This is a genomic window from Vibrio ostreicida (genome assembly GCF_013074385.2).
In the GTDB taxonomy this organism is placed as follows: Bacteria; Pseudomonadota; Gammaproteobacteria; order Enterobacterales; family Vibrionaceae; genus Vibrio; species Vibrio ostreicida.
In genome coordinates this window covers 1-57,671 of sequence record NZ_JABEYA020000014.1, presented here as the reverse complement: position 1 = coordinate 57,671, position 57,671 = coordinate 1, and the positions used below count along the sequence as shown (strand labels likewise).

The 57,671-nt window shown below is 46.3% G+C and carries 56 protein-coding genes (1 of these 56 running past the window's edge); 25 read left to right on the top strand and 31 right to left on the bottom strand.

From position 1 onward, the window contains the following. The 8 genes from HLM86_RS15530 to HLM86_RS15495 all read right to left on the bottom strand — a co-directional run. A protein-coding gene (locus HLM86_RS15530) for a conjugal transfer protein TraF (protein ID WP_076588706.1) crosses the window boundary here: on the bottom strand, positions 1–888 show its 5' portion. Its footprint begins 327 nt before the window's first position; the window shows 888 of its 1,215 coding nt (coding positions 1–888); it begins with the start codon at positions 886–888; its stop codon lies beyond the left edge, outside the window. Positions 889–950: 62 nt separating this feature from the next. Then, positions 951–1,820, bottom strand: coding sequence for a DUF2861 family protein (locus HLM86_RS15525; protein WP_170883645.1), 870 nt, complete (start codon positions 1,818–1,820; stop codon positions 951–953). After that, positions 1,820–2,479, bottom strand: a complete 660-nt coding sequence (gene vxrB / locus HLM86_RS15520) for a response regulator transcription factor VxrB (RefSeq protein WP_076588702.1) — start codon at positions 2,477–2,479, stop codon at positions 1,820–1,822. Before vxrB ends, HLM86_RS15525 begins: the two co-directional genes overlap by 1 nt. Next, positions 2,454–3,953 (bottom strand): sensor histidine kinase VxrA, encoded by a 1,500-nt coding sequence (gene vxrA / locus HLM86_RS15515; RefSeq protein WP_083949335.1) that lies wholly within the window; start codon positions 3,951–3,953, stop codon positions 2,454–2,456. Before vxrA ends, vxrB begins: the two co-directional genes overlap by 26 nt. Before the next feature lie 131 nt (positions 3,954–4,084). Then, positions 4,085–5,461 (bottom strand): Re/Si-specific NAD(P)(+) transhydrogenase subunit beta, encoded by a 1,377-nt coding sequence (gene pntB / locus HLM86_RS15510; protein ID WP_076588700.1) that lies wholly within the window; start codon positions 5,459–5,461, stop codon positions 4,085–4,087. A gap of 11 nt (positions 5,462–5,472) precedes the next feature. After that, positions 5,473–7,014, bottom strand: coding sequence for a Re/Si-specific NAD(P)(+) transhydrogenase subunit alpha (pntA, locus tag HLM86_RS15505; protein WP_170883644.1), 1,542 nt, complete (start codon positions 7,012–7,014; stop codon positions 5,473–5,475). A 281-nt stretch (positions 7,015–7,295) separates the two neighbouring features. Next, a complete protein-coding gene (locus HLM86_RS15500) occupies positions 7,296–7,577 on the bottom strand; it encodes an HlyU family transcriptional regulator (RefSeq protein ID WP_076588898.1) in 282 nt (93 codons plus the stop codon). A 13-nt stretch (positions 7,578–7,590) separates the two neighbouring features. After that, complete coding sequence (locus HLM86_RS15495) at positions 7,591–7,962, bottom strand: late competence development ComFB family protein (protein WP_076588694.1); 372 nt, start codon at positions 7,960–7,962, stop codon at positions 7,591–7,593. A gap of 225 nt (positions 7,963–8,187) precedes the next feature. Between HLM86_RS15495 and HLM86_RS15490 the strand changes: the two genes are divergently transcribed. Beyond that, positions 8,188–9,423 (top strand): GGDEF domain-containing protein, encoded by a 1,236-nt coding sequence (locus HLM86_RS15490; RefSeq protein ID WP_170883643.1) that lies wholly within the window; start codon positions 8,188–8,190, stop codon positions 9,421–9,423. Between the two features lie 61 nt (positions 9,424–9,484). Here HLM86_RS15490 and HLM86_RS15485 read toward each other — a convergent pair whose 3' ends face one another. After that, positions 9,485–10,417, bottom strand: coding sequence for a GGDEF domain-containing response regulator (locus tag HLM86_RS15485; protein ID WP_083949334.1), 933 nt, complete (start codon positions 10,415–10,417; stop codon positions 9,485–9,487). Between the two features lie 173 nt (positions 10,418–10,590). Here HLM86_RS15485 and HLM86_RS15480 point away from each other — a divergent pair, with 173 nt between their 5' ends. Next, on the top strand, positions 10,591–11,028 hold the full coding sequence (locus tag HLM86_RS15480) for a DUF3069 domain-containing protein (protein ID WP_076588686.1): 438 nt from the start codon (positions 10,591–10,593) through the stop codon (positions 11,026–11,028). 30 nt (positions 11,029–11,058) lie between these two features. On the opposite strand, the gene modC is transcribed toward HLM86_RS15480, so the two are convergent. Genes modC through HLM86_RS15460 form a run of 4 tightly spaced genes read right to left on the bottom strand, consistent with a single transcriptional unit; the run spans position 11,059 to position 15,075 of the window. Continuing rightward, a complete protein-coding gene (modC, locus tag HLM86_RS15475; RefSeq protein WP_076588683.1) occupies positions 11,059–12,159 on the bottom strand; it encodes a molybdenum ABC transporter ATP-binding protein ModC in 1,101 nt (366 codons plus the stop codon). Next, positions 12,156–12,857, bottom strand: a complete 702-nt coding sequence (modB, locus tag HLM86_RS15470; protein WP_076588681.1) for a molybdate ABC transporter permease subunit — start codon at positions 12,855–12,857, stop codon at positions 12,156–12,158. The genes modC and modB overlap by 4 nt, the downstream gene beginning before the upstream one ends. Before the next feature lie 2 nt (positions 12,858–12,859). Beyond that, complete coding sequence (gene modA / locus HLM86_RS15465) at positions 12,860–13,582, bottom strand: molybdate ABC transporter substrate-binding protein (RefSeq protein WP_076588679.1); 723 nt, start codon at positions 13,580–13,582, stop codon at positions 12,860–12,862. 29 nt (positions 13,583–13,611) lie between these two features. After that, positions 13,612–15,075, bottom strand: coding sequence for a cobyric acid synthase (locus HLM86_RS15460; protein ID WP_170883642.1), 1,464 nt, complete (start codon positions 15,073–15,075; stop codon positions 13,612–13,614). A 171-nt stretch (positions 15,076–15,246) separates the two neighbouring features. Between HLM86_RS15460 and HLM86_RS15455 the strand changes: the two genes are divergently transcribed. Continuing rightward, positions 15,247–15,609 (top strand): YgiW/YdeI family stress tolerance OB fold protein, encoded by a 363-nt coding sequence (locus HLM86_RS15455; protein WP_076588676.1) that lies wholly within the window; start codon positions 15,247–15,249, stop codon positions 15,607–15,609. 136 nt (positions 15,610–15,745) lie between these two features. Beyond that, positions 15,746–16,264, top strand: coding sequence for a hypothetical protein (locus tag HLM86_RS15450; RefSeq protein ID WP_076588674.1), 519 nt, complete (start codon positions 15,746–15,748; stop codon positions 16,262–16,264). Between the two features lie 29 nt (positions 16,265–16,293). Here the strand turns inward: HLM86_RS15450 and cra are convergent, their stop codons facing one another. Continuing rightward, complete coding sequence (cra, locus tag HLM86_RS15445; protein WP_170883641.1) at positions 16,294–17,274, bottom strand: catabolite repressor/activator; 981 nt, start codon at positions 17,272–17,274, stop codon at positions 16,294–16,296. Between the two features lie 276 nt (positions 17,275–17,550). On the opposite strand from cra, the gene fruB reads away from it, so the two are divergent. The 5 genes from fruB (at position 17,551) to glgC (ending at position 24,856) form a co-directional block, all read left to right on the top strand. Continuing rightward, positions 17,551–18,687, top strand: coding sequence for a fused PTS fructose transporter subunit IIA/HPr protein (gene fruB / locus HLM86_RS15440; protein WP_170883640.1), 1,137 nt, complete (start codon positions 17,551–17,553; stop codon positions 18,685–18,687). Positions 18,688–18,696: 9 nt separating this feature from the next. Further along, positions 18,697–19,647 carry a 1-phosphofructokinase gene (gene pfkB / locus HLM86_RS15435; protein WP_076588659.1) on the top strand — a complete coding sequence of 317 codons (951 nt, stop codon included), beginning with the start codon at positions 18,697–18,699 and terminating at the stop codon, positions 19,645–19,647. 17 nt (positions 19,648–19,664) lie between these two features. Next, positions 19,665–21,407 carry a PTS fructose transporter subunit IIBC gene (gene fruA, locus HLM86_RS15430; protein ID WP_170883639.1) on the top strand — a complete coding sequence of 581 codons (1,743 nt, stop codon included), beginning with the start codon at positions 19,665–19,667 and terminating at the stop codon, positions 21,405–21,407. A 176-nt stretch (positions 21,408–21,583) separates the two neighbouring features. After that, positions 21,584–23,482 carry a sensor domain-containing diguanylate cyclase gene (locus HLM86_RS15425; RefSeq protein WP_170883638.1) on the top strand — a complete coding sequence of 633 codons (1,899 nt, stop codon included), beginning with the start codon at positions 21,584–21,586 and terminating at the stop codon, positions 23,480–23,482. Between the two features lie 132 nt (positions 23,483–23,614). Beyond that, the gene (gene glgC, locus HLM86_RS15420) at positions 23,615–24,856 is read left to right on the top strand and encodes a glucose-1-phosphate adenylyltransferase (RefSeq protein WP_170883637.1); all 1,242 of its coding nucleotides are present in this window, start codon (positions 23,615–23,617) and stop codon (positions 24,854–24,856) included. A 68-nt stretch (positions 24,857–24,924) separates the two neighbouring features. On the opposite strand, the gene HLM86_RS15415 is transcribed toward glgC, so the two are convergent. Both HLM86_RS15415 and HLM86_RS15410 read right to left on the bottom strand, forming a co-directional pair. Next, positions 24,925–27,315, bottom strand: a complete 2,391-nt coding sequence (locus HLM86_RS15415; protein WP_170883636.1) for a chitinase C-terminal domain-containing protein — start codon at positions 27,313–27,315, stop codon at positions 24,925–24,927. 266 nt (positions 27,316–27,581) lie between these two features. After that, entirely contained in the window at positions 27,582–28,469 is an 888-nt protein-coding gene (locus HLM86_RS15410) for an AraC family transcriptional regulator (protein ID WP_076588653.1), read from the bottom strand. 164 nt (positions 28,470–28,633) lie between these two features. Between HLM86_RS15410 and HLM86_RS15405 the strand changes: the two genes are divergently transcribed. Continuing rightward, positions 28,634–29,782 carry an iron-containing alcohol dehydrogenase gene (locus HLM86_RS15405; protein ID WP_170883635.1) on the top strand — a complete coding sequence of 383 codons (1,149 nt, stop codon included), beginning with the start codon at positions 28,634–28,636 and terminating at the stop codon, positions 29,780–29,782. A gap of 47 nt (positions 29,783–29,829) precedes the next feature. Here HLM86_RS15405 and HLM86_RS15400 read toward each other — a convergent pair whose 3' ends face one another. Then, a complete protein-coding gene (locus HLM86_RS15400) occupies positions 29,830–30,351 on the bottom strand; it encodes a GNAT family N-acetyltransferase (protein ID WP_170883634.1) in 522 nt (173 codons plus the stop codon). Positions 30,352–30,920: 569 nt separating this feature from the next. On the opposite strand from HLM86_RS15400, the gene HLM86_RS15395 reads away from it, so the two are divergent. The 3 genes from HLM86_RS15395 to HLM86_RS15385 all read left to right on the top strand — a co-directional run bounded on the left by HLM86_RS15395 (position 30,921) and on the right by HLM86_RS15385 (position 32,480). Next, positions 30,921–31,376: a methylglyoxal synthase gene (locus HLM86_RS15395; protein WP_076588897.1), complete on the top strand. Its 456-nt coding sequence runs from the start codon at positions 30,921–30,923 to the stop codon at positions 31,374–31,376. Positions 31,377–31,451: 75 nt separating this feature from the next. Further along, entirely contained in the window at positions 31,452–32,084 is a 633-nt protein-coding gene (locus HLM86_RS15390; protein ID WP_170883633.1) for a bifunctional 4-hydroxy-2-oxoglutarate aldolase/2-dehydro-3-deoxy-phosphogluconate aldolase, read from the top strand. Positions 32,085–32,312: 228 nt separating this feature from the next. Continuing rightward, the gene (locus HLM86_RS15385; protein WP_170883632.1) at positions 32,313–32,480 is read left to right on the top strand and encodes a hypothetical protein; all 168 of its coding nucleotides are present in this window, start codon (positions 32,313–32,315) and stop codon (positions 32,478–32,480) included. A 27-nt stretch (positions 32,481–32,507) separates the two neighbouring features. On the opposite strand, the gene HLM86_RS15380 is transcribed toward HLM86_RS15385, so the two are convergent. Together HLM86_RS15380 and HLM86_RS15375 are read right to left on the bottom strand one after the other, a co-directional pair. After that, positions 32,508–33,155 carry an HAD family hydrolase gene (locus HLM86_RS15380; RefSeq protein ID WP_170883631.1) on the bottom strand — a complete coding sequence of 216 codons (648 nt, stop codon included), beginning with the start codon at positions 33,153–33,155 and terminating at the stop codon, positions 32,508–32,510. 208 nt (positions 33,156–33,363) lie between these two features. Then, positions 33,364–33,930 carry a flavodoxin gene (locus HLM86_RS15375; protein ID WP_254868827.1) on the bottom strand — a complete coding sequence of 189 codons (567 nt, stop codon included), beginning with the start codon at positions 33,928–33,930 and terminating at the stop codon, positions 33,364–33,366. Between the two features lie 93 nt (positions 33,931–34,023). Between HLM86_RS15375 and HLM86_RS15370 the strand changes: the two genes are divergently transcribed. From HLM86_RS15370 to HLM86_RS15360, 3 genes are all read left to right on the top strand, one after another. Beyond that, the gene (locus tag HLM86_RS15370; RefSeq protein WP_076588643.1) at positions 34,024–34,494 is read left to right on the top strand and encodes a CreA family protein; all 471 of its coding nucleotides are present in this window, start codon (positions 34,024–34,026) and stop codon (positions 34,492–34,494) included. A 107-nt stretch (positions 34,495–34,601) separates the two neighbouring features. Then, positions 34,602–35,906: an inosine/guanosine kinase gene (locus HLM86_RS15365; RefSeq protein ID WP_076588641.1), complete on the top strand. Its 1,305-nt coding sequence runs from the start codon at positions 34,602–34,604 to the stop codon at positions 35,904–35,906. Positions 35,907–36,153: 247 nt separating this feature from the next. After that, positions 36,154–37,917 (top strand): methyl-accepting chemotaxis protein, encoded by a 1,764-nt coding sequence (locus HLM86_RS15360; RefSeq protein WP_170883630.1) that lies wholly within the window; start codon positions 36,154–36,156, stop codon positions 37,915–37,917. 24 nt (positions 37,918–37,941) lie between these two features. On the opposite strand, the gene dsdC is transcribed toward HLM86_RS15360, so the two are convergent. After that, positions 37,942–38,892 carry a DNA-binding transcriptional regulator DsdC gene (gene dsdC / locus HLM86_RS15355; protein ID WP_170883629.1) on the bottom strand — a complete coding sequence of 317 codons (951 nt, stop codon included), beginning with the start codon at positions 38,890–38,892 and terminating at the stop codon, positions 37,942–37,944. A gap of 195 nt (positions 38,893–39,087) precedes the next feature. Between dsdC and dsdA the strand changes: the two genes are divergently transcribed. Continuing rightward, a complete protein-coding gene (dsdA, locus tag HLM86_RS15350; protein ID WP_170883628.1) occupies positions 39,088–40,395 on the top strand; it encodes a D-serine ammonia-lyase in 1,308 nt (435 codons plus the stop codon). A 56-nt stretch (positions 40,396–40,451) separates the two neighbouring features. Here the strand turns inward: dsdA and HLM86_RS15345 are convergent, their stop codons facing one another. Next, a complete protein-coding gene (locus tag HLM86_RS15345) occupies positions 40,452–41,009 on the bottom strand; it encodes a GNAT family N-acetyltransferase (RefSeq protein WP_170883627.1) in 558 nt (185 codons plus the stop codon). 270 nt (positions 41,010–41,279) lie between these two features. On the opposite strand from HLM86_RS15345, the gene HLM86_RS15340 reads away from it, so the two are divergent. Further along, positions 41,280–42,407 carry an acyl-CoA desaturase gene (locus tag HLM86_RS15340; RefSeq protein ID WP_076588631.1) on the top strand — a complete coding sequence of 376 codons (1,128 nt, stop codon included), beginning with the start codon at positions 41,280–41,282 and terminating at the stop codon, positions 42,405–42,407. Between the two features lie 53 nt (positions 42,408–42,460). Here the strand turns inward: HLM86_RS15340 and HLM86_RS15335 are convergent, their stop codons facing one another. From HLM86_RS15335 to HLM86_RS20370, 7 genes are all read right to left on the bottom strand, one after another. Beyond that, positions 42,461–43,234 carry a substrate-binding periplasmic protein gene (locus tag HLM86_RS15335; protein WP_170883626.1) on the bottom strand — a complete coding sequence of 258 codons (774 nt, stop codon included), beginning with the start codon at positions 43,232–43,234 and terminating at the stop codon, positions 42,461–42,463. Positions 43,235–43,443: 209 nt separating this feature from the next. Further along, positions 43,444–43,863, bottom strand: a complete 420-nt coding sequence (locus HLM86_RS15330; RefSeq protein WP_076588628.1) for a GFA family protein — start codon at positions 43,861–43,863, stop codon at positions 43,444–43,446. Positions 43,864–43,867: 4 nt separating this feature from the next. Continuing rightward, entirely contained in the window at positions 43,868–44,269 is a 402-nt protein-coding gene (locus HLM86_RS15325) for a GFA family protein (RefSeq protein ID WP_170883625.1), read from the bottom strand. A 10-nt stretch (positions 44,270–44,279) separates the two neighbouring features. Next, complete coding sequence (locus HLM86_RS15320; RefSeq protein WP_076588625.1) at positions 44,280–44,786, bottom strand: GNAT family N-acetyltransferase; 507 nt, start codon at positions 44,784–44,786, stop codon at positions 44,280–44,282. Between the two features lie 107 nt (positions 44,787–44,893). Then, entirely contained in the window at positions 44,894–46,153 is a 1,260-nt protein-coding gene (locus HLM86_RS15315; protein ID WP_170883624.1) for a DEAD/DEAH box helicase, read from the bottom strand. A 35-nt stretch (positions 46,154–46,188) separates the two neighbouring features. Continuing rightward, on the bottom strand, positions 46,189–46,764 hold the full coding sequence (locus HLM86_RS15310) for an acyl carrier protein phosphodiesterase (RefSeq protein ID WP_170883623.1): 576 nt from the start codon (positions 46,762–46,764) through the stop codon (positions 46,189–46,191). Positions 46,765–46,854: 90 nt separating this feature from the next. After that, positions 46,855–46,977: a hypothetical protein gene (locus HLM86_RS20370; RefSeq protein WP_281249505.1), complete on the bottom strand. Its 123-nt coding sequence runs from the start codon at positions 46,975–46,977 to the stop codon at positions 46,855–46,857. Positions 46,978–47,313: 336 nt separating this feature from the next. On the opposite strand from HLM86_RS20370, the gene HLM86_RS15305 reads away from it, so the two are divergent. Together HLM86_RS15305 and msrB are read left to right on the top strand one after the other, a co-directional pair. Then, on the top strand, positions 47,314–48,516 hold the full coding sequence (locus tag HLM86_RS15305) for an aromatic amino acid transporter (RefSeq protein WP_170883622.1): 1,203 nt from the start codon (positions 47,314–47,316) through the stop codon (positions 48,514–48,516). Between the two features lie 146 nt (positions 48,517–48,662). Next, positions 48,663–49,799 carry a peptide-methionine (R)-S-oxide reductase MsrB gene (gene msrB / locus HLM86_RS15300; RefSeq protein WP_076588621.1) on the top strand — a complete coding sequence of 379 codons (1,137 nt, stop codon included), beginning with the start codon at positions 48,663–48,665 and terminating at the stop codon, positions 49,797–49,799. Positions 49,800–49,883: 84 nt separating this feature from the next. Here the strand turns inward: msrB and dbpA are convergent, their stop codons facing one another. After that, on the bottom strand, positions 49,884–51,260 hold the full coding sequence (gene dbpA / locus HLM86_RS15295) for an ATP-dependent RNA helicase DbpA (RefSeq protein ID WP_390226266.1): 1,377 nt from the start codon (positions 51,258–51,260) through the stop codon (positions 49,884–49,886). 109 nt (positions 51,261–51,369) lie between these two features. After that, complete coding sequence (folE, locus tag HLM86_RS15290) at positions 51,370–52,023, bottom strand: GTP cyclohydrolase I FolE (RefSeq protein WP_170883621.1); 654 nt, start codon at positions 52,021–52,023, stop codon at positions 51,370–51,372. A gap of 159 nt (positions 52,024–52,182) precedes the next feature. Here folE and moeA point away from each other — a divergent pair, with 159 nt between their 5' ends. The 3 genes from moeA to HLM86_RS15275 are packed head-to-tail and all read left to right on the top strand — an operon-like array spanning position 52,183 to position 55,056. Beyond that, positions 52,183–53,418 (top strand): molybdopterin molybdotransferase MoeA, encoded by a 1,236-nt coding sequence (moeA, locus tag HLM86_RS15285; protein WP_170883620.1) that lies wholly within the window; start codon positions 52,183–52,185, stop codon positions 53,416–53,418. Positions 53,419–53,432: 14 nt separating this feature from the next. After that, positions 53,433–54,176, top strand: a complete 744-nt coding sequence (gene moeB / locus HLM86_RS15280) for a molybdopterin-synthase adenylyltransferase MoeB (RefSeq protein ID WP_170883619.1) — start codon at positions 53,433–53,435, stop codon at positions 54,174–54,176. Between the two features lie 52 nt (positions 54,177–54,228). Continuing rightward, the gene (locus tag HLM86_RS15275; protein ID WP_076588615.1) at positions 54,229–55,056 is read left to right on the top strand and encodes a sulfurtransferase; all 828 of its coding nucleotides are present in this window, start codon (positions 54,229–54,231) and stop codon (positions 55,054–55,056) included. Positions 55,057–55,100: 44 nt separating this feature from the next. On the opposite strand, the gene HLM86_RS15270 is transcribed toward HLM86_RS15275, so the two are convergent. Then, on the bottom strand, positions 55,101–56,084 hold the full coding sequence (locus HLM86_RS15270) for a sugar-binding transcriptional regulator (RefSeq protein WP_170883618.1): 984 nt from the start codon (positions 56,082–56,084) through the stop codon (positions 55,101–55,103). 438 nt (positions 56,085–56,522) lie between these two features. Here HLM86_RS15270 and tal point away from each other — a divergent pair, with 438 nt between their 5' ends. Together tal and HLM86_RS20365 are read left to right on the top strand one after the other, a co-directional pair. Further along, entirely contained in the window at positions 56,523–57,473 is a 951-nt protein-coding gene (tal, locus tag HLM86_RS15265; RefSeq protein ID WP_076588895.1) for a transaldolase, read from the top strand. 72 nt (positions 57,474–57,545) lie between these two features. Beyond that, positions 57,546–57,671, top strand: a 126-nt coding sequence (locus tag HLM86_RS20365) for a thiamine pyrophosphate-binding protein (protein ID WP_170883617.1), incomplete at its 3' end; no start/stop codon positions are given.

Sequence of the window (57,671 nt, the reverse complement as noted above, 5' to 3'; positions counted from 1 at the left end):
GTACGCGTAAGAGGTCGCAGGCGTAGTACGCGATTGGCTACTGTCAATACTTGAGGTCAGTGTTTGAGCTGGCAATTCTTGGGTCATAATGTCACGTGAAATGAGGTTCATTGCAGACACACCGAGCCTTAAAGGCCCGCGAAACCAAAGAAACCCAGCATCAATATTAAAGATGGTTTCACCCGTGCCATTGTCACGTACATCTTTAATGTCGTAATTATTCAGGTTCGCATTATAGACATAGGTATAAACCCGCTGAATTTTTGGGGATACACCAAACGAAATGTGCTGACCGAGGAACGTTTGGTATTTCGCCAGTGACAACCCTACTTCAGCAACACCAATTGCGACCGCATTAACCGAGCTTAACTCCGCATTGACTGCCACATCCAGATCGCTATCTCCAGTATTGGCGCCAGAGTAGATGTCCGTTTGTGCAAATGACTCAACATAAGCTTTGGCAAAGACGTTGGCCGCCAAAAAACTGTTTGGGATCGCGATCGCCCCGACCCCACCCACTTCAAGCTTAGCGATGTCATTTTCCAGCCCCGTCAGAGTGGTTTGCAGGCGAGCCGCATCGGCAGAAGTGATACTGCTACTACTGACCGCACTATTGATAATATCCGCGGCCTGATCTAAGCCATCAACCATTTCATGCTCGTCGCTGTAAGCAAGACCGAAGGACGGAATAATCATTCCAGCGTCATCATTTCGCCGATAGACTGCGGTAATAGCGGGGTTATAGAAAGGCGCTGTGAGAAAATTAGCAGAGACCACACCGACGCCCCCCATACCATCACCTCTGGCTTCAATAGCGTAGGTCGCCGCGTGGGCGCTCGTGATACTGACCATCACCGATAACGATAGGAGTTTTAGTGAATTTTTCATAGCGATATAAACTTTACCATTCCATGGGTTTATAGCGACCTATTGTGTCTGAACTTGAATTATTACTCTACCGAAACGTCGTAAGTTTTGCTAATTATTTGGGATAGTTCAACAATTATCGGTCCTTGCCACCTCTGATGCGTCATCGAAATCGCCATAACGTAGCGTCCTGTAGGAACGGGATCGCCTTCGAGTGATGTCGGGTAATCGGATTCGTAGGTCGCACCCCATACTTTGTTATATTGACCATCGACGTAATCATACAAAGCGGTATCGAGCTTGGGTAAGGGGCAGTGTGAATTGAGGAGAGCATTTTTATCGATTCGCCATCGGTCTTTTGACTGCCAACGAATAGAGACTTTCGCCTTGTCGTCGCCAAATACAACCCAAGAACTCCAAGATGTTTGATCTTTGGCGGTAATATCGAGACGATAAAGCCCCATCGGGATTTTGCTGTTGAGGTTATAACGTTTCACATAAGACTGGGTCTGAGTATCATCCTTAGCTACTGTGTAAAACGCATTGTCCGTGGACAGGCTTTTTTGAACCCAGCGAGACAAAGCGATGTCCGTGATGTCTTTTCGTGATTGAACCTCAATCAAGGCGCGATAAGCGTCCCTCCCAGGGCTTTGTGTTTCGATGGCTCTAACGGTGACGTTTTTAAGCCATTCAGGCAACGGCTTCGAATCTAAACCTTTACCACAATCCACCTGCAATGACTGAATGAAAAGATCGTTGAGATGCGGGGCGATCGCTTGATGCTTTTCTTGTTGTAGCACTTCAACCAGAGAAGAGAACATCGCTGGAAGATCGTTGTTCAACAAATATCGATGTGCTTGAGTCAGCGGGGAATTGCTCTCAAACCAAGGTACCTGATCAGCCGATAAGGGTGTGCTCATAAGCACACCGAGTATTAAAACACTGGGTTTCATCAGGCTTTCATTTTATAACCGACGCCGCGCAAGGTTTCAATCTCAAGCCCTGCCAGCTTTTGACGTAGCTGCAGTACATGAGTATCCACGGTACGGGTTGTCGGAAAGTGATTGTAGCCCCACACGTGATCCAGCAGTTCATCGCGAGTAAACACCCGCCCAAGATTGCTGGCCAAAAAGAGCAACAAATCAAATTCTGTCCGTGTCAGCGTAATCGATTCTTCTCTGTAGAAAACCTCCCGAGTTGCCTTATCGATAACCAAATGTTCTGTTTTTACTTTGCTTTCGTCCTGCAATTCAGACTCCGGCGCGCGTAACTGAGCTCGGATTCTTGCAAATAACTCAGCCTCTGCAAACGGCTTGGTCAAATAATCATTCGCGCCAGCATCGAGACCAGCGACCTTATCTTTGACGGTGACCAACGCCGTCAGCAGGATAACAGGAACATCTTTACGTTCTTTCCAACCAAGCAAATGTTCCACAGAATCACCATCAGGCAGTTGGCGATCCAAGATGACTAAATCTGCTTTCTCCCAATATTGCGCTACGTCCGCGATGGTTTCAGCGTGAAAACACTCGTATCCGGCTTGCTCCAGGCTTACTAAAAGGCCATCGGCCAGATTTTTGTCGTCTTCAACAAGAAGCAGTGTCTGTTTCACAAGGTATCTCCAAAATAAACGTTGTTGGTGGGCCGATCAGGGTCATTTTACCCCCCATTCTTCCCACCATAGATTCAACGATAGTTAAGCCCAGTCCAAGCCCTGCTTTACTCACAAATGGCTGACGCAGTTTTCGCCAGTCTTTATGAGTCAACTGGCCTTGGTCTATGACCCTAACCGTAATCAAGTTATGTTTTGTACTGACATTCAGTACAATCGGTGCCGTGCCATACTTCATGGCATTGCGAATTAAGTTATCGATGCAGGTACCTAGCCAATAAACATTCAGTTTGGCCGCGATATCTTCGCTGATGGTCAATTTCACCTTACCACCAAGCTCTTCTTCGACTTTAAACTCTAACCACTCTTTGACCGATGGGACCCATTCTGTTGCGAGCGGTTTATTGTCAGACTGAAGATAATCTTTACTCGCTTCCGCCAACTGGCGCAAACGGCGTGAATCCTCGCACAAACGTCTAAATTCATCGTAAACCGACTCTGGAAGCTTCTCAAACTCTCGTCGGAACCCTTCGACCGTTAACGATAAACTGGCAATCGGTGTGCGGAGTTCATGCGTCAATATCTGCAAAATCAGCATGCGACTTTTCATTTCCTGACGCTTGGTATTCCATCGATAGACAGACCATCCCATCACCAATAGGATGTTGGCTATCACCAACACCACCATGCTCACACGCAACACTTGAGAATGGTCTTCGATATCCCAACAAAGATTTCCACGCTGAACAAAGCAGCTGTTTGATTCACTCTTTAATTTGACACTCAGTCCCGCTTCATCGACATTGCGTTTCCAGATGTTTTCACTAAAGACCAGATAGCTGTCATTTTTTCGCAACCATAATTCCCCTTGCTCTAGAAACATACTTGACCCGGATAAAAGCGCGAGGATGGTTTCCTCGTTCATCCTTTGCAAGCGTCCCAACAAGGTCGAGCGCGACGCCAATGGCCGCTCTCTAATATGCATATATTGTTGCAAACGTTGCTGCTGCTCAGGGTGTAGGGCCTCGTAACGCTTGGCGTAAGTCCCGCCACCAGGGTGAATCAAGCCACTTCTAGCAAACCAATTTTCGCTGAGTTTGGTCCCTTTACACGTTGCCCTAGTGAATACCAGAGGCTCGGTTATCAAAGGACTTAACGGCAATTTCCCTGTGCAGTGCTGAGCCAACTGATACAAACGCTGAACATCCCTCAATGGATAGGAAGACGTTTGCGGCAACATCGAGTCTGGCGTGATCAAACGCGTCGGATAATCGGATTGAATAATACGAATGTCGTAAGACGCGCTGATTTGCTCATCGCTAAATGAATCGACAAACTTGTCGATTCTCTCAGGCAACGAATCCGCCTTCGCGCCAGTACTTACCACTACCACACACACGGTGAATAGTTTGAAAACCGTCTTTATCAATGCAAAAAATCTATCAGTCAGTGGGTTAGATTTCGAATAAAACATTATCGCAAAAATATGAATCTCAAATGTGATATTGGTGTCAATAATGTCACTCTAAATACGAAAGAAGCCAGCAGTAGCTGGCTTCTCGGACAAAAAACATGTTGAACTTCGAACGTCAACCTTATGACAGACTACAACGCTTTAGAGATCGCGTCTACACTCTCTTTTGCGTCTCCAAACAACATCTGAGAGTTGTCTTTGAAGAACAATGGATTTTGAACCCCAGCATAACCTGTATTCATTGACCTCTTGAATATCACTACATGTTTGGCGTGCCAAACTTCAAGCACTGGCATACCCGCAATTGGGCTATGTGGATCGTCGAGTGCCGCGGGATTGACGGTATCATTGGCACCAATGACCAAGACCGTATCGGTGGTTTCGAAATCGTCGTTAATTTCGTCCATCTCCAATACAATATCATAAGGAACTTTCGCCTCGGCCAGTAATACATTCATATGGCCAGGAAGCCGCCCCGCCACGGGGTGGATACCAAAACGCACATTGATCCCTTTTGACCTGAGTTTCTCGGTGATTTCGTGAACCGGATACTGGGCCTGAGCAACCGCCATACCGTACCCCGGCGTTATGATCACTGACTTGGATTGTTTGAGCATTTCCGCTACTTCATCGACGTTGCATTCTCGGTGCTCACCGTGATCGACATCTGAAGCAATAGAGATTTCTTGTCCAAACCCGCCTGCAATGACGCTAACAAATGATCGATTCATGGCTTTGCACATAATATAAGACAGAATTGCTCCCGATGACCCTACCAGCGCACCAGTCACGATCAGCAGGTCGTTGGCCAACATAAAACCGGCCGCCGCCGCCGCCCAACCTGAATATGAATTTAACATCGAGACCACCACTGGCATGTCTGCTCCGCCAATCGACGCGACCAGGTGACAACCAAAGGCAAACGCAATCAGGGTCATGATCAGCAGGGCGAACGTACTTCCGTCTGCTTCAACGAATTGAAACAGTAACCAGACCGACACAACCACTGCCGCTAGATTGAGTTTGTGCTTATGGGGTAAGTTAAGCGCAGAAGACGAAATAACGCCCCGCAGTTTACCAAACGCAACCACCGATCCTGTAAAGGTCACCGCACCAATGAAGACGCCAAGGAATACCTCAACCAGATGAATGACATGCTCGGCCTCATTGGCCGCAATTGGCGCATCAAAATAGCTGTTATACCCAACCAGAACCGCAGCCATTCCCACAAAACTGTGTAAAATGGCGACCAATTCTGGCATTTCGGTCATTTCTACTTTTTTGGCATAATGGATACCAATGGTGCCACCAATCGCCATTGCAATTATGATCCAGATAAACCCTTGAGAGTCTGGGCCAAAAATGGTCGCAATCAACGCAATCGCCATGCCCGCAATACCATAGTAATTGCCAGACTTGGCCGATTCTTGCTTAGACAATCCAGCAAGGCTCAAAATAAAAAACAAGGCAGCGACAATATACGCGGCTTGTACTAATCCTTCAGACATGTTCGCTCCCCTTAATCTTTACGAAACATTTCAAGCATGCGCTTGGTCACGGTGAAGCCACCAAAGATATTGATACTGGCAATCAGAACGGCAATGAATGAGAGAAAAGATACCACCCCATTTCCCTGCCCAATCTGAAGTAAAGCACCAACGACAATGATGCCAGATATCGCGTTAGTCACTGACATCAACGGGGTATGCAGGGCATGAGTCACGTTCCAAACCACGTAATACCCAACGACACAAGCAAGCACGAAGACGGTAAAATGGGAGAGAAAAGCGGGGGGTGCAACAGAAGCAATCCAAGCGAAAGCACCCAGACCTAAAGCCAATGCCGTGATTTTCTTCAACGGTGAAACTGGCTCGTCTGGCGTTTTGTCTTGTTTTACAGGCTCAGCGGCTTTTTGTTGTGGCTTGGGTTGTACCGAGACTTGAATGGGTGGGGCTGGCCAAGTTACTTCCCCTTCTTTCACAACAGTGACACTGCGCAGGACGACGTCTTCAAAATCAATGTCGATCATGCCTTGCTTGTCTTTGCACAATAGCTTTAATAGGTTAACCAAATTGGTGGCAAACAATTGTGAGGATTGGGTTGGCAAACGGCTCACCATATCAGTATAACCAACCACTTTTACGCCATTTTTGGTTTTCACCACCTTGTTGGCTTTAGTGTATTCACAATTGCCACCATTGGCAGCAGCTAAGTCGACAATCACACTGCCCGCTTTCATACTGTCCACCATAGATTTGGTGATCAGTGTCGGGGCTGGTTTACCGGGGATCAGTGCAGTAGTAATGATAATATCGACGTCTTTGGCCTGCTCAGCGTATAATTCTGCAGCCTTTGCGGTAAAAGCCTCAGACATTTCTTTAGCATAGCCATCACCAGCGCCAGTATCTTCGCTGAAATCAACCTCTAGAAACTCTGCACCCATCGACTGAACTTGTTCTTTGACTTCTGGCCGGACATCAAATGAACGGACAATCGCGCCTAAACTTCCGGCAGCACCAATCGCGGCCAAACCAGCAACACCAGCCCCCGCAACCAATACCTTTGCAGGCGGCACTTTACCCGCGGCGGTGATTTGTCCGGTAAAGAAACGCCCAAACTGATGAGCCGCCTCTACGACCGCCCGATACCCAGCTATGTTCGCCATCGAAGAGAGCGCATCCAATGATTGAGCCCGAGAAATTCGTGGAACCGAGTCCATCGCCAATACATTAATCTTTTTACTGGCCAATTGCTCAAGTAACTCGGGGTTCTGCGCAGGCCAGATAAAACTGACCAAAGTCGCTCCCGCTTTAATTTGTTCAATTTCTTCGTCATTGGGCGCATTCACTTTTAAAATGAGGTCCGCCTGCCACACCTCGTCTTTGGTAACAACGCTGGCTCCGGATAATTCAAACGCCGCGTCATCAAAACTTGCCAGTTTCCCTGCTTTTGATTCCACACAGACGTCAAAACCTAATTTTAAAAGCTGCTCAACCGAGGTTGGCGAAGCGGCGACTCGTGTTTCTCCCACAAGTGTTTCTTTTGGCACACCAATTTGCATAGCGATTCCTTGACTGTTAGCCACAGTGAACATTTGTTTTATCGAACGCTTAGATTAACTTCAAGTATTTTGCCTCGAAAATACTAATTCGAAGGACATATACTCCTTTGTAATGAGTTAGTTAGTGTCTTGCACTGCAATGTAACCGCTAGATACTAAAAATTTGAGAGGTTACACGTATTGTTTTAAACGACTCGATCACCACATTAGAAAAACAAAAGAGCCATTAGCATAACGACTAATGGCTCTTAAAATTATGACGTTCGTCAACCTGTTAAACACTATCCAAAAATACTGTCACCACTTTGATCAATAAACATCTGCGCTTTTTTTAACATAAGTTCATTGGCGTCGTTTTCTAACGCGAGGACATCGGAACGAATAAATCGGTGTTCTTTGGTTTGTTCATCGATGATTTTAGTGATCCGCCCTGCAACGCGATACTGACCATGTTCAGCCAATGCTTGCGGATAAATCAAAAAACCCATGTACTCAATGGGCTCCAATTCCTTGCTGTCATCTTTAGGTCCCCCACCGCCAAAAATTCTTGAAAATAATCCCACTTATACCGCTCCTTCATTCACTTTTCTTACCTTCAACGAGGGGTTTTTCAAACCATTCAAGTTCAGTGTCATCATCAAATTTGGGTTTACTGAACATCACAGGTACTTCGTCTTTGCGAGCGCGACGCCTATCTTCGACAATCATGGACATGGACGACGCCACCGCCGCCTCTGAATACTTCTTCAAGACAACCAGCCTTTCTTCCGATAACGCAGACAGAAAGTCGATATCATGTCGAATATAAACGGGTCTTAGTTGACTCAGAGCCAAACACGCCAAATCGGCGAGCTGCTCATGATCCAGATGCAGAGCGTATTTGTCTTGTGCTAAAACTTGGCCGACGAGTGTTTCCATATAATTGTGAACGTCAACACTGATTTGCATAACCTTGCGCTCCTTTATGCTTCAAGTTCTTCCTAGCCTACTTTCTAAATATAAATCATGGCGTAACTGAAAGGGGAGATTTATACTCAATTTTTTGACAATTGTTCCTACAATACCTCATTTTTAGCGTTGTGATGACGTAAAAAGCTTGGAATATCATAAGATCACAGTATTCTTAAGCATCATGTATAGATCAATGTTAATTAATAGGTCGAAGGCTAGTCAATGTCGTTTTCTTTGGTAACAACAAATTGGTTTCGTTTAACGTTACCCTTATTGCTGTTAGCCTTGATGGCCATAGGAATGAACAGTGTCGTTGACCTGACTCAATCCAATTTAGGCATCACTTCCCATCTACCCTACGTGCTTTTCTTTTGTGTGATCGCGTTGGGCCACGCTTTTAAACAATGCCGTATTGCTATGATTGCGTTTACCATGACGGTAGTCTATTGGTACATTCAGGCGTTTTTACAAAGTTCGTTATCAACAGGATCGACCTTACTTGAACTGTCTTTGCTGTCCTTCGTGGTTCCTATCGCTTGTGCCCTCGTTTATCCGTATAAAGAGCGCGGTGTTTTAAGCAAAGCCTTTGCTATTTACATTGTTACACTGTCACTAATAGCCTTGTGGTGTTACCTTATTTTGACCTATTTTTACGAAGGGGGCTTCGGTCAGTTTGATGACACCTTCCTTTATTCAGAGCCGGCTATATCACGATTACCTCTTATCTTAGTCTTATATTCGCTTGGTACGATTCTGCTAAGTGCCATTTTCGTTCACCGAAGCAATCGGATTATTGACGCCGTGGTGTATACCGCCATTGCCCTTTCTTCTGTCACCTTTACCTTCTTTCACGTACAGTTCATTTCGATCTCTTTGTTTTCCTTAGCGGGTCTACTTTTACTTGTCTATATTTTTTCGGCTAGCCATGAACTGGCGTTCAAAGATCGCTTAACCGATATACCGGGCCGTTTGGCATTGGAATCTGATCTTCGTCATCTCGGTCGACGATACACCATCGCTATGCTCGATATTGACCATTTCAAATCCTTTAACGATACCTATGGCCATGATACTGGTGACGATGTTCTCAAACTGGTCGCAAGCAAAATGGCGGAGACTGGTGGCCGAGCTAAAGTGTATCGTTACGGTGGGGAAGAGTTTACCGTGTTATTTAAAGGAAAAGAGACACAAGAAGCGTTGCCGCATCTTGAAGATCTCAGAATCGCCATACAAGACTACGAGATGGTGGTCAGAAACGAAAAGTCGAGACCAAAAGACGATAAAAGTGGTGCGAAGAAACGTAAAAAAGCCAACGAGGTGGATCATGTCAGCGTTACCATTAGCATCGGCGTCGCCGATAATCTAGACGCCGATAGCGTTGAGGAAGTTATGAAGCAAGCAGATACGGCCCTTTACAAGGCCAAAAAGGCAGGAAGAAACCAAGTCAGCTTGGCTTAGCTCTGGTTTAGCCGTGAGCAAGCCATAACGAAAATAAGACAACGCTCTGATTCCTCTACACCTACTCTATGTGAACAAACCGATTACGCCCTTCACTTTTAGAGCGGTACAGGCCTTCGTCTGCTTTGATGTAGAAGTCATCAGGCGATTCCTTACCCGTGGGGACAATACTGTAGACCCCCTGCGACACTGTCACATATTTCGAGGCACTACTAAACTCATGTTGAATGGCTAACTTTTCAAGACTGGATTGAATTCGTGTGGCATTGTTCAACGCCTCCTCTAAGCCAGTGTGACCTAGGATAATCACAAACTCTTCGCCCCCGTAACGGCCGACAAGCTCTGCGCTCCTTTCAAAAAGCCCATCGAGCATCCGAGCAATTTCAATCAGGCATTTATCACCTTCAATATGGCCATAGTTATCGTTGTAAAGTTTAAAATGATCCACATCAAGTAAAATTAAGCTCAGAGGCAAATGATGTCGGCCATGATTCGCAATCACTTCTTTGAGTTTTTCATCAATGTAACGGCGGTTCTTCACCTTGGTTAAACCATCTTCACTGGCCAATTTTTCAAGCTCTTGATTAGCTTTTGCCAGTTCCGCCGTTTTATGATTGAGTTCGCGTCGCATAAAAGCAATGCGTTGCATTGCGATCAATTTTGACGCAAGAACCAGTTTATCCACCGGTTTGGTTAAATAGTCATCCCCGCCTGCATCGATCGCATTGGCGATCATCGCAGGTTCATCATGGCTACTCAGGAAGATAATTGGTATCCACTCTTTGTAAATCTCACGAATACGCTGGGATACTTCAAAGCCATCCATATCCGGCATCGAGATGTCGAGTAAGATCAATTCGGGCTGGAAGCTAGGGTACAAAGCAAGGGCTTGTTCTCCGGACGCTGCCATTTCCACCGTATGGCCTAGCTGTTTTAGGCGAATAGCGAGTTGCATGCGTTCCATTTGCACGTCATCAACGAGTAGAATTTTCATCGAAGATCCAGAGAGTTCCACGTATCTACCTTCTTAAATGAGTAAACTGGCCGAAAAATCAGTTGCTTATGATTAAGAATACTCCAAGACGAGGATTTCCACCACTACTGTTGACATTTAATCTATTTTTTTTAGGATAGGGACGTTACAACCCTATATTTACGAGAGAGCGAATGTCTGACACCAATTCAACAGAACAACCCCAAGTCGATTTGTCCACCATTTCAGCAGAGCTCCGCCAAGTGATTGAATTTGATGACATCCCCGATGGGATGCACTACATGATCACCTCTATTCATGAAGTCTCTGAAGAGGCAGTGCGTGAGGCTTGGAGTGAACTTCCAAACAGTGCCCAGAATGTACTCGATAACTTTGAACAGTTCCATGCCCTTGTTTCGGTGAGTCAGGCTTTTGCGGGTATAAGTGTTATGGAAGAGTTCCCAACATTAAAACTGCCTGAAGAGATGGACGAGCAGCAACAAGAAGCTTACCGTGCCCAATTATTGGATCAGGTACTGCAAAACAGCGTCAAAGATATGGTCAAACAGATAAAAAAAGCACGTCGAGACCCTATCTTAAAACGCGACTTTACCGATGTTTTTACTCGCTAACTTCACCCCAAACGCCGCGGTTTGCGGCGTTTAATAACACAATCCTGGACTATCCAGATCTACATTGATCGTTTGGATTTGTGCATAGACCGCTAATCCAACCCGTAAACCAAGTTCATCTTTAGCCCAATGAGTGATGCTCGACCACAAGCAATGCTCGTCATCTATAGCCAGTTTGACCAAGACACTGTCCTGTTCTGATTGAAGGCATGGTGTCTCTATGGCTAAAATGACCACTGGTACAACATTGCGTATTGAGCTTTGCCTCGGTGCTTGCAAAGACACGGATACATCCTCAGCCTGAATATGCAAGCTCACTCTTTCGCGGGGTTGTCTGTTTAACCGCGGGACCCATAACGCCAGACCACCTCGCAACGCTAACTGAGTTAACCCTTGATGTTCCCCCATCACCATTGCTTTCCATAAGGTGTTGTGTTGTCTAAGAGGCTGCCAAGGTAGCATCGCATCAGATGACCACACCGTGGCGATTGGCCCCGAATCGATCACCTTTCCTTTATTGAGGATCACAAGATGATCGGCCAATCGAGCGACTTCGTTCAAGCTATGCGACACATAAATGATCGGGGTATCGACCTCTGTCGCCAACCGCTCCAAGAATGGCAAGACTTCTGCTTTTCTTCTTCGATCTAAAGACGCCAGAGGCTCATCCATTAAGAGTAAGCTGGGTTTTGACAACAGCGCCCGACCTATGGCAACCCGTTGCTTTTCGCCACCAGACAGTCGGACTGGGTAGCGTTCAAGAAGATCGTCTAAAGCCAACAGCTTCACTATTTTATCAAAATACGCGCTGTCGGGTGTGTCGACTCCATAACGTAAATTCCCTTTTACTCGATAATGGGGGAAAAGCCGTGCTTCCTGAAAGACGTAGCCAAGACGACGTTGATAGGTAGGGATATGGATCTGGGACGCAGAACAAAACAGAATATTGCCCGCCATCTCTATCCGGCCTTCATCGGGCTGAATGAGGCCACTCATCACGTTAATGAAGGTGGTCTTCCCAGCACCAGAGGGGCCAACGATCGCAGTCACCCCTTGATAAGGAATCGACACCTCAATATCAAATTCTAGCCCTAAAAATGACTGCTTAAATTGAATGTCTATCGCACTCATCCGTGAGTCCCTAGTCTTTTCGTCAGACGACGACTCGCCCGATCAGAGAGTAATAAAGCGCAGAGCGCAATCAAGACTGACAAGACACACAAACGCAAGGTTTCTGTTTCCGCCCCCGGCGTTTCAATAAAGGTATACATAGCCAATGGAATCGTTTGTGTCTCACCCGGTATATTGGACACAAAACTTATCGTCGCACCAAATTCACCAAGGCTACGTGCAAACGACAGCAATGCACCACTGATCACCCCGGGAAAAATCAGTGGAAGCGTAATCGTACAAAACACCCGAGTCGGCGATGCTCCTAAAGTCGCCGCGGCCTGCTCTAAACGAGCATCGACATTCTCGACACTCAGTCGAATAGCCCGCACCATCAAAGGCAATGAAACCACAAGGCAGGCCAGTACCGCCCCCTTCCAACTGAACGAAAACACCAATCCAAAATACTCATACAGCCAGTGCCCAATATAACTTTGACGGCCGACTGAAATCAGCAAAAGGTAGCCAATCACCACCGGTGGCAAAACAAGGGGTAAATGCACCAAACTGTCGAGCCAAGTTTTGCCAACAAACTGTTTCTTTGCCAATACCCAACCAAGTCCGATACCAATCGGGATCAGCCAGCCTGTAGCATACACGGCTACTTTTAAGCTCAACATCAAAGCTTGGTATTCATACTCTGAAAGGGCGGCGAACATTGTTAAAGAAATCCATATTGTTTAAAAATGACTTGTGCGTGAGTCGTTTGCAAAAACAACGCAAAATCGAGTGTTTCAGGCCGTGTATTGAGCGTTGCCATCGGATAAACAATACCGCTGTGGCTTGCCGATGGGAAAGTCGCAACAATGGAAACCTTGTCACTCGATACCGCATCGGTTTTGTAAACGATCCCTAAGGGTGTTTCCTCTCGTTCAACCAAAATAAGTGCCTTTCGCGCATTATTGACTGGCGCTAGAGCCACTTTAAGGCGGTCCCACAACCCATAAAAGATCAAAGCTTCCTTGGCGTAAATCCCCACTGGAACCACATCGGTCTGGCCAACCGCTAATCTCTCATCCGCTAGGCGATGCGTCCAATCTTGAATATCGGTGAGGTTAAAACCGCTTCCCCATCGGTGGGAGGAAACAATCACCAACTGATTCGACACTAGGTTGGTCACCGCATCACGATGAACATGACCCTGCGTGACCAGATACTGAGCCCAATGGCGATTGGCTGAGATAAAAATGTCGGCGGGCGCACCATGCCTGATTTGTTGCGCGAGGGCCGATGAAGCGGCAAACACTGGCGTAACCCGGGTTTCTGTCATCAACTCGTACTCATTCGCTAATACGTTAATCACTTGAGTCATGGAGGAGGCCGCGTAAACGGTAAGGGGCTCGGCATCGCCCACTGCACTGTAGGTGATACTCAACCATGCCATCAGACAAATTCGTAAGTTAGACCGAAAGTTCAACGATACAGCTCCGGCCAAAGTAACGAGAGATTGAGATGTTGTTCGGCGGTATCGGCAATAAGATTAATCGCATTTTCTTGTTGTTGCTGGTGATCCCGTTCCGTCACGCCTTGCGCGCCTGCCCACCGGGTGAGCAAACTCAATGCCTGAGCGTTGTCAAATATACCGTGAAGATACGTTCCCAGAACTTGATTACACTCACTGACAACGCCATCCCCTTTGCCTGAATCCAGTCGAATGAGACTGGGGTGGTTTAGTGCAGTTCTACCTACATGGATTTCGTAGCCTGTAACCGGCGCCTGTTCACCATTGAGTTCAAGAGTCCCACTGACATTAACCAGTGCTTTCTCCTCCTTCAGTTCCGTGGTGATCGGCAAATAATTGAGTCCCTGACTTTCCCCCGCCTCACTTTCAACACCGGATGGATCACTAATCTGCACACCTAACATCTGATAACCTCCGCAAATCCCCATCAACTTACCACCAAACCTAAGATGCCGCTCAATATCTTTATCCCAACCTTGACGACGTAAATACGCGAGATCTGAACGGACCGACTTGGTCCCCGGCAGAATAATCAAGTCCGCCTTGTCAAGCCGCTCACCCTGACCAACAAAACGAAGGTTGACCTCGGGGTGAAGGCGCAGAGCATCAAAATCCGTGTGATTGCTAATTCGTGTCAAAACTGGGACGACCACATTCAACTGACATTCCTCACCAACCTGTTGTGTGGTATTGATTGCATCTTCCGCTTCTAAATCAAAACCATGCAAGTAAGGGAGGACCCCAATGACGGGTTTTCCGGTTCTCTCTTCGAGCCAGTTCAAGCCGGGTTGCAGCAGCGATATATCCCCTCTGAAACGGTTGATGACAAAACCAACCACCCTTTTCTGTTCTGACTCAGACAGCAATTCGAGCGTCCCAACCAAGTGCGCAAAAACACCGCCACGATCAATGTCCGCAATGATGATGACCGGAACGTCCGCCGGTTCCGCAAACCCCATATTGGCAATATCATTTGCCCGCAAGTTGATCTCGGCAGGGCTGCCTGCCCCCTCGATCATCACAGACTGATACGCTTGCGTTAAGGTCACAAAGGACTCAAGAACCACGGGGAGCATCTCATCTTTGTATGTCTTTTGGCCGATGCTTCTCATCGGCGGGCGCGCCTTACCTTGCACGATCACCTGAGCACCGGTATCCGAACTGGGCTTCAGAAGCACAGGGTTCATATGGACATTGGGCTCAATATTGGCTGCTTTGGCCTGAACAGCCTGAGCACGACCGATTTCACCACCATCAGCCGTTACTGCACTATTGAGTGCCATATTTTGTGGCTTAAATGGGGCAACTTTAATGCCTTTTCTTGCAAGAATACGGCATAGAGCCGCGACTAATACACTTTTTCCTGCATCGGAGGTGGTTCCCTGAACCATTAACGCATCTATTGCTCGACGCATAATCCACTTATTTTCAGACAGTTTCGCTAGGAAGGTCCGTCATCATATCGTTTTTACACTCGCATGCTCAAGCCATGAATCGATTATGAATAACCTCATCAGAGGCGGTTCAACATGCGGATGCTCTAATCCCATGACCAATTACGGTTATTATCGATAAAGGACACTCTCATGAAACACATTATACTCGCCACCGCCGCCGCTCTCATATTGGGACCGACGATCGCGCTAGCCCACGAGACTCACTCAAGCATTCAATACAACGGCCCAATCGAGGTGGCGTCGCTTGACGCCCTATTGGCAGACAATAGTCTGTTTGTCGAGAAAAAGGTGGTCGTAGACGGCAATATTGTTCGTCAAATAAGCGCAGATACTTATCTGTTTTCTGACGGAAAAAATGAGATTCAAATCAGTATTGATGACGATATTCGACTCAACCAACCGATTGACCCTGACACCTCTTTGCGTATTTTTGGGGAATTTGAAGGCGGCAGAACCGCGGAAATTGATGTTGATCGCATTCAACTGCTTTAAAATAAGGTATTTATCCTGACTATGAGTTAAAATCTGACCGAATGGCTGGATACGGCTTAATTATTGCTTAGCTTTGGTTAGTTTTCGTTAACCGCATCTTTTCGTCAAAAACTTGATGCTAGTCGGAGTAGTACCGTTGAAAAAGATCATTTTAGCCTGCGCATTCGCCAGCGCAGGCTTAACCAGCAACGCTCACGCGAACAATTTTATGTATAACTTTTTTGAAGTTCGTACCGCGATCAATCCAGAAATGTCGGGCGCAGAGTTCAGTACGCTTTTTACTGATAATTCTCATTTTATTATCCGTGCCGACACCCAGTTTGACAAAGACTATGATATCGCTGGTGGGGTTGGTTTTAATGGACCCGTTAGCCAATTCGCAGACGTGTATGGGCAACTGCTGATACACAGAGTCAAATACGTGCCTAAATCTGGAGGCGCCTCGGAAAACCAAGTAGAAGTGAATATCGGTGCTCGCATGTGGCTTGCCGATCAAATCGAATTAACGGGCCGCATCGGTCGTAATGACGACAGTTCCGTCTTTCATGCAGGTATACGCTTTCATTCTACTGATCAACTTTCTCTATCTGCTGAAACTCGTAACAATGGCCTATACGGCCCTCAAATTGCCATGTCGGTGCGATTCCAATATTAATAACAAGCAATAACCCAACTTCAATTGGGTTATTGCCTTACAATGATTTTTCTTGGCACTAATTCGATACCGGGCTGATAACGTTTTGCGATGGCATTCATTGCACGAGTTAAAGCGCTGTCTGCGATCATTTCTAGCTGTTGAGGTAACGAATTTATCTTGACTGGTAAGAAGTCCAATAACCTGTGATCACCAAAGGTTGCAAACTTCACCCCAGACAATCGCTCAGGTTGCTCCAACAAGAGGTCGAGTACCCCTTCAAGTAAAGTGTATGAGGTGGTCACAATGGCTTTGGGCACACAGTTATTTTCCAACCAGCCTTCCAGTACCTGCTTACCATCTTTACGTTGAAAATGCTCACCATAGCCAACCAGAGTAGAGACACTGGGATCAGTGAGCGCACTGTAAAAGCCCAATTCTCTCTCACGAGAGACATTGAGGTTGGGTAACGCGCCAATCAGGCCAATACTGGTGATGCTGTCCGATAATATCGATGAGGTCAATTCAAAAGCCGCATCAAAATCTTCACTGATGACACAGGAGAAAAACTCATCGTCAAGCGGGCGATCGATGGCAATGACTGGGGTGCCATCTTGCTGAAGTTGAAGGTAAAAGTCATTGGCTTCAGGGATGGCACTGGCGACAAACAACGCATCAACTTTACGACTGACTAACGCATGAGCCACACTTTTTTCTGTGTCGGCATCATCGTCTGAACAAGCAATCAGTGTTTGATAACCTATGGTTCTGGAGTTTTGTTCAAGAAGCTTGGCAAGTCGAGCGTAGCTGGTGTTCTCCAAATCTGGAATAATTAGGCCAAATGAACGACTTTGCCCAACTCTGAGGGTACTGGCCGCAAGATCGGGTCGATAATTGTGCTCATTAACAACCGCCATCACTCTCTTCTGAGTGCTCTCACTGATCCGGTATTTTGCCCCCTTACCATTAATGACATAACTGGCGGTCGTTTTAGACACTCCTGCCAATTTGGCTATTTGATCTAATGTCATAGAAACCTGCTTTTTATGTGGAATGGATCAAAATTTCACCACCTGAACCATGGCAATGTTTGCATTATAGACTGGAACGATTCAGCCTAACAGACGAAACGATTCAGCGTGATCAAAAGTTAACCATGATCACATTATGATTATTCGAGTTATTTTTTGGTGATCATCGAGCGGTTCGTTTGGTTTTTTTTGCTTTTTTGCTGAATCGATTCAGCCTGTGTAAGAAGACTGTCTACTAGACTGGTTATATCGTATAGATCAAAACAAAGAGGCTATATGCTCAAGATAACTGAACACGACATTTCCTTTAATCAACATTTTTCAGATAAAGAATCAGCGATTAAGTTTGCGGCGCACACCTTAATTGATACGAACAAAGTCACATCTGGCTATGCGCAAGGCATGTTGAAACGCGAACAGCTTAGCTCAACCTATCTAGGCAACGGCATCGCGATGCCGCACGGCACAATAGAGACGAGAGATAGGGTTCGTGCAACTGGGGTCTCCATCGTACATATTCCGCAAGGCGTCGATTGGGGAGAGGGTCAATGGGTTTATGTCGTGATCGGTATTGCGGCCATGTCCACAGAGCATCTGAGTATTCTTGAGCAACTGACCAAGGTCATCTCAACTGACGGTTTCGAATCCCTCCTCAAGCAAGTTCAAACCGCACAACAACTCTCTGATTTACTGAATCAAAACATACAAATGACGTGTGAATTGTCCCCTTCCTTAATGGAACTCAACCTCCCAATCAGTGATATGTGGCCACTGACCGCAATGGCGGGTGAGCTGCTCAATCGTCAGGGCTACATTAATAAGGGGTGTGTTGCCGATCTTATCATGGCGCCCCCTACCCATTTGGGAAAAGGCGTTTGGCTCTCCAGCTCAGCAACGTCAGTTCTCAAAACCGCTTTGGCGATCGTGTCGGTCGCCGAACCCTTTGAGTTCGAAGGCCGTTCGGTTAAAACGTTGATCACTGTTGCAGCATGCAATCAAAGTCATCGGTCACACCTTGATAAGATTAGTGAGCTCGTAGCGGAAGGCCAACAGCTCAAACTCACTAGCGATTCCAAATCCGAGTTGTTGAGTTTGTTTGATTCAACCCTTGATGACACCCTCACACCATCAGACACGATGACACAAGCGGTTTTTACCATAAAGAATACGCATGGTTTGCACGCAAGACCCGGTGCGATGCTGGTGGCGGAGGCCAAAAAATTTGAATCTACGTTGACGGTCTCCAATCTCAATGGCACCGATACCAGTGTGAACGCGAAAAGCCTAATGAAAGTGATCGCGTTAGGCGTAAAAAGCGGCCATCAATTGAAATTTACCGCGAATGGCCCAGATGCGGCCCAAGCACTTCAGTCAATCGGTAACGTGATTGATTCCGGTCTGGGAGAAGGATAAGGACCTACCATGTCGAATAAAGTCGTGACCATTACGCTTAATCCAGCGCTCGATTTAACGGGCGGTTTAGACACTCTCAAGCCAGGAAAGGTTAACTTAATCAAGCAAAGCTCCTTGCATGCTGCGGGTAAAGGGATCAACGTTGCCAGAGTCCTATCCGATCTCGGAGCAAAAGTGACGGTGACCGGTTTTCTTGGCCAAGAAAATCAGCAGCTGTTTTGTCAGTTGTTCACCCAAATCAATGCCATTGATGCCTTTGTTCGTGTCGATGGGGCAACCCGAATTAACGTCAAGCTGATCGAAAATGATGACCGCGTCAGTGACATCAATTTCCCCGGTATGACGATCAGTGAGCAGGCTATTCAACAATTTGAATCGACACTCAAGACTCTGTGCGTCGATCACCAATATTTTGTCATGGCGGGCAGCTTACCGGCTGGTGTTTCACCGCAACGCTGTGCTTCATGGGTGTCTTATCTCCAAAAACGCGGCAAACAAGTTCTTTTCGATTCGAGTCAGGACGCGTTAAAAGCCGGCATTCAGGCTTCACCTTGGCTGGTCAAACCCAATGAGGATGAATTGGCCGCTTTCGTTGGCTCCCCGATCCTGTCAACCCGTGAGTGCCAAGTCGCCGCGCAAGCTATTGCCCAGGCTGGCGTGGACAATGTGGTGGTGTCTTTAGGCCCTAAAGGTGTGATGTGGCTGAACAACCATGAATGGATCCACGCACAGCCGCCGACCATAGAGGTGGTCAGTACTGTAGGCGCTGGCGACACTCTCGTTGCGGGGCTGTGTTGGGGACATATGCAAGCGATGCCCAAAAACACTCTGATCACGTTTGCGGCCGCGCTCTCTGCACTGGCCGTTGCTCAGATCGGCGTTGGGGTCACCGATATCAATCAAGTAACTCGATTACAGAAAAAAATCAACATCACTCAGCTTTGTGACAAGCAAGAGTAAGGATAAAGGTCATTCATATGAACATTGCAATTGTTACCGCTTGCCACAATGGCGTAGCAAATAGCCTCATTGCTGGTGAGCTGCTTGCCAAGGCCGCTTGCCGACGAAAGCACAGCGTCAGTCTAGAGTGTCAGTCTCAGCTATTTGAACCCGATGCTCTCACCTGTGATCAGATTGAAAGGGCCGACGTTATTATCATTGCCTCCCATAACACGATTGATATGGCGCGTTTTATTGGCAAAAAGGTGTATCAATCATCCATTCTCTCGGTATTCAGCAATCCGGCGGCGTTGTTACAAACAGCCATCGATCAGGCCATGGTATTGCACAAGAGCGATCTTCCGCAGATCGAGCCTTCTACCTCCATTCCTAATGGCGCGAATATTGTCGCCATCACCGCCTGCCCAACCGGTGTTGCCCATACCTTTATGGCGGCTGCCGCTTTGGAGACTGAAGCAAAGTCTCAAGGCCATCACATCAAAGTCGAAACCCGTGGCTCTGTCGGCGCAAAGAATCAACTGACTGAGAGTGATATTGATGGGGCTGATGTAGTGATTATCGCCGCTGACATCGATGTATCACTGACCCGTTTCGAAGGAAAAAAAGTCTACAAAACCAGCACCAGCCTTGCATTGAAAACCCCAGCTCAGGAGTTGAAAAAAGCGTTGAGTGACGCCACGCTCTATCAACAAACTGACCGTGTAGACTCCGCACCTCAATGCCCTGAAAGTAAAGGAATCTATCAACATTTGATGACCGGGGTTTCGCACATGCTGCCCGTCGTGGTGGCGGGAGGTTTGATTATTGCCCTCTCCTTTGTCTTTGGTATTGAGGCTTTCAAAGAGGAAGGAACGTTCGCAGCGGCCCTCATGACCATCGGAGGAACGACCGCCTTCGCCTTAATGATTCCAGTTCTGGCTGGATTCATTGCTTTTTCTATCGCTGACAGACCTGGGCTCGCACCGGGCTTGATTGGTGGTATGTTGGCCAGCTCAGTCGGTGCAGGCTTTCTTGGTGGAATCATCGCAGGTTTCATTGCTGGGTATTGTGCCAAGCTGCTCACCAATAAGCTCCGTCTTCCCCAATCGATGGATGCCCTCAAACCGATCTTGATTATTCCGTTTGTTGCCAGCCTTTTCACTGGTCTAGTGATGATCTATTTCATCGGCGAGCCTGTCGCCAAAGTGATGTCATCAATGACCACCTTCCTTAATACAATGGGGTCAACCAACGCCATTCTGCTTGGCGTCGTCTTAGGTACCATGATGTGCTTTGATCTCGGAGGGCCAGTCAATAAAGCTGCGTATACTTTTGGTGTGGGTTTGTTAGCTTCCCAGACTTATACGCCTATGGCCGCGATTATGGCTGCGGGTATGGTTCCCGCATTAGGCATGGGGCTGGCGACGTTTTTAGCGAAGAACAAGTTTGAGACAGGCGAACGTGAAGCTGGTAAAGCGTCGTTTGTGCTCGGCTTGTGCTTTATTTCCGAGGGCGCGATTCCCTTTGCAGCCAAAGATCCATTACGTGTTATCCCCGCCTGTATTGTTGGCGGCGCATTAACGGGGGCCTTGTCAATGTGGTTTGGCGCTCAGCTTATGGCGCCTCACGGTGGTTTGTTTGTCCTTTTGATCCCGAATGCAATCAGCCCTGTTTTCATGTATCTGCTGGCCATTACAGCAGGTACGGTGGTGACAGGATGCGGTTATGCTTTGATGAAAACACGGCCTCTGGCTGATACCGTTCACATCAATCAAACCTAAATCCAGAGATCAAGACCCCACCTCTCGACGGGGTCTTGATGTCAGCAGTGTGAAGGACAAATACCCACAATAATGCCATTAGTTATATTAATGGTATTTCCATCTTGCTCACAGTAAAAAAAAATCGGTTTCATATAATCGCGTTTGATCCTTAAAGCCACAGTCGTTGAGACACAATGTTAAAGCTCAGTTTCCGCATATTGGTACAATTTTCACTGGTCTTTGCCCTGCTTGCGATTGTACCCAGCCTCTATTTTATTAGCGAGTTGACCCAAGCCAAACAAAGCACTGAGCAACACCTTGACTTGCTAGCTGAGTCCAAGCTCAGTGACACGCGTTCTGCTCTAGTTGCACAATCCAATAACATTCTGAATTCCATAAAGCGGCTATCTAACAACGGACTTTTTCTCAGAGCGGTGGCTGAACCGAGCCAGCAGCATCGTCAAGCACTCGAAGACTCATGGCGCTTGTTTTTGGAAACGCACGGCGATTTTTCTCAGCTTCGTTTACTAGACGCACAGGGTCAAGAACGAGTCCGCGTCAATCATCATCAAGGCGCCAGCATGGTCGTGCCACCAGCCTCTTTGCAAAACAAGCGTCATCGGGACTATTTTAAGTTCGCCCAAACAGCCCAAGCACAATCAATCTCAGCATTTGGCATCGATCTTGAGCGCGAAAATGGCGACATAGTGCTTCCCCTTAAACCCAGCCTTCGCTTTATTGTACCCGTTGACATTAAGACACAGAGAATGGGCTATTTTGTGGCCAATCTCGACCTGAATTATCTTTATCACAGGCTCAACATGAAAACACCCGAGACCTTGCCAGATGTCTTTAATGAGCAAGGCTACTACGTTATGTCCAATCATAATGAGCGGGTCATGGGGCACATCGTCGAATGGAATGCCCATCATCGATTAGACACGATCTATCCGGTGCTTTGGGAGAAAATCCCTTTGAGTCAAAAAGGTACGCTCACCCAACAAGGACAACGGATATCTTTTGATAAGGTCACCTTAGATATGCCCGGTATCACTCTCAAGCTGATTCTGGTGACTAAGACCACGGATAAACAAGTCTCCAAACTCTATCTTGTCCAACGAAACGCCCTCCTGATTCAAGCGCTGGTCGTGGCGCTAGTCATTTTTCTGATCAGCCTCTGTTTTGTGGTCTGGAATCACAACCATGCCAAAAATAGTATGGATAGCCAAATTGCCAGAGCAGCCATGAATGGCATGTCGGCGATGCTGATTACGGATCGGCACAATCGAATCATCCGTACAAACGAGGAATTTACCCGCGTCAGTGGCTATACCTTTGAAGAAGTGAAAGGCAAGCAGCCCTCCTTTTTTGCCGCCAGTAAACATGAGCAAGAGTTCTACATCAATATGTGGAAAATTCTTGAAAGTGACGGACTTTGGGAAGGTGAAGTGGTCAACAAGAGACGGGACGGCTCACCGATCACAGAGATACTCCGTGTTCAAACTGTCAAAGACATAAGTCACGTTATTCAATTTTACGTCGCTTCGTTTGTTGATATTTCTCATCGTAAAGAACTGGAAAACAGGTTAAGAGAAATGAGTGAAAAAGACGCCATGACGGGGTTATGGAACCGTCGAAAGTTTGACCAGAAAATACTGAGTTATTGTTATAAAACCCGGCACCATCACATCAGCCAAGTCACCTGTTTTGCGATTGCAGATGTCGATCATTTTAAGCGTATCAACGATAATCTCGGCCATGACGAGGGCGACAAAATCATCAAATCTGTTGCGCTCGCATTGGCTCAAGAACTCCGACATACCGATTTCATTGCGCGTATTGGTGGCGAAGAGTTTGCGATCATCATGCCTTATACCCAGCTCAATGAAGCAGAAAGGTTGAGCAATCGACTTCGATTATCGGTGTCGTTACGACACAATGAACAAGTCACCGTCAGCATCGGTGTTACCGATATGGATCACAGCGTGGCAGATACCTACAAACGCGCGGATGTTGCTTTGTATGAATCCAAGTCGCTTGGCCGAAATCGAGTTTCCCTGTTACCTTGCAACGAAATGGACACAGTTGCCTGATATTGGTGCACTGCTACTTATTAGTGCAACTTGCCCAGAGCAATTTTCTGCCTTTATCGACCTAAGGCAAGTAAAATCAGCCTGCGCACCGTTGGCGCAAAACTTGTATTACTCTTGTTAAATACCCTATCTATGCACTCAATCAGGGAGAAATTCATGCAAGATACGCTCACTGTGGTACTCGCTGGCGGAATGGGTTCTAGACTTAGCCCGTTGACAGACAATAGAGCAAAACCCGCAGTCCCTTTTGGCGGAAAATATCGAATCATCGACTTCACGTTGACCAATTGCCTCCATTCCGGTCTCAGGCAAATTCTTGTCCTCTCCCAATATAAGTCGCACTCTTTGCAAAAACATTTGCGCGACGGCTGGTCCATTTTTAATCCTGAATTAGAGGAGTTTATTTCCGTGATACCACCTCAGATGAGAGGCAAAGGTAAATGGTATGAAGGAACCGCCGATGCCATTTACCACAATCTGTGGTTACTGCTTCGAAGCGACGCAAAACATGTTGTGGTGCTATCTGGGGATCATATTTATCGTATGGATTATGCGGCCATGCTTGAAGAGCACAAACAAAATGCAGCCCAGCTAACCATCGCCTGTATGGATATACCTCGTGAACAAGCCAAACAATATGGGGTGATGGATATCAATCACCAAGGGGTGATTACCTCTTTTGTCGAAAAGCCGCAAGATCCGCCGTCCATGCCGTATAAGCCCGATAGAAGTTTGGTCTCGATGGGGATTTACATTTTCGATATGACAGTATTACAGCACGCGTTAGAAGCCGACGCTCAGGATGTGCACTCCAGTCACGATTTTGGTCAAGATATCATTCCAAAACTACTCACCACTGAACAAGTGTATGCGTACGATTTTTGCAACGATAAAGGCCGTGTGGCGAAAGATTGTTATTGGCGAGACGTGGGTACCATTGATTCTTTTTATGAAGCCAATATGGATTTGCTCGACCCCGTTCCACCCATGAATCTTTATCAGTCAGATTGGGCCGTGCGAACCTATGAAACTCAATCTCCGCCTGCGCGGACCGTCTCGTCTGCAACGGGTAATGAAGGTATTTTTATTAACTCTCTTATTGCTAACGGTGTGATTAACTCTGGCGGCTCAGTGCAACATTCCGTGATTTCCTCTAATGTCCGTATCCACGATAGTGCGACTGTCGTCGATTGTATAGTATTTGATGACGTTGACGTGGGTGAAGGTTGTCAGCTCGTCAATTGCATTATCGACAAACATGTCAATATCCCACCTAAAACCCAAATTGGCGTCAACAAAGCCGATGACGCCAAGCGGTTCCACCTATCGGAAAAAGGCATCGTGGTTGTCCCAGAAGGTTATCAATTTGAATAAATCCTGTTCAGGTGCCACGTTCTCTGAATGAAAAAATAAGGCCTTGGTTTGAACCAAAGCCTTAATCATTATGGGCAGGTCACCTGATCCCAAAACCAATTCGAATTCACAGGGGTCTCCCAAGGTCCTGGGCTATTTTTAGCGACAAAACATTGCCCGTTGTACGAGACGGTCTGGCCATTGCTCACTTGCGTCACACCCGGCTCCCACACAATAACAGGGCCATCACCGCCCCCATTATCCCCGCCATCACCCGCACCTAAATCTGCTAGGGGCAAGTCAGGTTGCTCAAACTTAAACGCATAGTCAACGCCGTTAACGTTGACGCTGTAGTTTGCTGGTCCAGAAACAGGCAGGTAATACACCAAGTCCAGTTCATAGGTTGCTCCTGATGGCAAGGTTTTCCACGAAGGTAAGGTGAATGATACACGGTGGAATGGTCCGTCAAGTCCACCGATGTTGTTGGCTCTTGTGTGCCCAGATGAAATCACACTCAGCCCTGCGCCTGACTGGTCTTTGGCGTTGTCAGGTGCAGAAACAGCGAGATCGAATTGAAACTCTGTTCCTCCCGGGAATTCGTAACCAGTATTATTCGTTAGGACTAATTTAGGGTTGATCGGGTAGTTTTGGTCACCCACTTTAAACCCGCCTACATCAACGGCAACATCGACGGCTTGATCAGGTATGGCACCAGTTGCAAGGGTGTTTCCATAAGGGGTTGCGGACTTAAACTTATTGTATATTGTATCGGTCAGGGTATTCCCCATATGATACTCACCATTGCCCGATACGCAGGCCTGCTCAGTGCGATCAACCTGGCCCCGATTGCCTTGTCCATCCAATGTATAACAGTTGTAGTCGCCCGCTAGCTCCCAAAACATGATGCCGCCAATCTCTTTATCCATAACATAGTCCGCTTTAACTATGATGGATGCTTTGTCTTCCGTAGAAAGGAAAACACGCTTTTCTTGATTCCACAGCCAAGGTGCCACTGCAATGTTGTCATAGTGTCGCTCGTAAGTGCCCCTCATTTGGTCCGTTGGATCATTGACCGGATCTAAGCCGTAAGCACTGGTATAACTCCCCCAAATGCCGTATTCCAGATTTTTGGCATGCCACATTGGGTTTGAGCCAGCGCCCATCTCATTGCCTTTAGGATCGGTGTCATGCCACATGTTATCAATTCCAACAGCACCGTTACCACAGTTGTTTTTCTCCCCCTCACCGGTCCCGGGCAAACATTGAGACTGATCAGGCAACGGAGCTCGTCCCCATAAACCGTGACGACCACCATTGACGTTCTGCCAGCCGCGACTATAGTAAGGGACTCCGATATTAATCCGCCCAGCTGGCATTGAACCTCTAAAGTAGTGGTATGCCCAGTCAGTATTTAGATAACCAATTCCCCCGTAAGCCGCGGTCGTATAGACATTCCATTGTGCCAGTTCTGAATCCTCACCCGTGTCATAAAGTGCAGCGTTATGGCCTACATGATCATTCCACGCGCCATGCAGGTCATACGACATAATGTTGACGTAATCGAGGTACTGGGTCACATTGTACGTTTCCATCCCTCGCAACAAATAGCCCGATGAAGGCGCCGCGATCGTCAACATATAATGAACACCATCTTGTTCTGAGACCTTATCTAGCTTTTGACGCAGAACTTTCATCAGTACTTGGTAAGAATCCCAAAGATGGGCACGCCGCGGCTCCATAAATGCTTTGTCGTCGGGGTTGCCAGCACCCGCCATCGAGGTCGGGTATTCATAATCGATATCAAGACCATCGAACTTGTACTGACGCATCATGTCTACCGCAGATGCAGCAAACGTCTCAATCCCCGTATGGTTAATTGAGCCGTCGGCGTTGGTCGTCATGGTATAAAAGCCGCCATCGGCGACCCGTTTCCCATCCGTATCAAAGTGGCCTCCGGTTTCAGCCCATCCACCGATAGAAATGAGAGTTTTGACCTGATGTCTTTGTTTATAAGTTGCTAACGCACCAAAATGGCCGCGAAAACCCAACGCTGGGTCAATATCCACATCAGGCCACGTCTTACCAACCGCTGGGTTAGCAGGATCATTAACGTCCCCAATGTTGACCTTCCCATCCGACCCAATACTAACAAAAGCGTAATTAATATGGGTGAGTTGCTCCCAAGGAATGTCCTTCACTAAGTAGGCCGCTTGGGGATCATCACCGGCTCGCCAGCTGGTGAAATAGCCAATCACACGGCGGGGATGATCATCGCCCATCTTTTCACGTCCATTTGTGTCATAAACGCTGCAATAGGGAACGGTGATACCTTGAGTTTGCGCCAAGCCATCAGGGCGGCAATTGGGTTCAGTTGGCGTGCTTTGACCAGAAAAACTGTAGCCTGAGGCCATCAAGCATAAGGCGGATAATGAACGAATGGCAAACGAATACTTTACCTTTGGACGCTGATAGACGGACATTATAGTGTCTCCTTCAGTTATTGTTTCACGGATTTAATTGATCTGATTTAATTCAGATTACTTATAATTTGGTGTGAAATAACTTTAGGACGATCGGTCTGATTTAGGCGATACAATTATTATTTATACAAAATGACTCGCAAATTTGGTAAAAAAATAGTCAGAAACATGTGGTTAATTTTCACCAAAAAGTAATTGATGTCTTCGCTCCTACACAACAATTCCTGAACCACGGTCAAGCATCTCATCACGGACAACCTCATCATTTAACCGGCGAGTTTAAGACCGCTCGGTGTTTCATTAAAATGCCGTTTATATTCACGAGAAAACTGAGACACGCTGCTATATCCGACCAGTCGAGCGGCATCATTCACTCTTTTTCCCTCAAGGTGAATCAGTTCCTTTGCTTTATTGAGTCGCACTTTTTTAATGTACTGAATCGGTGTTTCTAAGGTGATTTGACGAAAGGCACTGTGAAAAGCCGACATGCTCATATTGGCTTCTTCGGCCAAATTCTGCACAGAGAGGGTCTCGTCATACTCGCGGTGGACTTTGTCGAGTGCTTTTGCCACTCGGGCATATTGGCCTTCATGATGAGCCAGATCAAACAAGACATGCCCCTCTTGACTGGTCAACACACGATAGACAAGCTCCTCTTTGAGTGCCTCTCCCAACACCGCTAACTCGAACGGATCACACAAGGCCTTGATAATACGTTGGCACACATCCAACATTGAGGCTTCCATATGCACCGACCTAAGGCCGCATGTATTATCGCCTCCTTGCTTCTTTGGCCAATACTCCAGCGACTCAAGTTTATTGACTTGTCTGTGCAACAACTGTGAATCGATATCAATGGATAGACCCAGCAAGGGTTCCTCATCGGTCGCAACCGCTTCACATTCTATTGGCATAGGAACACCCACAACCAAATAGTCATTTGGACCATAAGTCACCGATTCACTGCCTAAATGAATGATCTTATTACCTTGGCCAAGGATGATCACCCCCGATTGATAGATAAACGGTTGACGGGCGTTTCCCGTGCTACTGCGATAGAACCAAACGCCAGAAAGTTCAGTCTCGATGACCCCTTCCAATGCATTTAAATTGTGGACGTTGGCGTATTTTTGCATAAGTTGAGCAAGATTCATTGAGCCTCCTTTGTGACCTTAATAGAATATACAAAAAGTAGGAATAGGCAACAAAAGTAGAGGATTCGATATTTTTTTAATCTCAATTGAGTACTATTATGCATTAAACAATCAAATGAGCCCTCACTTTAGGGGCCCAAACATTGGACGCTAGAGGAATCACCATGCAATTTACTTATGCCAACCCAACCCAACTGTTTTTTGGCCAAGGACAAATTGGATCAATTCAGACAACGATACAACCACAAGACAAGGTTCTGGTCATCTATGGGGGTGGCTCAATCAAAAAAAATGGGGTCTATGAGCAGGTCGCTGAGGCATTGAAAGAACACCAATGGGTAGAGTTTTCTGGCGTTGAGCCTAACCCAACAAAAGAAACCCTCGACAAAGCGGTCTCTATCGTTAAACAACAAAACATTGATTTTATTCTTGCTGTCGGCGGCGGCTCTGTTATCGATGGTTCAAAGTACGTCGCGGCAGCGTCTCAATATCAGGGCGATGGATGGGATATCCTCACAGGAAAGCATCCCGTCACAAAAGCAACGCCCATTGGGGCGATTTTGACACTGCCCGCGACCGGATCAGAGTCAAACATGGGCGCGGTGATCACCAAGCTTGAAACTCAGGACAAGCTGGCATTTATGAGTCCTTTCGTCCAGCCTAAGTTTGCGGTCATGGATCCCGATGTCATGAAAACCTTACCCGAAAAGCAATTGATTAACGGTATTGTCGACGCTTGGGTACACGTTTGTGAACAATATCTCACCACAACTCATGGTGCCATGGTCCAAGATGGGTATGCAGAAACACTGCTGAAAACCCTCAAACAGCTCGGAGAAAGTTTCGATCATCGTGATGATGACGCTTGGCGTGCTAATCTCATGTGGTCGGCCAACCAAGCGCTCAACGGATTGATTGGTAGCGGTGTCCCCCAGGATTGGGCAACTCATATGATTGGCCATGAACTGACGGCCATGTGGGGTGTCGACCATGCTCGCTCGTTGGCAATTGTTCAACCTTCATTGTTGCGTAACCAATTGAGTCACAAACGGCCAAAACTCGAGCAAATGGGGAAAAATGTCTTTGGTCTACCGCACAGCGACGATCTCGCCGACCGTACCATTGATGCCATTGAGAGTTTTTATCAGAGTTTACATGTCCCCACGAAACTCACCGAGCATGGCGGTGACAAAGCGAAGGCCGTCGATTCTGTCGTCAGCCAGTTGGAATTGCATGGTATGAAAGCACTAGGTGAAAATCAGACCATTACTTTAGATCGCAGCCGAGAAATTTTGTCACAAGCCATTGCATAGTGACGAGTTTCAACCAAAAAAGCAGCCTACGTGCTGCTTTTTCCCGTCTAGAGAAGAAAGCGATAGATGAGATCATCGTATAAACGTCCACCGATTTGATACGCGTTTTCTTCTCTTTCAATAAGCTGAAACCCTGCTTTTTCCAACACCTTACAAGACGCGACATTCCCATCCGTTACAATCGCTTTAACATTTTTGACGGGTAAAGATTGCTCAATATGCTCGATCAAAGCGAGTAATGACTCTGTGCCGAAACCTCGACCATGAAATTCAGGTAATAAAAGGTATCCAATTTCGACAGACTGCTCAGATTCCTCGTCAACACATAAGCCCGTCACGCCCACTGCCTGACCACTCTCATTATCGATGATCACAAGGCAAAGCCAATGGCGGCTTCCCCACTGCCAAAGCGGCAAACGAGATTCAAAACGATGTCTGATATCTGCCAACTCTGGTTTGTCAAAAGCGTAACGAATAACCTCTTCTTCCTGATGCAAACGAAGAAACAAGGGCCAGTCTGTTTCCGTGATCTGCCGCATCGAAAGCCGAGGAGTGACAATTTCTATCATAGTGTTTCCTAATCAATACAGTCATTCCCTAAACGTTGCAGCAGACTGCTGCCTCAATCGTGAAACGTAGACGAGATCATGCTAACAAACCCCAGCTTGCGGCAGAACCATTCAACTTGTGTATAAGTTGTTTTATGTGAATCACGTCATCTTGGTCGCACAGGTTTGTACAAATTCTAGTGTTTCAAGAGCACTTTTTGTGTCTATACGATGAAATCCATACGGCCATTTTTTAACCACTACACGGTTCCTCACATCTTGGTCAAGTGCCAAAAAACAGACTCATCGTCACACTCCCCAATCATACATTGAGCGAAAAGAACAACGACACCGGCCTAAACGTTGAGTCACTAGGGCAAACCTTCGACCAATGATAATATGCCCAGCCAGAGCGGATTATCAATCAAAATAACGATAAACTATCTTTCATAACAGCCTTGCAATACAGTTAAAATTGCCCACCAGCGCAACACTGATGATCGCTGCTCGGCAAGTACAAGTATGTCTGAGGACTTGTCTTGGTCACCAAACCAACCAAGGCCCATGCGTTTCAAGAAGGGAAAAGAAACATGCAGAAAACAACACGAATTATGCCCGCTCACAAGCAAATCGCTTTAGTGGCTCATGACAACTACAAACCAGAGTTATTGCGCTGGGTCACCGAGCACAAAGAGCAGCTACAACGCCACTTTCTTTTCGCGACAGGCACAACAGGTTCCATGTTAAGTAAAGAAACAGGTATGGCGATTAAAACGCTGATCTCTGGCCCGATGGGAGGGGATCAGCAACTTGGTGCCTTAATATCAGAAGGTAAAATCGATGTCCTGATCTTTTTCTGGGACCCGTTGAACGCCGTCCCTCATGATCCCGATGTCAAAGCCCTCTTGCGTATCGCCAGTGTCTGGAATATTCCTGTTGCGACAAACCGCGCCAGCGCTAACTTTTTGTTCGAATCCGATTTGATAAGCAAAGAAGTTGAGATTGAAATACCGGATTATGACGCTTATTTATCTGGGCGTATCTGATTCAGCGACTTGCCTGACAACGCACATACAATGAAAGACCGCCACGATTGACACCCACACATTTAAGGGAACACCATGTCGCCTATCCAAGAACAGTTACACGCGTTAAAAGTCATTCCAGTGATCTCAATTGAGAATGCAGAGGATATTATCCCAATTGGCAAGATCCTCTGTGAAAGTGGGCTACCCGCGGCCGAAATTACGTTTCGCTCTGACGCCGCTACCGAGGCGATTCATCTGTTGCGCCAACAACAGTCTGGCATGCTCATTGGTGCGGGTACTGTGCTCAATCAAGTTCAGGCGCAGGCGGCCAAAGAGGCTGGGGCAAACTTTGTCGTCTCTCCTGGATTTAACCCTAATACCGTCAATGCCTGTCAAGAGATGGGGATCGAGATCATTCCTGGAGTGAATAACCCAAGTACTATTGAAGCGGCCCTTGAAAAGGGGCTCACCACCCTAAAGTTTTTCCCAGCAGAAGCCTCTGGCGGCATCGATATGGTGAGAGCGGTATTAGCCCCTTATGTTGATGTCCATTTAATGCCGACAGGCGGCATCAATTCAACCAACATCAAACACTACCTCGCGATACCCAGAGTCTTAGCCTGTGGCGGAAGCTGGATGGTCGAAAAAGCTCTCATTGAGAGCCGCAACTGGCAGGAGATCGCTCGTTTAACACGTGAAGCGGTTGAATTGGTCAAAGCTCTCTAACAGAGTAACCACATCGCATCATTGATCACCATGCTTTTCTATTCTCAATTAAAGCTAAATTAGATGATTTTATGAATTAACTCTCATAATTTATTAAAAACTGACGATAAAGCTGATTACCAAAAACCGTTCAACTAGAATCCCTTGGTAAACGTATGAGTCGGGTGAAAAATCCATGTGAAACCGAGCATACGTTTTACCCATAAAAATGCGTCTAGCGGAGGGACGATGGAAATCAAAAACAATTCAGCAGGCCAACTGTGTTGCCCCCTATGTGGCAGTGAAGAGTATCTGTTGTCTGACGAAGACAGTTTGCTTTGCGTACAGTGTGGATCTTTTTTCGAAGACGTGAAACAGGTAATGACTGAGCCAGATGTGTTTGCCACTCATCATTAAAAACCAGATTGCCTTAATGACCGCTTCTTAAACCAAAGCGGTTAATTCTCGAAGGTTGCTAATTTTATGAACTTTATTTGAGTAAAGCGTTCGATTTAGTCCGATAAGCTGCACGGTTTTGATACCAGCCCTTAAACCCGCTTCAAGGCCTTTAGGGGTATCGTCAACATAAAGGCATTGTTGAGGGCTAAAGCCCATATGCATGGCACAGTATTGCACTAAGTCAGGCTCTGGTTTCCAGCTATTGTTATCAAATGCAGAGAAAATTCTTCCACTAAAATAAGGCAACAACCCTGTAAGTTCGAGGGATCGTTCAATCTTTTCCTTAGGGCCATTTGAGGCAACACAATACTCGATCTCTTTGGCTTTAAGGTAATCAATCAGTTCAAAAACACCATCCATCGGCTGCAAATGCGCGGTCAACAGACCTTCAAGGACTTCCCGATACATGGGCTCCAATTCATCTAAGGAGGCCTTTAGACCTAGCCGCTGCTTCATACTGGTAAGAATATCAGCAAGCTTACCTCCCTCAAAGTGCTCCATCGCCATTTCAATCGACAAATGCACATCGAAGCGATTGAATACGTCACATAGGGCTTTGCAGCAAAGCTGCTCACTGTCCACTAAGGTCCCATCACAATCGAAGATGACACATTGAGTATCAAGTCCACTCATTCGGCGTCCTTGTTAACAAAATTTATAAAATATTAACCTAGGTTATCCAATGTGGGATGATGCACTTAACACTTCAGCGATAAGTCGCTCATATCATGGTAAAAACTCAGCACTCGTCACTAAAATCCCCTCAGGCCGTCGAGTCTTTTGTTCATTGACCCGGTTCAGCCCCGTGATCGAATGGTGCTCAAATCCAGCCGCAGTGGCCTCAATAATTTGCAGTTTCAACGAATACGTCACTGTACGACTGAGGGTCAATTTCAGCGATTGGCATTAAAGCGGCTAGGAACTGATTCTGGGTGACCGAAGTGGTCACGATATCTGACACCAGAGCTGTCTCATCGCTTTTGGTCACAATCGCCGCTGCGCTGATTTCCCCGTTAACGAACCCAACATAGAGATCACAAGGAGGCGAAAAGATAATTTGGGTTAAAAACTCAACAATCAACGCTTGCTCATTTTGGTTTGACCAACGTGTTGACTGCAGTAAAGCAAACATGACGGTTAAACGATGGAAGTCTGCTTTGTGGATCTCGATATCACAAGGCTCGCGGTCGTCTTCTAAGGAAGCGGGTGGCCATTCAATCATATGAAAGTATGAAGCCTTCTCGATGTAGAGTTGGCGGCCGGCCAAGCTTTCTTTCGTCGGGAATTCAACCTCAACTTGTTGAACCAACCATTGATTTTTTGCTTGAAGAATTAGGTTTGCGCTATCGCTCATATAGGGGGCTATCGGACATTCAGATAATTCACTGAAGCTTAGCGATAACATCATGATGTCTCAAGTAATTTAAGGATATCTCGCCAATTCTATGGCAAACTAGAGCAAATAGTTTTCATCATTACCAAATTTGAGGCTCATATCATTATGTTACGAAAGCTTGCAACTGTGTCGCTGCTCACTTTAGGCCTTGCCGCTTGTGATAGCAGCGAAGTCGGTGACGTCAGTCTTGGTCTGTTTACAATGAAAGACATCAAGCTCAATCACTTGAAAGATCCTATCGTGACTGGGGTGACCTGCCACGTTGCATCGATTGAAGCCGATTTCAGTTTAGCAGACCCCAGTGACAGTTCGATATCTTGCCGCCAAACTGGGGAAATCACACCAGAGATGATCGCTGAAATTGACAAATCAGATAGTGGCGACGTCGTGTTCAAAAAGTCAAAAAGTATTTTCTTCAAAAGTATGAAAGTGCGCCGCATCTATGATGTCGAGAATCAGACGTTAATGTACTTATCGTACTCAACCAAAGAAACGGATGGTAGTTTCAAACACTCGCTTTCCACAATCCCGCTGTGGGGAACCAAGGCGTTTAACTCCTTCACACCTAGCAAATAGTGAAACAAAGAGTCAAGCCCTGCTTGGCTCTTTTTATGTAATAAAAATGAAAGCAATCTGACATTGTTGTGATATTATGCGCGAAAATTTCCTGACCCACGTTTAAAATGAAATTTCCTGGACAGCGCAAATCTAAGCACTATTTCCCTACTCACGCCCGTGATCCACTTGTCAATCAGATGATGCAAACCCCAAAACTGTACCGACCGATTATTGTCGGTGTTGGGCAAACCATCGTCGATATTGAGGCACGCGTCGATGATGAGTTCCTTGAGCGTTACAGCTTAAGTAAAGGGCACTCACTGGTGCTAGAAGAAAGTAAGGCGGATGCCTTATACGAAGAGCTAATGGAGCGTGAACTCATCACTCACCAGTACCCGGGTGATACGATTGGTAATACACTGCATAACTACTCTGTGCTGGCAGACAGTAAATCGGTTTTGCTGGGTGTGATGTCGAAAAATATTGAAGTGGGTTCTTTTGCCTATCGATACCTTTGTCGTACATCCTCACGGATGAACCTTAATCATTTGCAAATGGTGGAAGGCTCGATTGGGCGCTGTTACACACTGATATCCGACAACGGTGAGCGAACTTTTGCTATCAATGAAGGGCATATGAACAAGCTTCGCCCTGACAGTATTCCGGAAGAAGTCTTCAACAAAGCGTCAGCCCTCGTGGTCTCTTCTTACCTTATGCGAGGTAACCCTGAGGACCCGATGCCAAAAGCAGTCGCCCGTGCCATTGAAATTGCCAAATCTAAGAACGTTCCTGTCGTGCTGACGTTGGGTACTAAATGGGTCATAGAAGGCAATGCCCCTTGGTGGCAGGACTACATTAAAGAAAATATTTCGATCATTGCAATGAATGAAGAAGAAGGCGAAGCCCTAACGGGTGAGAAAGATCCACTGCTCGCAGCCGATAAAGCCCTCGACTGGGTTGACCTCGTTCTTTGTACCTCTGGGCCTGTAGGTCTTTATATGGCCAGTTACATTGAAGACACCGTTAAGCGTTCCACAGAATTGCCGCTTCTACCGGGCAATATCCCAGAGTTCAACAAATACGAATTCAGCCGCGCAATGCGCAAAGCCGATTGCCAGACTCCGGTGAAAGTATACTCTCACATCGGTCCTTATTTAGGAGGCCCGGTTAAGATCAAAAATACTAATGGCGCGGGTGACGCGGCACTGTCGGCACTTTTGCATGATATGGCATCGAACAGCCACCATCAGGTCAATGTCCCTAATTCATCCAAGCACGACCAACCTTACCTTACCTACTCGTCTCTGTCTCAAATTTGTAAATACGCTAACCGCGTCAGCTACGAAGTGTTAACCCAGCATTCACCGCGACTCGCACGCGCGCTGCCCGAACGTGAAGACAGCTTGGAAGAAGCTTACTGGGACAGGTAAAAACCTGCCTCCATCAGGGCCGCATGTTGCGGCTCTTTTTTTATCCACACGTCAATAATGTGCACCTTGCCCCTGTGCATCCAGCTCACTATCCCTTTGAACACACGACTAACCTGCTCTCACATCTATCTCATTGCTAAAAAGCAAGAAATTAGAAAAAATAAACGAATTGATAAATATGTAAATTACTTCTACTCTTCAAGCAGAAGCCCAATCCATTCATCAATTAAAAAAATCAGGTAGTCACATGAATATCAAGCATAAACTGTATGTTTTAGGTGCAGTCGCTGTTTTTGGAGTTGTTGCATTATTGGCCACGACCCTACATTTTGGTCAAACCACAAAGCAATTAAATAAGGCAAATTTGCTTGTCGCCAAACTCGAAATCCGATTGCTTAACCTCAGAAGAAATGAGAAAGATTTCTTGTTGAGGAAAGATACTAAGTATCTCGACAAATTTGACACCAATATGGGAATTTTCTTGGACTTAGAGTCCGAATTATCTCCAATCCTTAGTGGCAACGGATTACCCTCTAGCCAGCAAGTCAGAAATGATATCATCAAGTATCAAGACGGATTTCGAAATCTAGTGAATGCCTTCGACGCTTTAGGCTTGAAACCGGAGCAAAAGTTGCTTGGTGCCTACAACAGCAATGTGCAATCATTGAAATCCAAGATATTTGGAGAAGACAAAGTAAGACTGCTGGAGTTCGATAAAATGGTCGGAGAAGGCCAAGTCGATAGCAACCTTATTCCAGGTAACGCCAACCAGTTATTGTCCTCGGCTAAACTCGTGGTGGACCAAAAGAAAAAGATTGGTCTTAAGTACAATGAAGGGCTACTTGGCGTAACCCGAGGGCTATCCCACTCGGTTGAGAAGCAATTCAAATCATTTGCGAAGACCCTACAAGAACAAACGCTCTCAACCCAAAATCAGTTAGCCAAGATTAAGCAGATTGTCAGTATCGTGGTGATCGTGGTTATTGTTGTTTTTATTACTCAAATCTCTCGCTCTATCAATGCTCAAGTGTCTTCACTGCTGCATATTATTCAACAAATTGCGAATTCCAATAACGTTTCGCTGCGTTCTCAACTCAAAGGAAAAAACGAGCTTGTTTCAATTGGCCAGTATTTCAACAGTCTTTTGGACAAGCTTGAAGCATTAATTTCAGGGACGCAGTCAAAGTCCACCCAGTTGTCGCAAAGCACGGCCAGTATGCACAATGAGCTTCAAAGTGTGATGGAGCAATTCAACCAACAAGCGGATCACACTTCAACCATGACGATATCGGTTCAGGAGATGGTCTCAACCATCAATGAAATATCCGAAAGCACTTCCGTGGCTGTGGAAGGGGTACAACAGGCCGCCATCAATGCTCAGAATGGTCGTGAGGTGGTACAAACGACTGTGCGCAATATTGGCGAATTGACCAGTCGACTGTCCAGCAGTCAAGAATCGATCGATTCACTCAACAACCATGTTGATAAAATAGGCGATGCGGTCAGCATCATTCAGGGGATCGCAGAACAGACTAACCTGTTGGCGCTGAACGCCGCGATTGAAGCGGCACGCGCTGGAGAGCAAGGTCGCGGATTTGCCGTCGTCGCCGATGAAGTGAGAGCATTGGCCAGCCGAACTCATCAATCCACTGAAGAGATCACTAAGGTAGTGACTGCAATACAAACGCAGATGGCGACCGTGGTCTCCAACATTGATAAGTGTAACGACCAAGGTCAACAGACGCTAGGCGCGTCACAGACTCTCGATGATAGCTTGAGCCAGATCATCACCGATATGACCAACATCCAAGCCAATTCTGAGCGGATTGCGTCTGCAATAGAAGAACAAGGCATTGTGATGAATCAAGTCAGTGAATCGATTGTCGAGCTCAACAGTATTTCTGAAGGCAATATGCAATCGGCTCAACAGTGTCTCGATGAAGTTAATAACGTGTCATCTCAAGCCAAAGATATGGACCATGCCGTCGCTGAATTTCAAACCTCTAAGTAAGAGAAACTGTCGTGAAAGCACTTGTTATTCAAGTGCTTTTTTCTCGCTAAAACCACTGAATATCCAATCAACAAAACACTGTTGCTCCGGTGAGAGTTTCGAATAGGGGGCGACCAAGTAATAACTGAACCGAGATTCAAGCGGATTGGGGGACAATGGCGTCACCAAACAGCCCGATGCAATTTGTTCTTTCACCAGACTCCAACGACCCATGGCGATCCCCCCGCTATTTGCCGCCGCGGTAACTGCCAAGATCGATTGATCAAATCCCAACACTGCGCTATTGGAACAATAAAGATTAGGGTACTGCTCCTGCCAGATCTGCCATTCATCGACGCCCATTTCAGAGTGAGTGACTTCATTGTCGTATAAGAGCGTGCAGTGAGACAAATCTTTGACCAGAGGAGACAACTGATGCAGCTCAGCGTAGCTGGCGCTGCATACGGGAATGATTTTCTCACCCACAAGCCTAGTACTCCAAGCCTCAACGGGCCTGTGGTCGCTGAAATAAATCGCGACATCAATACCATGCCTTCGCAAATCAAGGCTATCATTGCCCGTCACAATATTTAATTCAATTGATGGATACTTGGCACAAAATGTTGCTATGCGAGGTGCTAGCCACCCCGCGGCAAAAGACGGCCTCGAAAATACCGTCAACCCTCCTGCTATTTTCCCGCTTTTGACTTGCTCTATTTTGTTCCCTATCTGCAATAAGGAATCACTAACGGTTTGATAAAGCCGCTGGCCGTGCGTTGTTAAACTAATCGTTCGATATTGGCGGTCAAACAACATGACCCCTAAGTCACGCTCCAGTTTACTCATTTGGTGGGAAACCGCGCTCGGAGTAAGGCACAGCTCCTGAGCGGCCAAAGCAAATGAGCGATGCCGAGCCGCGACTTCAAAGGTATAAAGTTTTGATAAGTGGACACCACTGAGTTGAGTGACACGGCGCTGATTCGATTCTATCTGCATCTCGATGGGTCCTTATTGGTCGGTTCATCTTTCTTTGATGAACCAATTTATCTTATTACAGATATTATTTCTTATTTAGTTTAAATAGATGAAATTAATTCATCTATTAATGAGTAGGTATCGTTTGTTGTGTCTCAATAAATAGCGTTAAATAACTCGATATTACCGCTACATTGTCAAATAAGGACTTTGATTATGACCTCATCCATGGTGGATTCAGCGCTCATTAATGCGCTTATCAGACAAGAAGAAACCCATTGGTTTCCTCGTTCTCTTCCTGCTGCAGAGCAAGCGCTTGAACACGTTGGACTCAACGCACAGGACTCTTATGACGCGCTTCAGCGCCTGAACCGATTTGGCCCATATTTGGCGCATGTCTTCCCAGAAACCAAACCCGACAAAGGCATCATCGAATCCCCCATACAAGACATTCTCAGCATGAAGTCTTCGCTTGAGCAGCACTACGGCCACAAGTTAAGCGGCCGTCTGATGATAAAGATGGATAACGCGTTGCCGATTTCAGGATCCATTAAGGCCCGTGGCGGCGTTTATGAAGTCTTGGTTCATGCTGAAAAGCTGGCAATTGAGCAAGGTCTAATCAATCTTTCAGATGACTACGCCAAGCTCGCGTCTCCGGAGTGCCGTCAGTTTTTCTCAAACTACAGTATTGCTGTGGGCTCAACCGGCAATTTGGGCTTATCTATTGGCATTATCAGTGCAAAATTGGGATTTGATGTCACCGTACATATGTCGTCGGAAGCCAAGCAATGGAAAAAAGACAAGTTAAAGCAACAGGGGGTGAACGTCGTCGAGTATGACGCAGATTACAGTATCGCAGTATCGAACGGTCGCCGCCAAGCAGAAGCCCAACCAAACTGTTTTTTTATCGATGATGAGAACTCAACCACGCTGTTCTTGGGTTACTCCGTTGCAGGGCACCGCCTGAAAGCTCAGTTAGAAAGACATCAAATTCACGTTGATCGCCATCATCCACTGTTTGTGTATCTTCCCTGTGGTGTTGGCGGCGGTCCAGGCGGCGTTGCATTCGGCCTTAAACTCGCCTTTGGCGATCATGTCCATTGCTTCTTTGCTGAGCCAACCGAATCCCCTTGTATGATGCTCGGCGTATATACGGGCTTACACGATGGTATTTGCGTACAAGACATTGGTCTGAACAACCAGACTGTCGCTGACGGCCTTGCCGTCGGCAGAGCCTCGGGGTTTGTCGGCCGAGCAATGGAACGACTCATTAGCGGCTACTACACGGTTAAAGACAGCACCTTGTTATCCCATCTTAAAAGACTCAAAGCAACGGAAGGCATAGCTCTGGAACCTTCTGCCCTTGCGGGAATGAAAGGGCCATTTATCATCTCTAGTCATTCTGCGTATGCCTCCCAGCACCACCTAACCGAGCAACAGTTTTCTAACGCGACCCATCTTGTTTGGGCAACTGGCGGAGGGATGGTTCCTGAACAAGAAATGAGGCAATATTTATCAGAGTAAGTAACCAAACTCGCACATAAGGCATCACACCACAGCAAGCGATCGCAGGAGAGTGACTAAGGCACCACTTCAGCCGATGTATGTTGGCCGATACATTGCAAGAGTTCGTTAACGGAGCGCCAGTGAAAAATTAACAAGGGAACGTGACTGCCGCACGGTGCTTTCCACAGCCGCTCTTGTTCACACGTTCCGCCAATATGCTCATAAAATTTTACGGCCTGCACATTATCCTTGATGACTTCAAGATAGACCGCATTTTCAGGAAAGTACTGTTTGATCCACTTTGCCACTTCGGCCATCAACTTAACCCCTAAGCCACGGCCTCGGAAACTTTCATCGACATGTAATGCATCAATCATCGTCCCCTTTTCGAAGTCGTGATTTCCAAATGCACAGACAAAACCACACAATAACCCGCCTTCATCCAGTAACAAAACATGTTGATTGAAAGGTGGGTTTATCAGTCGAGTTTGCCAAATGGCCAGACGCTCATCACTGATTTCGTCACGTAAATAGTCTTCAGACAAAAGTCCATGGTAAAACGTTTTCCAACTCTGAGTATGCAATGCAGCAATACGTTCATAATCGCTATATTCGGCTACTTTAAATTCCATTTTCAGTTCCTTATTACACCCTTTTAAGGATTATTCACCTATTTATACTATTAAACATTTGGCAAAAAGCCAATAATACTACAAAGAATGATGCTTTCTTACCCAAACTCGACAATGTTCGCTTTAAATAGCATCATTACACCAATTATTTATCATAATCAGCCGCCGTTTTAAGAACAGCCACTTGTTTGTTAAGGCTTAACTTTTATTTGACTTACACATGTACGCTGATATTCTGGCGTACAATCGTAAGCTCAAAGGAAATCTCGAATGTCTCTTAAGGAAAAGCCGCCAATAATATGGCTCAACGTCCTGCTTTTTCTCTCTACTTTTGTCATCGCTGCCGTGTTCGCGCCTTGGTATGGCCTCGAATCTGGTTACGGTGTGGAGCATTGGACATGGTTACTGATCACTTTTTCTTTTTGTAACCTTTCTGTGACGGCGGGTTACCACCGCTTGTGGTCTCACAAAACCTACGAAGCCCATTGGTCACTGAGGTTATTGTTTGCTTTAGGTGGTGCGTTTGCTCTCCAAAACAGTGCCCTTCACTGGAGTTCTGATCACCGTATCCACCATAAGCATGTCGACAATAACGATAGAGATCCCTACTCAGCCAAACGGGGATTCTGGTATTCTCACATCGGTTGGATGCTGAGACAGTATAATCAGAATACGTATACGGATTACAGTAACTGCCGTGACCTACAAAAAGACAAGATCGTGATGTGGCAACACAAATATTATCTACCACTTGCCATCGCCATGAATATTGGTGTCCCCCTTGTACTTGGGATCGTCTACCAAGACATCATTGGTATGTTGCTGATCATCTGTATCGTTCGCTTAGTGTTGAGTCATCATTCGACCTTTTTTATTAACTCACTCGCTCACATTTGGGGTTCACAGCCCTATACAGACAAAAATACCGCCCGGGACAATGCTATTCTTGCTGTATTTACGTTTGGCGAGGGTTATCATAACTACCACCATATTTTTGAAAACGACTATCGCAACGGTATCCACTGGTGGCAATACGATCCCACAAAATGGCTGATTAAATCATCGTCATGGGTTGGGTTAACCACAAGGTTACGAGTCACGCCAAAAATCAAAATCGAAAAGGCGATGGCAAAACAAGCGCTCGCCATCGCGTCAAAAAACATCAGTCAACACCCTAATGCCAAACTGATTAACGAGGCATTGAATAAGGAGTTTGATGCGCTGATGAAAAAAATGTCCGATTACTATGCGTTGAAAAAAGAGCTCTTAGAAAGTAAGAAAAGCGATCTTGCAAAAAAGTATGAGCATTCCGCTCTCACTGTGCGCTATCAGCAAATGAAAGACGACTTTAAAAGCCAACGGCGAAGCTGGCAGTCAATGATTTCACAGTACGCTTAACAAAAAAGCGGAAGCTTAGGCTTCCGCTTTTTTTGTTAACTTTGACTGATACATTATTGGATAAAGTCTTTGACGATTTTATCCAACTCCCCACTTTGCTTCATCTCCTTGAGGGCCTTATCGTACTTGGCCTTGAAGTCAGCTTTATACGGATAACTGGAACCGTCAGTAACAAATCCAAGGAAGCCCTGTTCCGAACTGATTATCGCGCCTTCAACCACACTCTGGCCGTCGTATTTACCTTCATTTTGCAGCTTTTTCAATTCCCACTGAGTGGACAGTGAGTCATTGATGTAGCAATCGATACGCCCAGCGATTAATTTGAGCAAGTTTTTCGGCGTCCCTTTGGTTTCTGAACGCTTAATTTTTCCGGCTGCGACCGCCGCTTTAAACTCGTCACCGCCTGCGGCAAACCCTGAGTTAATCCCGATGGTCATTCCCATATAGTCACCTGGCCAATTTGGCTTAGGGCTACTTAGCACCGACTTCTGACACACTACCACAACTTTTTCGTCAAGGATCGGTGTATCATACTCCATATATGGACGCTGCTCAGGTCGTTTATACGGTGGGTAAAGGGCAAATATTTTGCTGCCTTCCGCTTCAGAGAGGCCTCGTTTCCAAGGGACGCCTTTGATCGTCACATTGTAATCGGGCATTTTTGAAAACACAGCTTCGAGAATGACGGTGTAAATACCCGTTACCCGACCGCTCTCCACGTAGGAATAGGGTGGATAAGAATCGTCACCATAGACAGTGACATTGGTACTCGCTACGGCGCCTGCAGAAGCGAGCGCTGCACAAAGTAAGGTGATGCTCTTTTTCATCGAATAACTCCAAGACTGTTTTGTTTAGTATTCCGTCGGTGTCATCGGTAAGTAATAGTGCATCGCCGTGTGTTGTCAAGGTCTTACGTGATCCGACCGCAAGTCAAGCTTTGTTCAAAAATGGACTAACTCACTCATTTTAATACACATTTCATAAATGACATTGATATTGATAGTATTGTTACTATTGAAGATTCGCTATGTTTTGTCTACAGGGTGGGTTGTTTATCAAAACAAGGTATCGTTTCAGGAACCGTGACCCACACCTGTTTTTCACTCATCCATATATGCATTTGTGGTTCAAACAGGCGCTCAAACACCGCGCCTGATGGCTTGAGTTTGAGCCTCACCAAGGTTGGGATTTCAGGGTTGAAATGATAAACGCGGTTGCCGCAGGCCGGACAAAATTTAGCGACGTTAGTATTGCCACTGTTTGCAACTCTTCGCCATTCACTCAATTGGCCTTTAAAATGGATATCCTGTGCTTTGACCGTTGCCGTAATACTGTACGCACTGGTGGACAAGGTTTGGCACTGTTGGCAGTGACAGGCAATTACTTTAAGAGGAGCGGCTTTCAACGTGTAAGTCACTTGACCACATTGGCAGGATACGGTGATTGGGAATGTCATTGTGTCATGCTCCCCGATCTGCCGGATGATTGATACCATCCACGGTGAGCACGTCTTCTAAGTCATAAGGGTTAACGCCTTGCAAACAGCCCAGATTGAAACCATATTCCGTGGGGTCAGAGCGTCTTTGATGGTGAGTATATATGCCACAAATCGAGCAAAAGTAGTGCTTTGCGGTCCCTGTATTAAACTGATAAAGTTGCAAAAGTTGCTCGCCGCGAATAATACGAATACCATCAAGTTTAACCGATGCAACAATCGCCCCTTTCCGCCTGCATATTGAGCAGTCACACCGTCTGGGTTTATCGATTCCCAAAGGGAGATGTAACTCCATCTCCACCCCACCACAGTGGCAAAATGCCCTGTGATATGGTTCAATTTTAGTGTTTCCCACTTTAGTTATCATCCATAAACCTTCAAGAAAGTAGCAACTGAAACTCAATGCAATCAACGCTCTTATTATTCATCTGTGCGTATTTCTTCACCACTTTACCGGGCGTAAAGCCACTCGATAGTAACACGTTCTGTGAAGCTTGATTCTCCGTTGACGCAAAGGCCACCAACCGCTGAATACCGATTTTTTCTAATATACCAATGATGCTGGCAACGGCAAACTTTGCAACACCCTGATTAATTGATTTTTTTCCGACGCGATAGCCAAGATACGCGACACTTTTCTTCCGATTAATCTCCGAAACGTTAATACGCCCAAGAATATCTCCGGATGTATTAACAATGAGCATAGGAATCATGGATTTTTGACGGTACTCATCCAAAAACAGTTGAATATGTTTACGGACACCTTGCTTTGAATAGAATCCAATTTCTCGCGCGGGAATATTTTGCTCAAACCATGCTCTGTTGTCCAGTTCAAACTCCAGCAGTTTTTCGACATCGCTTTTTTTAAGAAGCACAAGCTGCATCGTTCATTCCTTTGAACTTAGTGAATCGTTTGATGTTAAGGGTAAAGTACAAACAGTCCTATATTTTAATGTTCAAATTGTTATCCCGCACGGATTAAAATGTCGGACTAGCCCCTCTTCCCTCGGGCCGCGTGTATTTTTAATTTTGCCTTCATTTTTCTTTTATCGGCACCACGCCCTTTCCTAGGTGAACTCCCCTCTGACTCTGCCTGGTTGATCATGCTAGGTTCAAAGCCTTGCAGCCACTCTTGAGGGAGCTTGGCATCAAGTAAACGCTCAATCGCTTCTAATAAGTATTCCTCGTCACGACTCATCAGAGAAACCGCGAAGCCTTTCTGACCCGCACGACCCGTTCGACCGATCCGGTGTACATAATCTTCCGCTTTGTAGGGAAGGTCAAAATTGACGACTTGTTCAAGTTGCTTAATATCAAGGCCACGCGCCGCTACGTCAGTTGCAATCAGTGCTCGAACTTTGCCGGATTTGAAATCATCTAAAGCCTTTTGGCGCGCACCTTGGCTTTTGTCACCATTAATGGAAACCGCTTTAATTCCATCAAGTTTTAACTCTTTTGCAAGTGCATCGCTGCCTTGCTTCGTTTTTGTAAAAACAAGAACTTGTTGCCAGTTACGAGAACCAATAAGAAACGCTAACAGTTCAGCTTTGCGCTTTTTGTCCACCGGATAAACCATTTGGGTTACCGTCTCGGCGGCAATGTTCGACGGCGTCACTTGAACTTCCGCTGGAGAGTTCAGCATTTTATAGGCGATCGATTTAATACGCGTGTCAAACGTCGCCGAAAAAAACAGGGTTTGTCGCTGCTCATTACAACGCTTCAAAATACGTTTAATATCGGGCATAAATCCCATATCCAACATACGGTCGGCTTCATCGAGAACAAGATAGCCCAGTCGAGATAAATTGATATTCTTGCAAAACAGATGGTCCAGTAGACGTCCCGGTGTCGCGACAAGCACATCACAACCGTGCATGAGATGATCGGTTTGTACTTTCATACTGGTGCCACCATAGGCAGCAACAATACTCATTTGAGTGCCGAGCGCATATTGAGACAGGCTGTCATACACTTGCTGAGCTAATTCTCGTGTTGGTACAAGCACCAATGCAGTGACATCGTTCCCCTGGGGATCACGAACCGAGCCCGTCTCCATCAATTTGTGTAAAATGGGCAAACCAAATGCCGCGGTTTTTCCCGTTCCAGTTTGAGCTCCAGCCAAGACATCCTGACCGCCAAGTACATGGGGAATAGCTTGGGTTTGTACTTCTGTTGGTTGGGCAAAACCCAGAGTCTGAAGTGTGGTTAAAAGCGTTGAGTTTAGGCCTAGAGATTCAAAATCAGTCAACATGCGAGTTACCTGTATTAGCAAGACTGGGGATTTTATCAGAATCTTTTGCTCGCAGTTAGTATCTCAGGGTAGAACTCACTAAATACCTCGTTGAGTGTAAGATAATGTTGTTCCAGAAACGGGAAACAATCCGCTAACCTCGCCATTTTAGGCGAACGCATCGACATTCTCTGAAGTGCTAAACCGATGTTGTCTAAATCTTGGTAGGACTGTAACCATTTCCCTTGCCACATCGCATGTGCAGTGCGTACAAAATGGCTAGGAAGCGACTGCGGACTATCCCGAGAGACGATCACTTCGGCTTCAGCACAAAAACTGACCAAAGATTCAGGGTGATATTTTCCCCAATGCTTCGCCAAGCAATGATCCCAAAACATATCGAGACCAATACCTGAAAATCTTCTTACCCCATTTGGAAATAGGGCTTTGGCCATGCTCACACCTTGATGCTGATCAGTAAACGAGTCGACAAATCGATGAAGCCGTATACCTTGTGATAGGTTAGGCTCAAACTGAGCTTCAGGCGAACCCTTTACAAAATCGCCTAAGAGGTTGCCCAATAAGCTTGATTGGCAATGATCAGCAATGTGAAGGTGAGCAAGATAGTTCAAACGTGAGCCTTTACAGAAAACTCTACCTTTATAAAAGCACAAAGCCAGTAAAATACCACTGGCTTTCTCTAGCGGTGACGTGCGCCTCTTCTATTGTTTGAATAAATCGTCGGTAATGACTCTAACCGACGGCTCATAGTCCGTCAGTTCAAAACCAATTTCCATCGCATCTAATAGCTCAAGGTATTCTTCGTTATTCGTTTGGTCACTCATGCTGACTTCCTTACTCTGCACATTGAATACAACTGCGTACAAACTGGATATGCGGTCGATAACTCTTTTGTAACTCGGTTATATGACAGTTTTTTGAAAGTACAAAGGAAACACAGACCATGATATGAGATTCCTCCCAGATAAACGTTTGCGCCACCTCAACAACCGAGGGTGTACAAAAAAATGTACATTGGTGGTTAATTTAGTGTACATTCTGCTTGAATTTGATTGTTTAATTTTACACAATAGCGAAATCATAGTAATCATCCCCAAATACTTTCTATTTTCTGGTTATTACCACTAAATAGAAAGTCACAACGTAAAGAATTATATACAATGAATAACTCAAAGGTCTTCGGTAGTACTTTGATCATTGCTGGTACCACGATTGGCGCTGGCATGTTAGCACTTCCTCTCGCTTCAGCTGGTATTGGCTTTTCGATCTCGCTGCTGATCATGGTGGCATTGTGGGCATTGATGGCATACACCGCACTACTCATGATAGAAATCCATCAGCATGCGGGACAAGATGCCACCTTGCATACATTGGCCAAACAGTTCCTAGGTACAAAAGGAAAATGGGTTGCAAGCCTTTCAATGATGTTTTTGTTTTACGCACTTTGCGCCGCGTATATTGCTGCCGGCGGTTCACAATTCGCTCAACGTATCGCTGGATTAAGTGGTTTGCAGGTGTCAGACACAACCTCAACATTACTGTTTACTGTATTAGTCGCTTCAGTCGTGACGATTGGTACCGCCACGGTTGACAAGGTTAATCGCATTTTGTTTGTGGTTAAAATCCTCGCTATGGCTCTGGTTCTAACTTTTCTTGCACCTAATGTGACAGAATCTTATCTGCTGAGTATGCCATTAGAGCAAGGGCTTATTGTGGCTGCGATTCCGGTAATATTCACGTCGTTTGGTTTCCATGGCAGCATTCCAGCCATTGTCAATTACTTAGATGGCCACACTCCATCACTTCGCAAAGCGATCTTAATCGGTTCGGCTATTCCGTTAGTGGTTTACATTTTTTGGCAGATCGTCACCCTTGGCGTTGTCAACCAATCCACCCTTCTTGATAATCCGAAACTCAGTGGATTGATTACCACGCTCGCGACCACAGTTGACACGAGTCATCTTGGCCAAACCATAGGCCTGTTTGCAGATTTAGCCCTCTTGACTTCCTTTTTGGGTGTCAGCTTAGGTTTGTTTGAATTCTTGGGTGATACCCTTAAAAAACAAGGTAAGGGTCATTCACGTCTCGCCGTCGCGATGATCACTTTTATCCCTCCGATGGGTTTTGCCCTTTTCTATCCTCAAGGCTTTATCATGGCGTTAGGTTATGCCGCTATCGCTTTGGTTATCCTTGCTATCTTCCTTCCAATACTTATGGTGAATAAAGCGCGCGCTCAGTCACAACCTGCCCACTATAAAGTGTTTGGTGGAAACCTTGGCCTAATGCTCAGTACAATCGTCGGCGTACTCATTGTCGCGACTCAAATACTCATAGCAATCGGCGTGTTACCTGCTCTAGGATAAACCCACTTGCAATGTTAAAGGCGCCTTCATGGCGCCTTTTTCGATCATCAGACCTCAAAACCGATAAATTATCGACTCAGCACGCAATTTTTTTTGCTCCGATCCGTTCTTATTAAACGATAACGAAATCTATCGATGAGGTTGATATGAAAATGAAGTTTAAGTTGGTCGTCTCAGCTATTGCTGCGGTCGCTGCCCTAGCGTCTTTTATGGGGACCGCGGACAATCATATGTCAAAAACCAAGGCTTCAAATGAATGGGAAGTCGCAACATTAGCCGGAGGGTGTTTTTGGTGTACTGAGTCAGATCTTGAGAAATTGGATGGTGTCTTGGATGTTGTCTCTGGTTATTCAGGAGGAGAACTAGAAAATCCTACGTACAAACAGGTGTCTTCCGGTAAATCAGGTCATATTGAGGTTATCGAGGTAAAATATGACCCCAAAACCGTCACCTACGAACAGGTGCTCGATCAATTCTTTCGTCATATTGATCCAACAGACAATAAAGGCTCTTTTGTCGACCGCGGCCCTCAATACCGCCCAGCCGTTTTCTATCATAACGCCAAGCAAAAAATGGTGGCCGAGCAATTCATGAACGAAATCGAGGCGCTTGGTATCTACACTAAGCCACTCAAAACCGAGTTGATTGCATTTGAGAAATTCTGGCCGGCAGAGTCCTACCATCAGGATTACTACAAACGGAATAAAGTTCGATATAATTATTATCGGTATGCATCGGGTCGAGACCAGTACCTTGACAACATTTTTGGGGATGACCGAGACAAAAAACCCGTCACTTTACGCCAGCTAATTGATGATAAAAACACCGTCTCCAATATTAAGCCATACATAAAACCGTCAGAAAAACAGATCAAGGCACAACTGTCTGATATTCAGTACTACGTGACGCAAGAAGAAGGCACTGAGCGAGCATTCGACAACGAATACTGGGATAACAAACAAGAAGGTATCTATGTCGATATTGTCTCAGGCGAACCGTTGTTCTCTTCAACAGACAAATACAAGTCCGGTACGGGTTGGCCAAGTTTCACCAAACCGATTGATCAAGGTTATATCGTCACTAAAACCGATTTTCATTTACTGTACGCGCGAACAGAAGTCAGAAGTCGCTTTGGCGACTCTCATTTAGGCCATGTGTTTGAAGACGGGCCCGCACCCACAGGCTTACGCTACTGCATGAACTCAGCAGCAATGCGATTTGTTCCTAAAGATGAGCTCGAAAAGCAAGGGTACAGCGAATATCTTCAACTATTTGATAGCTAGTGACTGACGTGACTCTAACCACGTGAACACAACGAAAAAGAGGCCTGAGGGCCCCTTTTTCAATAAATCAATGCGCGACAAGACTCACTTCATCACGCGAGCTTTAAAATTACGTCCTTTCATTTTGCCTGTTTGCAATTGCGTTAACGCAGGCTTCACGATGTCGTGTTCAACGGCAACATAGGAAACCATTGACAATATATTGATTTTGCCAATTTTTTTTCCATCCAGCCCCGCTTGTTTAGTCAGCGCCCCAAGGATATCACCTGCCCGCACTTTCTGCTTTTTCCCACCCAAAATTTGAATGGTCTGCATCTTAGGATAGAACGGGCGCTCGACAGGCTTCTCTGGCAGTTGTGAGGGAGAAATCTCAATATCCATGTACTCGTCAATACGTGCCACCCGATACGCTTCTTTATCACTATAGAAACTGAATGCAACGCCTTTTGAGCCAGCACGACCTGTACGTCCGATTCTGTGCACATGGACTTCCGGATCACGCGACAGTTCAAAGTTAAACACAGCATCGAGATTATCGACATCCAAACCCCGTGCTGCGACATCAGTAGCGACAAGTATCGAAACACTCTTATTGGCAAACATGGTTAACGCTTGTTCACGTTCACGCTGCTCCAGATCCCCATGGAGTTCCACGACACTGTAGCCACGATGGTTCAGTTCATCCGACACGTTTTGAACTTCTTTTTTGGTGTTACAAAATACAACTGACGATTCAGGCTTATGATGAAGTAACAAGGTATCAAGGGCCTCATCACGTTCTTCCGTTGTGTTTAACTGGAAAAACTGCTGTTCAATTGTGCTCGTCTGGTGCGTCGATTCTACTTTGACCATCTCTGGAGCGATCATCACTTTAGCCGCCAACGATTCTATATTGTCTGGGAAAGTCGCACTGAACAGCAAGGTTTGGCGCGACGCGGGAACCGCCTCAATAATGGTGTCAATCGCGTCTTCAAATCCCATATCAAGCATGCGATCTGCTTCGTCAAGGACCAACGTATTGAGTTCATCAAGATGAATACGGCCTTTTGACATATGGTCTAAAATGCGGCCCGGCGTCCCCACCAATATGTGCGCTCCGTGTTCAAGAGAGCCAATCTGCGGACCCATGGGCATCCCTCCACACAAAGTCAGAACTTTAATATTGTGAATGCCGCGTGCCAAGGTACGAATTTCTTTGGCAACTTGATCGGCCAGTTCGCGTGTTGGACAAAGCACCAACGTCTGAACGCGAAATCGTTTCACGTTTAGGTTGGTTAGAAGACCTAAAGAGAAGGTCGCCGTTTTACCCGAACCCGTTTTACCCTGACCGATCACATCCTTGCCCTCAAGTACCAAAGGTAAGGCTTGTTGTTGGATCGCCGTCATTTCGGTATAACCGAGACCGTCAAGTGTCTCCAAGAGCTCCGGACGCAGACCAAGTGTTTTAAATGAAGTTGTCACAATAATATCCTCAACGGATGGGCTAGAAGCACAATTCTCCTAGCGACAAAAAGTAAAAACCGCCTCGTTGATGAAGCGGTTTATAATCGGTTAAATCATTCCGGCTTGTCTATCGGATTCCATGCAGAAACTCATGACGTGTGGCTGGATTCGATTTAAAAATGCCCCCTAGCGCCGTCGTGGTGGTCTCACTGGTCGCATCCATGACCCCTCTTGATTTAACACAATAGTGAGTCGCATCAATCGTAACCGCAACATCATCGGATTCAAGCAAGGTTTGCAAAGCCACCAAAATTTGTTGGGTCATACGCTCCTGTACTTGAGGCCGTTGGGCAAAAAAGCGCACGATACGGTTGATCTTAGACAGGCCAATGATCTTGCCTCGCGGGATATAAGCCACCGCAGCACGACCATCAATCGTCACCAAATGGTGCTCACATGTGCTAGTCACCGTGATATCTTTGACACGCACCATCTCACTGACATTCATCTTATTCTCAATGACAGTAATCTTGGGGAAGTTTGAATAGTCCAGCCCGGAGAAGATTTCATCAACATACATCTTAGCGATGCGTTGCGGCGTTTCTTCTAAGCTATCGTCGGCAAGATCAAGTTCGAGCAAAGAGAGGATTTCCCGCATATGGTGCTGAATCTTTTCTTTTTTCTCTTCTCGGCTATACGAGTTTGGCACCATAGGCGTCTCCAAACCTCGATGTTCTAGCGCTTCTTTGACTAACTTTGCGGAGTCGCTAAGACCTAACATCCCACTTCCTCTTACTTTGCCCCTTTGGTACGGCCGACAAGGATACTCGGATTTTTGACTAATTACATCCACATTTTATCTCAGCTCATTATTACTCAACCTTTTCTATGCTAGAGTGTCGGGGTTAAATCAATACGGACTATAGAGTGGAATTTTGATATGGGATGCTGTGATACGCCTGAGTTAATGTCAATTGAAGAAGCCATGGAAACCATGCTCTCGCCAATTAAACCCATTCAGACAACTTTGCCCCTTGCGCTGACGGACGCGATCGGTTTCGTTCTCGCCGAAGATATTCTTTCACCAATATGCGTCCCTCCTTTTGATAACTCTGTCATGGATGGATACGCCATTCGGTTATCAGATCTCAAGTCCAAACAGCCGATGCCACTCGCTGGAAAATCATTAGCTGGGCGCCCTTTTGAAGGTCAATGGCCGATCGGCAGCTGCATTCAAATCATGACGGGAGCAAAAATTCCCCATGGCTGCGACGCCGTAATTATGCAAGAAAATGCAACCCAAACAGATCAAGGCGTTGTCTTCAATCAACGTCCTTTTAGTTCTCAATGTCATATCCGTCCTGCTGGAGATGATATTCGACGAGGCGATCTTGTCCTAAAAAAAGGCGCTCGATTGACGGCTCGTGATATTCCTATGATCGCCACTCTCGGCATTGGTCAAGTGAATGTTGTACGCAAGCCCCGCGTTGCATTTTTTTCTACTGGGGATGAACTTCGCTGCTTGGGAGAGACCCTCGCCGAGGGGCAGATTTACGATAGCAACCGATATGGAATTCGGCCTCTACTGGAGAATTTTGGCTGTGAGACCATTGATTTAGGCATCATTCCTGATTGTCCCGATCAGTTAAGAGCCGCGTTTGAAAAAGCGCAAAACGTTGCTGACATCGTGGTAACGTCGGGCGGCGTCAGTGTCGGTGAAGCCGACTACACCAAGGATATCCTTGAGGAAGTAGGTCAAATTGGCTTTTGGAAACTGGCGATTAAGCCCGGGAAACCTTTTGCATTTGGTCAACTTCCCAACGCTTGGTTTTGTGGTCTACCAGGAAACCCTGTCTCTGCGGTGCTAACACTGTACGTTCTTGTGCAGCCCTTACTTGCTAAACTGGCAGGCCATACACAGTGGAAAGCCCCTGATTCCATTCCCGCCACGGCACGCCATGGTTTGAAAAAGGCGGCAGGGCGAACCGATTACCAACGTGGCGTCTACACGATTGAACAAGGGAAGTTTATCGTTGAAGCGACCGCGAACCAGAGCTCTGGAGCATTTCGTTCCATGAGCTTAGCAAACTGTTTCATCGTAGTGGAACGGGAACGCGGCGATGTCCAAGCTGGTGAACAGGTCAATATTCAATTGTTTAGTTCAGCGCTAAATTAGAGATATCATTTGCTATGTTATCAGACCATGAATTACTGCGTTACAACCGTCAAATAGCGCTTAAACCCTTTGACTTTGAAGGGCAAGAAGCGCTCAAAAGAAGTGCTGTTTTAGTCATCGGTGCTGGTGGCCTCGGTTGCGCTTCTAGTCAGTATCTCGCAACAGCAGGGGTAGGAACGCTCACACTCGTGGATGACGATGTGGTCGAGCTGTCCAATTTGCAGCGTCAGGTATTACACGGAGACGCTGACCTCGGAAAGAAAAAAGTACACTCCGCCGCAGACTCACTGAGACAGCTTAATCCTCATATTACTGTTGCTACCATAGATCAGCGTCTTAAAGACGATGCACTATCGCAACTCATTAAAACACAAACACTTGTCGTCGATGCTTCCGATAATCTCGCCACTCGCAACCAGCTAAATAGACTGTGTTTTGCGATGAAGACGCCTCTGATTTCAGGGGCGGCAATTCGTATGGAGGGCCAAGTGAGTGTCTTTGGTTATCAGGATGACCTCCACCCCTGCTATCAATGCTTCAGTGGGCTGTTTTCGGATGACGCCCTCAGTTGCGTTGAAACAGGCATCATGGCGCCCGTGATTGGTATTATTGGAGCGGTTCAAGCCATGGAAGCGATCAAAGTAATCGCCCAATTTGGGACGACGATCCAAGGAAAAATCTTAATGCTGGACGCGATGAGTTTGACATGGAGAGAAATGAAACTGAGCAAGCAACCCAATTGTCCGGTTTGTGGCTGACGGAAAGTCAACCCTTGAACCATAGTTAAATCAATGAATGAGAGGACCCCTTATGTCCCCCCTTGTTACGGTGCAATGGCTGCACCAACAAAGAAACGATCCCAAGCTTATTATTCTTGATGCCAGTATTGATTTTCAGATTCCCGGTGTCGTAGAGAAAGACAAGACCCATTTAATACCGAATACGCGCCGTTTTGACTACGATCAGGTATTCTGTGATCCTGACTCTTCTCTGCCACATATGATGCCCAGTGAGGCGCGTTTTAATACTTTGGCTCAGTCATTAGGTATCAATGCTAATTCGGTGATTGTCGTCTACGACAATAGCGGAACCTACGCCTCTCCTAGAGCTTGGTGGATGTTTCGTGCCATGGGCCACACGCAAGTCTACATTCTTAATGGTGGGTTAACTGAATGGAAACGGCAAGGTTTTAGTCTGGCTTTGGACTACGTGCAACCTCAGAGCAAGGGCGACTTTTCAGGACAACTGCGTCCTCATCATTTTGTCAGTGCTCAATACGTGGCCGATCAGATTGACAACCCTTTGAGTATCACCCTTGACGCCCGCTCTCGTGCTCGGTTTAATGGTGAGGTGTCTGAACCCCGATCAGGCATTCGCAGCGGTCACATTCCCCATTCTATTTGTTTGCCCTTCGCAGAACTTATGGACCAACACAAACTTAAATCACGTCAGGCACTTACGCCAATCTTGGCACAAGCCATACCACCAAACGTTAATCAGACTTTATTGAGCTGCGGTTCAGGCGTCACCGCTTGCATTCTGCTCGCCGCAGCCGAGATTTGTGGTTACCAGAATTTGGCCATTTACGATGGTTCTTGGACAGAATGGGGCGCAAACTCATCGCTCCCTATCGCCTGAACGCTCCCGCCATGCTTCAAAAGACATGGTGCCAATGCTCAGGACTAAGAAACCATTTGTTCGTCTAGGTTCAATACGGTCAGTGCATTGCTCACACTCGTTGCAATCACATCAATCACCCCTGTTCTCAGTGCCCCTAGCATCGCAAGGGGCTTACTGTTTTCTGCCGCAATTGCAATCACTTCAGAAATAGGCCGAAACTCTTCAATACCCAGACCTATAACCCGATCACTCATGACGGTTCTGGCTGACTGTCCGTGGATGTCAAAAAAATCGTAGCCAGCAAAATCCCCCACGACCCCCTGCAACATGCGCGACTGAACCACTTCTTCAGCCGTAAACCATCCCAGATCAACCATATAGCTATTTTCGCTCATGTCACCGACCCCGACCAAAGCCACATCCGCTTTTCTTGCCAGATCCAACGTTTGCTTAACCGTAGCATTTTGCATAAAGGCGATTTTTTGCTCACGGTTCTCTGCATAGGCTGGAGCATACAGTGTCTCTGAGGTCCCACCATAGCTTTTAGCAAACTGTCGACAAATGTGGTCAGCGTTATACATTCCACCTCTTGGGTGGATTCCACCGATCCCACAAACAAATTTGACGTCTCTTTGCGGGATCACCCCGACATGATGCGCCACGGCAGAGACATTGCGCCCTTGACCCACCGTCACTACAGAGCCATTTTGAATCGAGCCTGCCATATACTTGGATACTAACCCAGCCACCTGCTGACGCTGCTGTTCTTCGTTAGGCTGATCGAGGGCGACCAACGCACGCTTTACCCCGAACCTTTCAATCAGTCTCTGTTCTATTTTGGCACTGAATACCGGGTGATATTTCACCGTAATTTCAACAATGCCTTCATCTCGGGCTTGCTTCAACATGCGTCCAACTTTCGCACGTGATACCGAAAACTTTTTAGAAATCTCTTCTTGTGTCGCACCATCTTGATAATAAGCGACTGAAATTTCTGTCAAGATATCAGCACTATCATCGGACATATCTTTGTTTAATGTCGACATTTTCCTCACTCCTAGGCATGACATATGCTCAAGTCTGTAGCATATGTCATGACCCTATAAGTTGGCAACAAATGCTCACTGGGATAACAAATTCTCAGGCAAATTTTTTATCCGATATATTGCCTTCAAAGCGTTGCTACCACTTGGCAAACGTTTAAATCTACCCTTCTTCATAGGCAATCTCAAAAATACTTGATGAACCTCAACAATACCCCGAATTAGCGATTGACATTCCGGATGGATCAGATAAATATAATCCCATCATTTACTCAACGTAAGATCAAATGTTCACAACAACAGCTCTTGCGCTGAAAAATAATTACGGTCCGTTAATTTTCCGAGCAGGTTAACCACTGCGCAAGATTAGCGACCTCGCTTGAAAATGCCCCTGCACAACAACATTGTTGATGTGATAGCCCATGAAATAGGATGATTGAAATGAGCAACAAATTAGAGCAACTGCGTAAGCTAACGACTGTAGTAGCAGATACCGGTGAAATTGATGCGATCAAGAAATACCAACCAGAAGACGCAACCACTAACCCTTCTCTGATCCTTAAAGCGGCTCAAATCGCAGAATATGCTCCTCTCATCGATGCGTCCATCGAATACGCGAAAACACAAAGCAATGACAAAACTCAGCAGGTCCAAGATACCTGTGACATGCTTGCCGTTAATATCGGTAAAGAAATCCTCAAAACCATTCCAGGCCGTATTTCAACCGAAGTTGACGCTCGTCTTTCTTACGATATGGAAGGCAGTGTGACTAAAGCGCGTCAGTTGGTCAAAATGTACAATGATGCGGGTATAACCAATGACCGTATCCTGATCAAACTCGCATCAACTTGGGAAGGCATCCGCGCCGCCGAAATTCTCGAAAAAGAAGGCATCAACTGTAACCTGACACTGCTTTTTTCATTCGCGCAGGCACGGGCTTGTGCTGAAGCTGGCGTCTTCCTGATCTCACCTTTTGTCGGTCGTATTATGGACTGGTATAAAGCAAAAGAAGGCCGTGATTTTGAACCTTCACAAGATCCGGGCGTTTTGTCGGTATCTAAAATTTATCAGTACTACAAAGAGTACGGTTACAACACCGTGGTCATGGGCGCAAGCTTCCGTAACATCGGTGAAATCCTCGAACTCGCAGGCTGTGATCGCCTGACGATAGCCCCTGCACTATTAGCTGAACTCGAAGCCTCTGAAGGCGAAGTCACTGAAAAGTTAACTGACTCTAAAGGTGCATCAGCTCGACCTGCCGCTATGACTCATTCCGAATTCCTATGGGATCATAACCAAGACCCAATGGCGGTTGAAAAACTCGCTGAAGGCATTCGTAACTTTGCCGTTGACCAAGGCAAGCTAGAAGACATGATCTCAGCCAAGCTGTAATCACAGATAATAAAGGAGGAACGATGTCGTTCCTCTTAACTTTTCTCTATTGACTCTATTTCGGAAGTAATTATGAATCGCAAACACCTCGCCAATGCCATCCGCGCGCTTAGCATGGACGGCGTTCAACAAGCTAATTCTGGCCACCCAGGCGCCCCAATGGGGATGGCTGATATCGCTGAAGTGCTTTGGCGCTCT

Coding starts and splice junctions, on each gene's coding strand:
- vxrA (WP_083949335.1), bottom strand. CDS start 3,953: ATGTTTTATTCGAAATCTAACCCACTGACTGATAGATTTTTTGCATTG.
- HLM86_RS15320 (WP_076588625.1), bottom strand. CDS start 44,786: ATGCAGCTTGTGCTTCTTAAAAAAAGCGATGTCGAAAAACTGCTGGAG.
- folE (WP_170883621.1), bottom strand. CDS start 52,023: ATGTTAGGTCTTAGCGACTCCGCAAAGTTAGTCAAAGAAGCGCTAGAA.
- fruA (WP_170883639.1), top strand. CDS start 19,665: ATGAACATTGCAATTGTTACCGCTTGCCACAATGGCGTAGCAAATAGC.
- HLM86_RS15405 (WP_170883635.1), top strand. CDS start 28,634: ATGCAATTTACTTATGCCAACCCAACCCAACTGTTTTTTGGCCAAGGA.
- modC (WP_076588683.1), bottom strand. CDS start 12,159: ATGAGTGCGATAGACATTCAATTTAAGCAGTCATTTTTAGGGCTAGAA.
- HLM86_RS15410 (WP_076588653.1), bottom strand. CDS start 28,469: ATGAATCTTGCTCAACTTATGCAAAAATACGCCAACGTCCACAATTTA.
- HLM86_RS15335 (WP_170883626.1), bottom strand. CDS start 43,234: ATGAAAAAGAGCATCACCTTACTTTGTGCAGCGCTCGCTTCTGCAGGC.
- HLM86_RS15315 (WP_170883624.1), bottom strand. CDS start 46,153: ATGTTGACTGATTTTGAATCTCTAGGCCTAAACTCAACGCTTTTAACC.
- HLM86_RS15365 (WP_076588641.1), top strand. CDS start 34,602: ATGAAATTTCCTGGACAGCGCAAATCTAAGCACTATTTCCCTACTCAC.
- HLM86_RS15380 (WP_170883631.1), bottom strand. CDS start 33,155: ATGAGTGGACTTGATACTCAATGTGTCATCTTCGATTGTGATGGGACC.
- HLM86_RS15495 (WP_076588694.1), bottom strand. CDS start 7,962: ATGCAAATCAGTGTTGACGTTCACAATTATATGGAAACACTCGTCGGC.
- HLM86_RS15395 (WP_076588897.1), top strand. CDS start 30,921: ATGCAGAAAACAACACGAATTATGCCCGCTCACAAGCAAATCGCTTTA.
- glgC (WP_170883637.1), top strand. CDS start 23,615: ATGCACTCAATCAGGGAGAAATTCATGCAAGATACGCTCACTGTGGTA.
- msrB (WP_076588621.1), top strand. CDS start 48,663: ATGAAAATGAAGTTTAAGTTGGTCGTCTCAGCTATTGCTGCGGTCGCT.
- moeA (WP_170883620.1), top strand. CDS start 52,183: ATGGGATGCTGTGATACGCCTGAGTTAATGTCAATTGAAGAAGCCATG.
- HLM86_RS15400 (WP_170883634.1), bottom strand. CDS start 30,351: ATGATAGAAATTGTCACTCCTCGGCTTTCGATGCGGCAGATCACGGAA.
- HLM86_RS15340 (WP_076588631.1), top strand. CDS start 41,280: ATGTCTCTTAAGGAAAAGCCGCCAATAATATGGCTCAACGTCCTGCTT.
- HLM86_RS15480 (WP_076588686.1), top strand. CDS start 10,591: ATGTCTGACACCAATTCAACAGAACAACCCCAAGTCGATTTGTCCACC.
- HLM86_RS15455 (WP_076588676.1), top strand. CDS start 15,247: ATGAAACACATTATACTCGCCACCGCCGCCGCTCTCATATTGGGACCG.
- HLM86_RS15425 (WP_170883638.1), top strand. CDS start 21,584: ATGTTAAAGCTCAGTTTCCGCATATTGGTACAATTTTCACTGGTCTTT.
- modB (WP_076588681.1), bottom strand. CDS start 12,857: ATGTTCGCCGCCCTTTCAGAGTATGAATACCAAGCTTTGATGTTGAGC.
- HLM86_RS15415 (WP_170883636.1), bottom strand. CDS start 27,315: ATGTCCGTCTATCAGCGTCCAAAGGTAAAGTATTCGTTTGCCATTCGT.
- moeB (WP_170883619.1), top strand. CDS start 53,433: ATGTTATCAGACCATGAATTACTGCGTTACAACCGTCAAATAGCGCTT.
- HLM86_RS15330 (WP_076588628.1), bottom strand. CDS start 43,863: ATGACATTCCCAATCACCGTATCCTGCCAATGTGGTCAAGTGACTTAC.
- HLM86_RS15525 (WP_170883645.1), bottom strand. CDS start 1,820: ATGAAACCCAGTGTTTTAATACTCGGTGTGCTTATGAGCACACCCTTA.
- fruB (WP_170883640.1), top strand. CDS start 17,551: ATGCTCAAGATAACTGAACACGACATTTCCTTTAATCAACATTTTTCA.
- HLM86_RS15460 (WP_170883642.1), bottom strand. CDS start 15,075: ATGCGTCGAGCAATAGATGCGTTAATGGTTCAGGGAACCACCTCCGAT.
- HLM86_RS15485 (WP_083949334.1), bottom strand. CDS start 10,417: ATGAAAATTCTACTCGTTGATGACGTGCAAATGGAACGCATGCAACTC.
- HLM86_RS15305 (WP_170883622.1), top strand. CDS start 47,314: ATGAATAACTCAAAGGTCTTCGGTAGTACTTTGATCATTGCTGGTACC.
- tal (WP_076588895.1), top strand. CDS start 56,523: ATGAGCAACAAATTAGAGCAACTGCGTAAGCTAACGACTGTAGTAGCA.
- HLM86_RS15490 (WP_170883643.1), top strand. CDS start 8,188: ATGTCGTTTTCTTTGGTAACAACAAATTGGTTTCGTTTAACGTTACCC.
- HLM86_RS15275 (WP_076588615.1), top strand. CDS start 54,229: ATGTCCCCCCTTGTTACGGTGCAATGGCTGCACCAACAAAGAAACGAT.
- HLM86_RS15325 (WP_170883625.1), bottom strand. CDS start 44,269: ATGATAACTAAAGTGGGAAACACTAAAATTGAACCATATCACAGGGCA.
- HLM86_RS15385 (WP_170883632.1), top strand. CDS start 32,313: ATGGAAATCAAAAACAATTCAGCAGGCCAACTGTGTTGCCCCCTATGT.
- modA (WP_076588679.1), bottom strand. CDS start 13,582: ATGGCATGGTTGAGTATCACCTACAGTGCAGTGGGCGATGCCGAGCCC.
- dsdA (WP_170883628.1), top strand. CDS start 39,088: ATGACCTCATCCATGGTGGATTCAGCGCTCATTAATGCGCTTATCAGA.
- pntA (WP_170883644.1), bottom strand. CDS start 7,014: ATGCAAATTGGTGTGCCAAAAGAAACACTTGTGGGAGAAACACGAGTC.
- HLM86_RS20370 (WP_281249505.1), bottom strand. CDS start 46,977: ATGAGTGACCAAACGAATAACGAAGAATACCTTGAGCTATTAGATGCG.
- HLM86_RS15360 (WP_170883630.1), top strand. CDS start 36,154: ATGAATATCAAGCATAAACTGTATGTTTTAGGTGCAGTCGCTGTTTTT.
- dsdC (WP_170883629.1), bottom strand. CDS start 38,892: ATGCAGATAGAATCGAATCAGCGCCGTGTCACTCAACTCAGTGGTGTC.
- pfkB (WP_076588659.1), top strand. CDS start 18,697: ATGTCGAATAAAGTCGTGACCATTACGCTTAATCCAGCGCTCGATTTA.
- cra (WP_170883641.1), bottom strand. CDS start 17,274: ATGACATTAGATCAAATAGCCAAATTGGCAGGAGTGTCTAAAACGACC.
- pntB (WP_076588700.1), bottom strand. CDS start 5,461: ATGTCTGAAGGATTAGTACAAGCCGCGTATATTGTCGCTGCCTTGTTT.
- HLM86_RS15390 (WP_170883633.1), top strand. CDS start 31,452: ATGTCGCCTATCCAAGAACAGTTACACGCGTTAAAAGTCATTCCAGTG.
- HLM86_RS15375 (WP_254868827.1), bottom strand. CDS start 33,930: ATGATGTTATCGCTAAGCTTCAGTGAATTATCTGAATGTCCGATAGCC.
- HLM86_RS15270 (WP_170883618.1), bottom strand. CDS start 56,084: ATGTCGACATTAAACAAAGATATGTCCGATGATAGTGCTGATATCTTG.
- HLM86_RS15345 (WP_170883627.1), bottom strand. CDS start 41,009: ATGGAATTTAAAGTAGCCGAATATAGCGATTATGAACGTATTGCTGCA.
- HLM86_RS15370 (WP_076588643.1), top strand. CDS start 34,024: ATGTTACGAAAGCTTGCAACTGTGTCGCTGCTCACTTTAGGCCTTGCC.